The sequence below is a fragment of the Pedobacter sp. Hv1 genome, from assembly GCF_001412215.1.
Lineage (GTDB): Bacteria > Bacteroidota > Bacteroidia > Sphingobacteriales > Sphingobacteriaceae > Pedobacter.
Genome location: NZ_LLWP01000004.1, coordinates 807401 through 862345, shown reverse-complemented (window position 1 = coordinate 862345; position 54945 = coordinate 807401). Strand labels below are relative to the sequence as shown.

Annotated in this window: 40 protein-coding genes (1 of these 40 running past the window's edge); 34 read left to right on the top strand and 6 right to left on the bottom strand. The window is 37.7% G+C overall.

The annotated features are described in order from the left end of the window. From AQF98_RS22375 to AQF98_RS11560, 3 genes are all read left to right on the top strand, one after another. Positions 1-144: type IX secretion system membrane protein PorP/SprF (locus AQF98_RS22375; protein WP_152969698.1), on the top strand; the 144-nt coding region annotated here is incomplete at its 5' end. Between the two features lie 128 nt (positions 145-272). Next, entirely contained in the window at positions 273-1979 is a 1707-nt protein-coding gene (locus AQF98_RS11565) for a S41 family peptidase (RefSeq protein WP_055132083.1), read from the top strand. Between the two features lie 133 nt (positions 1980-2112). Further along, positions 2113-2484: a DoxX family membrane protein gene (locus AQF98_RS11560; RefSeq protein ID WP_055132082.1), complete on the top strand. Its 372-nt coding sequence runs from the start codon at positions 2113-2115 to the stop codon at positions 2482-2484. Between the two features lie 28 nt (positions 2485-2512). Here the strand turns inward: AQF98_RS11560 and AQF98_RS11555 are convergent, their stop codons facing one another. Further along, positions 2513-2896 carry a glyoxalase superfamily protein gene (locus AQF98_RS11555; RefSeq protein WP_369816918.1) on the bottom strand — a complete coding sequence of 128 codons (384 nt, stop codon included), beginning with the start codon at positions 2894-2896 and terminating at the stop codon, positions 2513-2515. 48 nt (positions 2897-2944) lie between these two features. After that, positions 2945-3574: a DUF4159 domain-containing protein gene (locus AQF98_RS11550; protein ID WP_055132080.1), complete on the bottom strand. Its 630-nt coding sequence runs from the start codon at positions 3572-3574 to the stop codon at positions 2945-2947. 149 nt (positions 3575-3723) lie between these two features. On the opposite strand from AQF98_RS11550, the gene AQF98_RS11545 reads away from it, so the two are divergent. The 8 genes from AQF98_RS11545 (at position 3724) to AQF98_RS11510 (ending at position 15668) form a co-directional block, all read left to right on the top strand. Continuing rightward, positions 3724-4722, top strand: a complete 999-nt coding sequence (locus AQF98_RS11545) for a MoxR family ATPase (protein ID WP_055132079.1) — start codon at positions 3724-3726, stop codon at positions 4720-4722. Next, complete coding sequence (locus AQF98_RS11540) at positions 4722-5609, top strand: DUF58 domain-containing protein (protein WP_055132078.1); 888 nt, start codon at positions 4722-4724, stop codon at positions 5607-5609. The genes AQF98_RS11545 and AQF98_RS11540 overlap by 1 nt, the downstream gene beginning before the upstream one ends. Positions 5610-5618: 9 nt before the next feature. Next, positions 5619-7010 (top strand): BatA domain-containing protein, encoded by a 1392-nt coding sequence (locus AQF98_RS11535; protein WP_161805866.1) that lies wholly within the window; start codon positions 5619-5621, stop codon positions 7008-7010. Beyond that, the gene (locus tag AQF98_RS11530) at positions 7003-9129 is read left to right on the top strand and encodes a DUF4175 family protein (protein WP_055132076.1); all 2127 of its coding nucleotides are present in this window, start codon (positions 7003-7005) and stop codon (positions 9127-9129) included. The genes AQF98_RS11535 and AQF98_RS11530 overlap by 8 nt, the downstream gene beginning before the upstream one ends. Before the next feature lie 2 nt (positions 9130-9131). Next, positions 9132-10922: a hypothetical protein gene (locus AQF98_RS11525; protein ID WP_055132075.1), complete on the top strand. Its 1791-nt coding sequence runs from the start codon at positions 9132-9134 to the stop codon at positions 10920-10922. A gap of 93 nt (positions 10923-11015) precedes the next feature. Beyond that, complete coding sequence (locus AQF98_RS11520; protein ID WP_055132074.1) at positions 11016-12650, top strand: TldD/PmbA family protein; 1635 nt, start codon at positions 11016-11018, stop codon at positions 12648-12650. A 2-nt stretch (positions 12651-12652) separates the two neighbouring features. Beyond that, complete coding sequence (locus tag AQF98_RS11515; RefSeq protein WP_055132073.1) at positions 12653-13969, top strand: TldD/PmbA family protein; 1317 nt, start codon at positions 12653-12655, stop codon at positions 13967-13969. A 58-nt stretch (positions 13970-14027) separates the two neighbouring features. Next, on the top strand, positions 14028-15668 hold the full coding sequence (locus tag AQF98_RS11510) for a TldD/PmbA family protein (protein WP_055132072.1): 1641 nt from the start codon (positions 14028-14030) through the stop codon (positions 15666-15668). A gap of 92 nt (positions 15669-15760) precedes the next feature. Here the strand turns inward: AQF98_RS11510 and AQF98_RS11505 are convergent, their stop codons facing one another. Next, positions 15761-17854 (bottom strand): tetratricopeptide repeat protein, encoded by a 2094-nt coding sequence (locus tag AQF98_RS11505; RefSeq protein ID WP_082434995.1) that lies wholly within the window; start codon positions 17852-17854, stop codon positions 15761-15763. A 139-nt stretch (positions 17855-17993) separates the two neighbouring features. Continuing rightward, complete coding sequence (locus tag AQF98_RS11500; RefSeq protein WP_055132070.1) at positions 17994-19238, bottom strand: Na+/H+ antiporter; 1245 nt, start codon at positions 19236-19238, stop codon at positions 17994-17996. Between the two features lie 189 nt (positions 19239-19427). Between AQF98_RS11500 and AQF98_RS11495 the strand changes: the two genes are divergently transcribed. The 4 genes from AQF98_RS11495 (at position 19428) to AQF98_RS11480 (ending at position 26458) form a co-directional block, all read left to right on the top strand. Continuing rightward, on the top strand, positions 19428-21041 hold the full coding sequence (locus AQF98_RS11495; RefSeq protein ID WP_055132069.1) for a tetratricopeptide repeat protein: 1614 nt from the start codon (positions 19428-19430) through the stop codon (positions 21039-21041). A 275-nt stretch (positions 21042-21316) separates the two neighbouring features. Continuing rightward, positions 21317-24094: a TonB-dependent receptor gene (locus AQF98_RS11490; RefSeq protein ID WP_055132068.1), complete on the top strand. Its 2778-nt coding sequence runs from the start codon at positions 21317-21319 to the stop codon at positions 24092-24094. Between the two features lie 29 nt (positions 24095-24123). Next, entirely contained in the window at positions 24124-25383 is a 1260-nt protein-coding gene (locus tag AQF98_RS11485; RefSeq protein WP_055132126.1) for a hypothetical protein, read from the top strand. A gap of 4 nt (positions 25384-25387) precedes the next feature. Further along, positions 25388-26458 carry a phytase gene (locus AQF98_RS11480; RefSeq protein WP_055132125.1) on the top strand — a complete coding sequence of 357 codons (1071 nt, stop codon included), beginning with the start codon at positions 25388-25390 and terminating at the stop codon, positions 26456-26458. A 45-nt stretch (positions 26459-26503) separates the two neighbouring features. Here AQF98_RS11480 and AQF98_RS11475 read toward each other — a convergent pair whose 3' ends face one another. Continuing rightward, a complete protein-coding gene (locus tag AQF98_RS11475; RefSeq protein WP_055132067.1) occupies positions 26504-27775 on the bottom strand; it encodes an Hsp70 family protein in 1272 nt (423 codons plus the stop codon). A 581-nt stretch (positions 27776-28356) separates the two neighbouring features. On the opposite strand from AQF98_RS11475, the gene AQF98_RS11470 reads away from it, so the two are divergent. The 4 genes from AQF98_RS11470 (at position 28357) to AQF98_RS11455 (ending at position 30703) form a co-directional block, all read left to right on the top strand. Further along, positions 28357-28746: a response regulator gene (locus AQF98_RS11470; protein ID WP_055132066.1), complete on the top strand. Its 390-nt coding sequence runs from the start codon at positions 28357-28359 to the stop codon at positions 28744-28746. 663 nt (positions 28747-29409) lie between these two features. Beyond that, on the top strand, positions 29410-29799 hold the full coding sequence (locus AQF98_RS11465) for a response regulator (RefSeq protein ID WP_055132065.1): 390 nt from the start codon (positions 29410-29412) through the stop codon (positions 29797-29799). 119 nt (positions 29800-29918) lie between these two features. Next, positions 29919-30347 carry a nuclear transport factor 2 family protein gene (locus AQF98_RS11460; protein WP_055132124.1) on the top strand — a complete coding sequence of 143 codons (429 nt, stop codon included), beginning with the start codon at positions 29919-29921 and terminating at the stop codon, positions 30345-30347. 125 nt (positions 30348-30472) lie between these two features. After that, positions 30473-30703, top strand: a complete 231-nt coding sequence (locus AQF98_RS11455; RefSeq protein WP_055132064.1) for a hypothetical protein — start codon at positions 30473-30475, stop codon at positions 30701-30703. A 26-nt stretch (positions 30704-30729) separates the two neighbouring features. Here the strand turns inward: AQF98_RS11455 and AQF98_RS11450 are convergent, their stop codons facing one another. Continuing rightward, complete coding sequence (locus AQF98_RS11450) at positions 30730-31746, bottom strand: LacI family DNA-binding transcriptional regulator (protein ID WP_055132063.1); 1017 nt, start codon at positions 31744-31746, stop codon at positions 30730-30732. 232 nt (positions 31747-31978) lie between these two features. Between AQF98_RS11450 and AQF98_RS11445 the strand changes: the two genes are divergently transcribed. From AQF98_RS11445 to kduI, 15 genes are all read left to right on the top strand, one after another. Continuing rightward, positions 31979-35209, top strand: coding sequence for a TonB-dependent receptor (locus tag AQF98_RS11445; RefSeq protein WP_055132062.1), 3231 nt, complete (start codon positions 31979-31981; stop codon positions 35207-35209). 20 nt (positions 35210-35229) lie between these two features. Further along, positions 35230-37071 (top strand): RagB/SusD family nutrient uptake outer membrane protein, encoded by a 1842-nt coding sequence (locus AQF98_RS11440; RefSeq protein WP_055132061.1) that lies wholly within the window; start codon positions 35230-35232, stop codon positions 37069-37071. 76 nt (positions 37072-37147) lie between these two features. Next, positions 37148-38749: a DUF4957 domain-containing protein gene (locus AQF98_RS11435; protein ID WP_161805864.1), complete on the top strand. Its 1602-nt coding sequence runs from the start codon at positions 37148-37150 to the stop codon at positions 38747-38749. A 64-nt stretch (positions 38750-38813) separates the two neighbouring features. Further along, positions 38814-39563, top strand: a complete 750-nt coding sequence (locus AQF98_RS11430; RefSeq protein WP_055132059.1) for a rhamnogalacturonan acetylesterase — start codon at positions 38814-38816, stop codon at positions 39561-39563. Between the two features lie 31 nt (positions 39564-39594). Beyond that, positions 39595-40371, top strand: coding sequence for a rhamnogalacturonan acetylesterase (locus tag AQF98_RS11425; protein WP_055132058.1), 777 nt, complete (start codon positions 39595-39597; stop codon positions 40369-40371). Between the two features lie 2 nt (positions 40372-40373). Then, positions 40374-41351, top strand: coding sequence for a pectinesterase family protein (locus tag AQF98_RS11420; RefSeq protein WP_055132057.1), 978 nt, complete (start codon positions 40374-40376; stop codon positions 41349-41351). 115 nt (positions 41352-41466) lie between these two features. Then, positions 41467-42411, top strand: a complete 945-nt coding sequence (locus AQF98_RS11415) for a pectinesterase family protein (protein WP_055132056.1) — start codon at positions 41467-41469, stop codon at positions 42409-42411. Positions 42412-42459: 48 nt separating this feature from the next. Then, on the top strand, positions 42460-44076 hold the full coding sequence (locus AQF98_RS11410) for a glycoside hydrolase 43 family protein (protein ID WP_055132055.1): 1617 nt from the start codon (positions 42460-42462) through the stop codon (positions 44074-44076). A 200-nt stretch (positions 44077-44276) separates the two neighbouring features. Then, positions 44277-45941: a glycoside hydrolase family 28 protein gene (locus AQF98_RS11405; RefSeq protein WP_055132123.1), complete on the top strand. Its 1665-nt coding sequence runs from the start codon at positions 44277-44279 to the stop codon at positions 45939-45941. Between the two features lie 2 nt (positions 45942-45943). Beyond that, complete coding sequence (locus tag AQF98_RS11400) at positions 45944-47926, top strand: glycoside hydrolase family 88 protein (protein ID WP_055132054.1); 1983 nt, start codon at positions 45944-45946, stop codon at positions 47924-47926. After that, complete coding sequence (pelA, locus tag AQF98_RS11395) at positions 47927-48970, top strand: pectate lyase (protein WP_055132053.1); 1044 nt, start codon at positions 47927-47929, stop codon at positions 48968-48970. Between the two features lie 403 nt (positions 48971-49373). After that, positions 49374-51368 carry a S9 family peptidase gene (locus tag AQF98_RS11390; protein WP_055132052.1) on the top strand — a complete coding sequence of 665 codons (1995 nt, stop codon included), beginning with the start codon at positions 49374-49376 and terminating at the stop codon, positions 51366-51368. A gap of 169 nt (positions 51369-51537) precedes the next feature. Beyond that, positions 51538-53034 (top strand): tagaturonate reductase, encoded by a 1497-nt coding sequence (locus tag AQF98_RS11385; protein WP_055132051.1) that lies wholly within the window; start codon positions 51538-51540, stop codon positions 53032-53034. A gap of 3 nt (positions 53035-53037) precedes the next feature. After that, positions 53038-54681 carry a UxaA family hydrolase gene (locus AQF98_RS11380; protein WP_055132050.1) on the top strand — a complete coding sequence of 548 codons (1644 nt, stop codon included), beginning with the start codon at positions 53038-53040 and terminating at the stop codon, positions 54679-54681. A gap of 63 nt (positions 54682-54744) precedes the next feature. Beyond that, on the top strand, positions 54745-54945 hold the 5' portion of the coding sequence (gene kduI, locus AQF98_RS11375) for a 5-dehydro-4-deoxy-D-glucuronate isomerase (RefSeq protein ID WP_055132049.1). Its footprint extends 630 nt past the window's final position; only the first 201 of its 831 coding nucleotides appear in the window; its start codon is at positions 54745-54747; its stop codon lies off the right edge, out of view.

Sequence of the window (54945 nt, the reverse complement as noted above, 5' to 3'; positions counted from 1 at the left end):
AACCAGAGCGCAACCTTTGGGCTGGGACTGGACATCAAGAAAAGGTACCTGGTATCGGGAATGTACACCACACAGACCTCTGAACTGTCGGGATACACCAATGGCAGCTTCGAGCTCAACCTCAGGGTAAATCTCGCTAAATAGACCTCAACAATATCACCAAGGCAGCCCCATAAAGGCTGCCTTGTTCGTTCTAATACATGGCGCAAAAGAAAAGCTAAAGACAGTAATGCTAATTGCAACAAATGAACAATAAAGGTGTCTTGTAATTAATGAGAAAGATACCTACTATCAAAGCTGCCTGCATTTTTATTTTTATAGGTTTAAGTGTTAATACTTTCTTTATAAAGGCACAAACTAAAGTTCAAACTGCACAGCTCCATACACTTTGTAAAACATGGGGTTTGTTAAAGTATTACCATCCGGGAATTGCCAATGGGAGCAAAAATTGGGATTCGGTATTGATTTCTGCAGTAGATCAGCTATTAAAATCAAATACTCCTCAACAATTGAATGTAGAAGTAGAACAACTGTTAGATATTGCGGGCAAGTATACAGCGCCAACAGCTGATTCAATAACAAAAGCAAGCATTAACACCCGCAATCTTGACCACACTTGGATTGAAAGGGATAAGTTGTTAACGAGTCAACATCAACAGGTATTAACTTTTGTATCTAAACACCCTTATCGTGGATTAAATTATTATGCGCAACCTAATCCTCAAAATGACAGTACAGTATATACACCAAATGAAAAACCCTATGCCGAAATGTTATTGCCAAATGTCAATTATAGACTGTTGGGTTTATTTAGGTTTTGGAATGTAATCAATTATTTTTATCCTTATCAATATGCTATAGGTAAGCCTTGGGATCAAGTGTTGGATGAGCTGATCCCGGAAATGATGAAGGCAAACGACACACTTTCTTATCACAAAGCATTGGCCAAAATGGCTGCCACTATCAATGATTCGCATGGTGGGTTATGGCCTCAGGTATTTGATACCATTACAGGTAAATATAGTCCATCATTCGATTTTCGAATTGTTGACCATGTAGCTGTAGTAACAAGAATTGACAGTGGAGACCATTCATCAGGGCTTAAAATGGGTAGCGTAATTGAAACCATAGATGGTGTACCATTAAAATCAAAAATGGAAAATTATTGGGATTATATTCCGGCATCAAACAAGGGTGGGAAGCTTAAAAGCATGCATTACTTGGTACTAAATAGTCATCGCCAAACAGCTTTGCTTTCAGGCTATCACCCAGATGGGAAAAGGTTTAAGGTGATGGTCAATTTAAAAGAACGTGATTTGCTAAAAGGTTATCCTAACTTTTTTGAAATGGAAAGCCCTATCACCTACAAAATGATAGCTGATAGTGTAGGCTATGTATTCTTTAGTAACATTACCCGAAAAAATTTAGATAGCATCATGTCTCCTTTAATGCAAACCAAAGCAATTGTTTTTGACATGAGGAACTATCCTGCTAATGGAACTGGTACTTATCTTGTACCACAGTATTTGCTCAAAGAGCCTCAATTCTATAGCCGCTTAACACGTCCTGATTTCAGTTTGCCAGGAACATTTATATATGAAGAGGCAAATAAAGGAACAACTTATGCCCAAGTAGGCAAGTTAAACCCTGATCCTTATAAAGGTAAAATCATTTTACTGGTAGACAATAGAACACAGAGTGCTGCCGAATGGGCCTGTATGACTCTAAAAACAGCTCCTAATGTTACGGTAATAGGCAGCCAGACAGCAGGCGCAGATGGCAATGTAACCAGAACTGTTTTGCCAGGAGGATACCGGGTCAATTTTTCTGGTTTAGGAATTTATTATCCAGATGGAAGAGAAACACAACGTGTTGGGATTAAAGTGGATATTCCAGTGGCCTATACGGTTTCGGATATTGTCAATAAACAAGATCCTTTGTTGAAAAAGGCATTGGAATTTATCGAGCAAAAAAAATGAACGTATTCAATGTTGTTCAATGTACTTTAATTGTACTAATACAAGGTTAGAAAAAGGTTTGGCAGTTCATCTAAATTTCCATGATGAAGTAAGCTATATTTTTTGTTAAATTTAAATTACTAATCTTAAAAACATGAAAATAGTTAAACTCATTCTTTGTGCCCTTTTTGGGCTAATGTTTATCAATGCAGGCTTAGATAAGTTCTTACATTACATGCCGGTTCCTCCAATGCCAGCAGAAATGATGAAGGTATTTGAAGCCTTTGGAACCATTAAATGGTTGATGCCTTTAGTAGGTTTTATCGAAATTTTAGGGGGAGCACTTTTTATCTTTCCTAAAACTAGGGCTTTGGGCGCCATTGTAATCTTACCGGTAATGGTAGGTATTGTGATCCACAATGCGATATTTATGCCATCTGGTTTATTAATTGCAGGTGTAATGTTGTTGATCAATCTTTGGATGATCGGAGACAATTGGAAAAAATACCAACCATTGGTGTCTTAAAAAAAATAGTCTTTTCCTGGTTCGTGCCTCACGAACCAGGAAAAGACTGCTGCATACAAAACCTTAAGGTATTCCCATCAACATCCGTTATATAAAACTCACGGCTGCCCCAGGTTTGATCGGTAGGTCCTTGGTGTACGGGCGAATCTTTTTTATTGGAATGATCCAAACCCCGTTGTACATATTTCTGAAAAAGTTCATCCACTTCATCAACCCAAATATTGGCTACAGAACCGAATAAATAGTCTCCTTCTGCAATAGTTAATTGTAATTCAATATTGTCGTTTACCAAATCAACTACCCAATCATTGGCAGATGCTGCTTTATATTTTAGCTTAAAATCGAGAATACCTGTATAAAAAGCAATGGCTTTTTGCATGTTCCGACATTTAAAAAGAGGTACGATCTTCATGTGGTTGAAACTTAAAAGATAATTGTTTACTTTTTGTTAGCTCAAGGCTTAGGCATTGATGCCCATCGCATACAAAATAATGTTTACCCCAAACTTGGTATTGTCTTCTGCTAAAAAACGTTTGTTTTTAAAATCATAATCCCATTCACAGCCATAATCTTTATTGCTGTATAATACCCCAATTCTACCATTTATGGTAATGGCTTTGAGGTAATCGTGTATCAGATCGTCGCCCCAGCCATTGAGCTCGAAAGAAGTAGGAGGTGGGCCTTTCTCAAATTTAAAAAATGAACTATAGATGGGGTGAGTATTGGCAATTTTTTTCAATGCTTGGGCGCCAAATAGGTTGCTCATTTGGGTTTCGAAAGATTTGGCAAATAAACCATCTATGTCATGGTTGCAATCGTCAACAAATACAAAACCACCATTATTTACATATTGTTTAAAATTATGGGCCTCTTGTTGGCTAAACTGCACCAATTTATGTCCGCTTAAATAACAAAATGGATATTTAAACAGGTCATTACTGCTCAGATCTACAATCTTTTCTTCCGGATCTAAGGGAATGGTAGTATATTCTAATAAGGAGTTGAGCAGATTAGAAGGCATACGCTGATCTGTATCCCAATCTCCAGAATTATACTTTAACCTCGCAAAAGTAAACTTAGCGCTTTGCATTGTCCTAAATTAGTGTCAATTTTTAATAATCAAGATTTTTAAAGTAGATAACTTGTAAATTTTTTGATATTGTTTTATGAGGAACAAAAAATTGAGTCAATATGTTCTATATTGAAGCACTATATCGTCACACCTAAAAAATTATTGTTTTGGAGAGCCCAGAAAGTAACCTTAAAATATTGATCGAGAAGATCTCCCTATTAAAAAACGAAATCCAGAAGGTAATAGTTGGTCAAGATGTCATTATCGAAGAAATGTTGATCGCATTAATGGCTGGCGGACATTGTTTATTGGAAGGCGTGCCGGGTTTGGCCAAAACCTTAATGGTAAGGACCATGTCGCAGGCCTTAGACCTTTCTTTTAGAAGGATCCAATTTACACCCGATCTGATGCCAACAGATATTGTAGGAACAGAAATCTTAGAAGAAGACCATGCCACTGGCAAACGTTTTTTTAAATTTAACAAGGGGCCATTATTTGCCAATATTATTTTAGCAGATGAAATTAACCGTACCCCACCAAAAACGCAGTCTGCCCTTTTAGAGGCCATGCAAGAGTTTGAGGTTACCTACGGTGGACAGACCTATCCTTTAGATCGTCCGTTTTTTATCTTGGCTACACAAAACCCAATTGAGCAGGCTGGCACCTATCCTTTACCTGAAGCGCAATTGGATCGTTTTTTATTGTACATTAAAATAGGCTATCCTACAGCTGCAGAAGAAACCAGAATCTTGAGTAGTACCACTGGTGCTCAAAAAAATAAAGTCAACCCTATTATTGGTGCCGAAGAGATCAAACAGTTACAGACCTTAACCAGGCAAGTAAGCATTAGCGATGATCTGATCAGTTATGTGAGCGAATTGATCCGTGCTACCCGCCCCGATACCACTACCGTAGATTTTGTGAAAGAATGGGTACGTTGGGGTGCTGGCCCAAGAGCAGGGCAGGCCTTGATCTTAACGGCCAAAGCCAGAGCCTTATTTCATGGCAGGTATGCTGTGATAATGGAAGATCTGCAAGTAATGGCTTATCCAGTATTGCGCCATAGGGTTTTAATGAACTTTAAGGCAGAGGCTGAAAACGTTTCTTCTGATAAGGTAACAGACGAATTGATTAAAACTATTGCTAGACCAAAAGTTAACATTTAATGAGTAGACTGCTTGATCCTAGAATATTGATGGCCATCAAAGACCTCAATTTGTCGGCAAAAGCCACAATTGATGGTTTTATGAGTGGGATCAATAAAAGTACCGTAAAAGGTCAGGGTTTAGAGTTTAGTCAATACAGAAGTTACCAACCTGGTGATGATTTGCGCTCTTTAGATTGGAAGATGTTTGCTCGGTCTGATCGTTATTATATCCGCGAATCGGAAATTGAAACCAATATATCCGTTCGTTTTTTGGTAGATGCCAGTGCTTCTATGAACCATCAGGATGGTGAGGTAAGCAAGATCGCTTATGTACGTTACTTGGTAGCTTCTTTAGCCTATTTGGCCAATTTGCAAGGCGATGCCATTGGTTTGTATGTATTTAAAAACGCAGGTATTTATACCATGGCAGCCAAACAGGATTTTCAGCATTTAACCAGGTTGTTTTACCAATTAGAACAGATCAAACCTGAAGGTACCTTTACCAAGCCAATTCATTATAAAGAGATTTTTGCCGGAACCCAAAAACGTGAGCTCCTCGTTTTTGTAACTGATCTTTACCAAACCAATAATGAGATTTTTAACCTGCTGGATACCTTAAGTACTTTAAGACATGAAATTATTGTGTTTCATGTTTTAGCCAGAAATGAAAAAGAACTTGATTTTAAGGGCTATACTACATTTGAAGATTTAGAAACTGGCGAAACAATCCAGTTAGACCAAACCAAAGCTCGAGCCGCTTATCAAGAAAAATTGGCACTTTACCTAGAAGAGACCCGAATGCGGATGTTGGATAGAAATATCTATTACCAAACTATTTCTACAGATCAATCATTAGATCAAGCCTTAAGAGATTTTTTAAAACAACGAAACAAACTTAGAATTTAGACCGTGCATTTGTTATATCCCATAGGTTTGTTTGCGCTTGCAGGATTGATTATTCCTGTAATCATCCACTTGTGGAATGTAAAAAGAGGCAAAACCCTAAAAATTGGGAGCATTGCCTTAATGGGCGAAAGTGCCAAGGCAAGTTCAAAAAGTTGGCACATAAAAGATTGGCCTTTATTTATTTTACGTTGCTTGTTGTTGGTGTTGATTGCCTTTTTATTGGCACAACCTTACCTTAAAAAGACAACTGCGGCTAAAAACCGAACAGGTTGGGTGCTCCTTGAAAAAGACCAACTCAAACAGCTTGATCCTACTCAAAAACAAACCATTGATTCTTTATTGAACTTAGGTTTTGAACTGCACGAATTTAACCTGGGTTTTAAACAGTTGACATGGAAAGATACTGCCATAACCACTGATAAACGACAGTTAAGTTATACTTCTTTATTTAAACAACTGAATAGTCAATTGCCTACGCACTTTCCAGTTTACCTTTTTGCCAATCATCAATTGCATAATTTTGATGGAGATTTACCTGCCATTGCTTTTGATCTGAAATGGAAAACACCCATCTCAACAGATACTTTAAAAAATTGGATCAGTAGTTTTGCGGGCAAAAATTATCAAGCACAATCAAGCGCATCTTTAACAAGTTACAAGGCAGTAGATGGCGAAACAAGTATATCGCTGATTGATGTACTCATTTACGATCCTAGTGGTGCAGATAGAAAATACATTGAGGCAGCCCTGCAGGCGATTTCTGATTTTACCAAGAGAAAGATAAACATCAAAATTTGGGATGAAAATGTCAAAGTTCAGGCCAATGTTGGGTTTTGGCTCTCCGATCAAGCTATCGATCAAAAATATTTGTCGAAATTGAAAACTGGGGCAAATCTATTTACTTATGCCAAAGGAAAAACCAAAGTAGCAACTACATTGCTTAATTTGGGGAGCGGGGCATGGGGTAATTATCCTACTGTTCAACTTTACCAAAGCATTATACCAGTACAACTAAAAGGAGAAACGATTTGGAGTGATGGTTTTGGTCAAGCTATTTTAAGTAAAGAAACAAACGAAAATTACCATACTTATCGTTTCTATACTAGATTTAACCCGCAGTGGACAGACTTGGTGTGGAGCGAACAGTTTGTAAAAGCTTTGATGCCGATCATGTATGCCGATCAAGATGCCATAGATTTTGGATTTGAGAATAACGCATTAGATCAACGACAATTAGCACAAGGACAAAAAGAACTCATCCAGCTTAATTTATCAGCTGTAGCAGAAAAAAGCAGTATTTCAAAGCCACTTCAGCAATTATTTTGGCTTTTGGCCTTCTTGGTGCTGATTATAGAAAGAATTTTATCATTCAGAAAGCAAAGGAAATTAAACCATGTCTAAAGCTGAAGGAGAAAAATGGATACAACAGTTGCGGGTAAAGTGGATTTCACTTTATTGGCTACAAGGTGCTTTGTTAAACTTGGCTATTTCCATTGTTTTAATGGTTGTTGCCACCCGATTTTTATCTTTTTCTTATTGGATTTTGTTGCCTTTGTTGGTGTTGGTAGCTGCTGTTCAATTATGGTTTAAACCAATTTGGAAAATTACAACATTAGATATTGCCCGCCATCTCAATACCAAATATGCCGTATTAGAAGAGAGTACTGCATTGTTTTTAAAACCTGAGACAGAAATTGCATTATTAGAGCATTTGCAGATCGAAAAAATTAGTGCCTATTTTCCAATAACAGATAGCTTGAATGGCCTTTGGAGAAAAATTGGCTATAGTTTAATTGTATTGATGTGTAGCATTGGACTTAGTTTGTTGATCAATCGGTTACCTTATTCATTTGTTGAAGATCAACTGAATACAACAACAGCTGCTTCGGCTGTGGTTAAAGAACATATTCCGGCACAGCTTCAATCTTTTAAGGTGAGCATTACCCCACCTGTATATACGCGCAACAAAGAACGTACACAAAAACAATTGACGATTAAGGTAGAAGCCAATGCAAAAGTAGATTGGAAATTTGAAACCAATACCAGTCTCAAAAGCCTAAAAATGATCTTCAACGACAAGGAAGTACACCAACTGAAACCTTCAAATGCAGATTCAACTGTGTGGAGTTTCTCGAGAACGATTACTCAGCCTGGCTTTTATCAACTGGTGTTAGATGGACAAAAATCTGATCTTTACCAAATTGAGGTTATTCCAGACCTGCCTGTACAGATCAAGATCATTCAACCCAAACAACGTACGGTAATAGACATTGGTCAGCCCCAAAAAGTGAACCTGAACATAAACCTAACAGACGATTATGGGATCAAAGATGCTTTTATATCCGTAACCATGGCCAGTGGAAAAGGCGAGGGGGTAAGTTTTACAGAGAAGAAGCTGTCATTTAATACGAGTTTTAATAATCAACAAGAAATTAAACTCCAGCAATTGCTAGAATTGAAAACGCTAGGAATGAAACCTGGAGATGAGCTTTACTTTTTTGTACAGGCCTTAGATAACCATGGACAGGTAAGTAGATCGGATGTTTATTTTGTCTCTATTGTAGACCCTACCGAATTAATGAGTATGGCTGGAATGACCAATGGGGTTGATCTGGTGCCTGAGTATTTTAGAAGTCAGCGACAGATTATCATTGATACCGAAAAATTGTTGAAAGAACAAGAAAGCCTATCAACAGAAGAATTTAAAAACCGAAGCAATGCCTTGGGGATTGATCAAAAACTGTTGCGCTTAAGGTATGGGAAGTTTTTGGGCGAGGAGGCTGAAACAGAAATTGGTGGCGACCACGATCATGACGATGACCACGGCAAAGGTGAGCCTGAAGCGAAATTTGGTGATGTACAAGCCATTATGGACAAGTATGCGCATAAACATGATATTGCTGAAGATGCCACTTTTTTTGAACCAGAATTGAAGGCTCAATTGAAAGCCGTATTAACAGAAATGTGGAGTTCTGAACTTCAGTTAAGAACCTACAAGCCACAGGGAGCCCTGCCTTTCGAGTATAAGGCATTGAGACTATTGAAAGACCTCCAACAAAAATCAAGGGCCTACGTGGCCAAAACCACCGTAAAAACAACTACTTTAAAGCCAGAAAAACGTTTGTCTGGCGAATTGGGTAAAATTATATCGCCTCTTCAACAAGCAGATTTTGAAAAGAAAGACCAAACAACCGAAAACTTAAAAACCTTATTGTCTTTATTAGAAAGTAGAAAAACAGGAAACTCTTTCAATGCTGCAGATCGTCAATTGTTACATGAAGCCGAGGGACAGTTGATTGGGGCTGCCGCTAACCAACCGGGTATTTATCTGGCTGCTTTAAAAAGTCTGAGGAAAATGAGCATAGCCAGTAAGGTTAACTTAAAAGATATTGAATTGGTGCAGCAGGTGGTTCAAAAATTAATTGGTCAAGAAACAGCAAAACCACAGACACAAAATGTTGGTGCTGCCAATAATTTATCTAAAACCTATTTTAATTACCTTAAAAAGCAAAGTAGATAGCCATGGAATTTAAATATGCAATACTTTTGGCTTGCCTTGCTTTTGGAATTTTCTTGGTCTACAAAGAATTCAAGAGGAAAAATAAAGCCCATTTGGTTTGGCGCATCATTGCTAGTGTTGCCATGGTGGGTGCTTTTGCAGCATTGATTGTTCCTATTACCTATACTGTTAAAAAGGTTGAATCTGTAAATGAATTGAACCTCATTACTGTAGGTACAAGTAGCCCAACCATTGCAGCAATTAAAGGAAACAAGTACTATGTAGATTCGGCCGTACTTAAAGCACATCAAAACATCAAAGCCAATTACCTGCCAGATTTAGCCTATCACTTACAATTACATCCTGAGCTTAAACAGGTTCATATTTATGGTTACGGGTTAGGAAAAGAAGAACTAAAAAAGCTAGAAAACCATACTGTTGCTTTCCATGCTGGCTCGGTTCCATCAGGCGTGATTTCTTGTAATTGGCCAGCCGAATTGAAGGCAACAACTCCCTTAATTGTTCAAGGAAATTACCAGAACGAAAGTGACCAAGCTATAAAATTATTGCTTTTTGGCTTAGGCAAAAACATAGATTCATTGAGTGTCAAAGCAAAATCTAGTGTCGATTTTTCTTTCAAAACCATACCCAAACAAACAGGAAAAGCAGTTTATCGTTTAATCGCCCTACAAGGAAAAGATACCCTAAGTAAAGAACCTGTTCCATTTACAGTGGCCAAAAAAGAAGTAATGAATGTATTGGTATTGGCTTCCTTTCCAGATTTTGAATACAAATTTCTGAAAAAATGGTTGTACGAAAACCAATATCCAGTTGCATTGAGAAGCAGGATCAGCAAAAATAAATACAGTACAGATTTTCTGAACCGAAAAGAAACGAATCTGGATCAGATCAATTCAGAAACATTGAAAAATATAGCTGTGCTATTGGCCGATGAAGAAGAATTAAAAGCCCTCAGTGCTAAAGAAAGATCAACAATTCAGTTGGCTGTTGAAAATGGCATGGGGCTGATGATCAGGTTAATTGATCCCAAACAAACCAATCCATTTCAAAATTTTAACCGATACGAAATTCCTGCCTCGGCAGAAAAACCCTTAGCCTTTAAAATACCAGCAGAAAACGCCAACTTAAATGTATTGCCCTTTGTACAAACTTTGTTTCTAAAAACAGGGGCAAACGAGCAAATATTGGTTGCTGATACCAAAGGTAGGGCTGTGGTAAGCACACAGCTCCATGGCATGGGGCAAGTAATGGGCTCTACAATTTCGGCCACTTACCAATGGCAACTTGCTGGTAAAAGTGCAGACTACACCACATTTTGGTCTACTTTACTTGATAAAGCGTCACGTAAAAAATCAATGGATCAAACTGTTCAGTTCGTGCCTCAATTGACTACAGTAGACCAAAGAACAAGATTGATCGTAAGCGGGACAGATGATAAAGTGCCTGATATGAGGCTAGGAGAGGTGAAGTTAAGTCCGAGACAAAATATGGAGTTACCATTTGAATGGGATGCTGTTTTCTGGCCAAGCCAATTGGGTTGGAATCAATTGAAAATCAATCAAAAAGCAGTAGATTTTTATGTTTATCAAAAGTCTGATTGGCAAAATCTTAAAAATGCCAATAAAATCAGCAGTACCAATCATTTTATAGCCAATCAAAACAAAAAGCAGGTAAATGCCCTGCAAAACAACAGTTCAGTTGAAAAGGAAATTTCTAAATGGTGGTTTTTGGCCATTTTTTTAATGGCAGCATCCTTCTTATGGTACGAATTGAGGATTTTGGAGAATAAATAACAATTGAAACTAAAATGTTATATTCTTTAAGGTTATTTGCTTGCTAAAATTACTACCTTGAGCTAATCAACCACTAACTAAAACCGAACCGTTTTGAAAAGAAAAGACTTTCTCTACTTATCTGGAATGGGTGCGGGTGCATTGTTGCTTCCAGATCTTTCTGCGTTTGCAAATCCAATAGACCCGTTACAGGCACTAGACCGCGTAGACGTTAAAATTAAAAAAGAACTAGCCGATGTTGCCTTAAATGCAGCAAAATCAAAAGGGGCAAGTTATGCCGATGTACGTATTGGCCGTTATTTAAACCAATTTGTTTCTACCAGAGATAAACGTGTACAAGGCGTTGCCAATACCGAATCTTATGGTGTAGGCATTAGGGTACTGGCCAATGGCTGTTGGGGCTTTGCAGCAACGAATAGCGTAACCAAAGATGCCATTGCCAAAGCTGCCGAACAAGCAGTTGCCGTGGCTAAAGCCAATGCTAAAATACAAGGCGAACCTGTACAATTGGCCCCACAAAAGGGTTATGGAGAAGTAAGTTGGAAAACTCCAATTGAAATCAATGCTTTTGAGGTGCCTGTAAAAGATAAGGTAGATCTATTGTTAAACGTAAATGATATTGCCATCCAAAATGGAGCTAATTTTGTGAATGCGGCACTGTTTGCGGTAAATGAACAAAAATATTTTGCTTCTACCGATGGTTCATACATTGATCAAGATGTACACCGTATCTATCCTACATTTGGCGTAACCATTATTGATAGAGAATCGGGTAAGTTCAAAACCCAATCGGCCTTAAGCTCGCCAATGGGCATGGGCTTTGAATATATGAATGCCAGACCAGAAGATAAAGTAAGTGGTGTAATTACCCGTTACAAAGGCAGATACGATATGTTAGGTGATGTGAAAGAAGCTACAAGTGTAGCTAAAGAAAAAATCACTGCTAAATCTGTAGAACCTGGTAAATACGATCTGGTATTGGATCCATCACACTTGTGGTTAACGATCCACGAATCTGTAGGTCACCCAACCGAATTAGACCGTGTTTTAGGTTACGAAGCCAATTATGCAGGTACAAGTTTCTTAACCTTAGATAAATGGGAATCTAAGAAATTCAAGTTCGGTAGCGATAAGGTAAACATTGTGGCCGATAAAAAACAAGTAGGTTCATTAGGTGCTGTAGGTTATGACGATGAAGGAGTAGCTTGCAAGAAATGGGATTTGATTAAAAATGGTGTATTGGTAAATTATCAGGCCATTAGAGATCAGGCACACATTATTGGACTAAAAGAATCGCAAGGTTGTTGTTATGCACAAGGTTGGGATGATATTCAGTTCCAACGCATGCCAAACGTATCATTAGAAGCTGGAAAAGAGAAGTTGAGCGTTGACGATATGATCAAAAACGTAGAAAAAGGGGTGTACATTATTGGTGATGGTAGTTATTCTATCGATCAACAACGCTACAATTTCCAATTCGGTGGACAATTGTTCTACGAAATCAAGAATGGTAAAATTGTAGGTATGCTGAACGATGTATCTTATCAGTCTAACACACAGGAGTTCTGGAATTCTTGTTCAGCAGTTTGTGATGAAAGCGATTATCGCCTAGGCGGCTCATTTAACGATGGAAAAGGCCAGCCTTCACAAAGTAGTGCAGTTTCTCATGGAAGCTCAACAGCACGTTTTAATGGAGTTAATGTTATCAATACAGCTAGAAAAATATAATTATGGCCATATTAAGTAAAGAAGAAGCCCAAGCAATATTAAAAAAGGTACTCAGCTATTCGAAAGCAGATGCCTGCGAAATCAGTTTAAATGGTTCTGATGGTGGCAATATCCGTTATGCTCGAAATGCAGTATCAACTGCAGGCCAGATTAGTGTAATGGGTTTATCGGTTAACTCAACCTTTGGTAAAAAAACTGGTTCGGCATCTATCAACGAATTTGATGATGCTTCCCTAAAAAAAGTGGTACAAAGATCTGAAGAATTGGCACAACTGGCACCAGAAAATCCAGAATCGATGCCTTTGTTAGGTGGACAAACTTTCCCTGAATCGACCACTTATAATGAAAAAACAGCAGCCATGACTCCTGATACGAGGGCCGAAATGGTGGGCAAGAGTTTAAGTGTAGCCAAAGCAGCCAATTTAGATGCCGCTGGTTTCTTAGAAAATTCAACCCGTTTCAATTCGGTAATGAATTCTAAAGGTTTATTCGCGTATAACAAATCTACCGATGTATCCTTCTCTGTAACCATTAGAAACAAAGAAGGAACAGGTTCTGGTTATGTGGAGCAAAACTTTAACGATCTGAGCAAAATGGACGTATTGGCGCTTAGCAAAATAGCGGCAAGTAAAGCCACAGGTTCAGCAGGTGCAAAAGCAATTGAACCTGGAAAATATACAGTGATTTTAGAACCTTTAGCAGCGAGCGATATTTTAGGCAATATGTTTAGAGGTTTTGATGCCCGTAGTGCTGATGAAGGTCGTAGTTTCATGAGTAAAAAAGGTGGTGGAACCCGATTGGGAGAACAGTTGTTTTCAGAAAATGTAAATATCTATTCAGATCCATTAAATCCTGAACTACCTTCATCTACTTGGACAGGCGATGGCTTGGCAGTGAAAAGAACACAATGGGTAAAAGACGGCGTAGTTAAAAACTTATCTTACTCTAGATTTTGGGCCAATAAAAAGGGAGTAGAACCACTTCCATTTAATAGAAGTATTGTATTAGAAGGTGGAACACAATCTTTACAAGACTTGATTAAAAGTACCGAAAAAGGAATTTTGGTTACCCGTTTCTGGTACATCAGATCTGTAGATCCACAAACACTATTGTTAACAGGACTTACACGTGATGGTACTTTCTATATCGAAAATGGTGAAATCAAATTCCCGATCAAAAACTTTAGGTTTAATGAAAGTCCGATCATTATGTTAAACAACGTAGAGGCATTGGGCAAACCTGTAAGAACAGGTAGTGGCATGATCCCTCCAATGAAGATCAAAGACTTTACATTCACCTCATTATCAGATGCTATTTAAAAAACAAACAGGCGATGAGATTTCATCGCCGTTTTTTTAACCTTTAAATTTAAAAGAATTGAGAAGAAGAGATTTCCTATACATGACAGGTTTAGGTGCCGGCGCAGCAATGCTTCCAAGTCTAAATACCTTTGGGAAAATAATTACGGTTGAGGAAGCATTGACGCCTGTTGATGTAAAACTGAAAAAACAGATGGCCGATATTGCCTTAAATGCTGCTAAAGGTAAAGGTGCAAGCTATGCAGACGTGCGTATTGGCAGATACCTTAACCAAGTAGTGGCTACAAGAGAGACCCGTGTAGAAAATATCTCGAACAGCGAATCTTATGGATTGGGGGTAAGGGTATTGGCTGGTGGTTCTTGGGGTTTTGCGGCTACCAATAAATTAGATAACGATAGCATTGCCAAAGCTGCAGAAATGGCTGTAGCCATTGCTAAAGGAAATGCCAAGCTGATGAGCGAGCCAGTGCAATTGGCTGCACAAAAAGGGTATGGTGAGGTGAGTTGGAAAACTCCGGTAGAGGTTAACGCCTTTAGCGTGCCCATTCCTGATAAGGTAGAGTTACTATTGAGCGTAAATAATGAAGCACTTAAAGGTGGTGCAAAATATGTCAACTCTAATCTGTTTATGATCAATGAGCAAAAGTACTTTGCTTCAACAGATGGTTCTTATATCGACCAAGACATTCATCGCATCTGGCCTAATTTTACAGTGACCAAAATTGATGAAACCAACGGGAAGTTTGAAACCAGAAATGCCTTAAGTGCACCAATGGGAATGGGTTTCGAATACCTTACGCCAAAAGATGAAGAAAAAATAAAAGGTGGACCAGTAACGCTATACAAAAAACGTTACGACATGTTTGAAGATGTGAAAGAAGCCACTGTGCATGTAGCCGAGAAATTAAAAGCCAAACCTGTTGCCGCAGGCAAGTATGATTTGGTTTTAGATCCTTCGCATTTGTTTTTAACCATCCACGAATCGGTAGGACACCCCACTGAATTAGACCGTGTATTGGGCTATGAGGCCAATTATGCAGGTACCAGCTTCTTAACATTAGACAAGTGGGAAACCAAGAAGTTTAATTTTGGAAGCAAGCAGGTGAATATCATTGCAGATAAAATGGAGAAAGGCTCATTGGGAGCTGTAGGTTATGATGATGAAGGTGTAAAATGTGGCAAATGGGATATCATCAAAGATGGTATTTTGGTCAACTACCAAACCATTAGAGATCAGGCGCATATTTTAGGCCTAAAAGAATCGCAAGGTTGTTGTTACGCTGACAGCTGGGATAGTATCCAATTTCAACGCATGCCAAATGTATCATTGGCACCAGGTGAAGCTGCTTTATCTGCGGCAGACATGGTTAAAAATGTAGAAAAAGGCATTTACATGTTTGGTCGTAACTCTTATTCTATTGATCAGCAGCGTTACAATTTCCAGTTCAGTGCACAATTGGCCTACGAAATTAAAGAAGGAAAGATTGTTGGCATGTTTAAAGATGCTTCCTATCAATCCAATACACAAGAGTTTTGGAATTCGTGTGTACAGCTGTGCGATAAAAACGATTACCGTTTAGGTGGAACTTTTTCCGATGGTAAAGGTCAGCCAAGTCAGGTAAGTGCGGTTTCTCATGGCAGTCCAACTACCCGTTTCAATGGGGTAAAAGTAATCAATACGGGAAGTAAACTAGGTTAATATATCAATGTAGCTGCTGTTGGCGTCCTCGCCAACAGCTATATAATAGCTAGTCGGGATTTCAAATCCCGACTAACGATCTCGACTAACAATTAACTATTAGGAAGGGTTACAAAAATTACACTTCCTTTTCCAGTTTCGCTGGTCACTAATATTTCGCCATTCATTAGGCTTGTAAATGCCTTACAAAGCATTAGTCCTAAACCAGTACCTTTTTCTTTGTTGGTTCCAAGCTGGGTAGTAACATGGTAAGAAGTATCATTGCTGTTCAGTTGTTCTACTAACTGTGCTGTAATACCTACGCCATTATCAGATACATAAAAGGTTGTTTGTTTGTCTGTTAAGGTGGTATTTAATTCAACCACACCGTTGGTAGGTGTAAATTTAATGGCATTGGCTACAATGTTTCGCATAATGAGCTCAGTCATATCCGCATCAGCATAAATGGTGGCCTCTGGTGCGATATTGTTGGTTAAACTAATCCCTTTTTTTGCTGCCTGACTAGCTAAGGTCTGAATTACCTGATTGGAAATGTTTTTTAACAAATGGGTATGACTATTCGGTTTGTAACCTTGTAATTGGCTTCTGCTCCAATTGAGTAGGTTTTCCATTAAAATGGAAGTATGGTCTAACGTTTTGTTGATCTCTTTGGCATAACGTTTAATCTTTTCTGAGGAGAGGTCATGGTCTTCCAATAAGTGATTAAAAGAAATCAGGGTATTTACCGGTGCACGCATATCATGACTAATAATGGTAAAAATGCGGTCTTTTACACCATTGATGTTTTCGAGGTCCTTTTTTTGTTGCGTAATGAGTTCATTCAGTCGCCTTGTTTTTCGTTGATTGTAAAAAATAAACGCAGCTATAGCAATGGCCATTAGGGTTACTATGGCAAGAAAGAGCTGAAGTTTTTTATTCGTTTCAATTTTTCCTTTTTGCAAAAGAATTTGTTGATCGCTGGCTTGCTTATCTAACTTGGCTTGTAAACGGTCTTTTTGAATGATAGATTCTTGAAGCCTCTTTTCATTCTGCAATTCATTTTGTCGTTTAGTAAAAGTCAGCTCTGCATTCTTTTTCTGCTCGAGGGTAAGTTGAAGTTCTTTCTTGTTAATTTCTAATTGTTGAAGCTGTTGCAGGTTCAAGGCATGCTGGTTAGCTATTTTTTCATCTTTCAGCTTGGTATCATATTTAGTCTGCAGATTCATAATTTCGGCAACCTTATCCTTAGAGAAAACCATTACCTCTAGGTTCCGAGCCGAATCGGCATATTGTAACGCTTTTTCAAAGTCTTTTTTGTTTTTATAAACTTCGTATAGGTTATTATACAAGCCTCTTTTTAATACCATTTCGTTGTTTCCATTAGAAGTAGCCAATGCCTTTAAAATATAGATTTCGGCATTTTCGTAATCTTTCATTACAAAGGTGAGCTCAGCAAGGTTCTGGTAAATGGATTGTTTGAAATAGCCTATATTCCCTTTGTCGATTAACAATTTGGCCTTTATAAAAGAATCATAAGCTTCTTTATATCTTTTCGACCTCCGTTGGCTAATTCCTAAATTTGTTAACGTGCTGATCTGGTTAAATTCTGTGCCTTTTTTTTCATTGAGGGCAAGTGCTTGTTTATAATAACCAATGGCAGTATCGTATTTCAGTTGACTATCGTAGAGAATACCTAAGTAATTATAGGTTGTTGCTTCTTCCATAATCAGACCCTCTTGTTTGGCAATCTTTAATGCATTCTGAATATAAGTTTCAGCATTTTGGTATTCGTTAAATTGGATCTGAATCCAGGTGAGGTCTAAATAGGCACGCCATAAATTTTTAGGTTCGTTTATTTTTTGATAAACATTTAAAGCTTGGATATAATTTGGGTAGGCTAATGCATATTCGCCAGTTAGTACGTAAGAATAACCAAGGGCTAAATAAGTAATTCCCAAATTGTGGTTGTTTTTGGAGCTTAGTGCATCCTTAATGGCTAAGTTTGCAATTTCACCACCTAATGGTTTCTTTTTGGAAATGAGCGAACTGGCGTATTCAACCGTTTTTTTGATACGGATTGTATCATTTTTGATTTTTAGAATAGCTTGATAGGTGCTATCACTAGATATATTTTTTTGTGCATACGTATAGTTAACTGTCAACATCAAAATGAGACAGCAGAATAAACGGATAAACAGTTTGTTCATGAGACGTAAGTAAAGATGATTTTTTAATAAGAAAGCGCAGCAAAGTAGCTATTTCTGGTTATTGTTTTTTAAAAAACTATTGATTTCTTTAAAAATTACATTTTGGCGATTGAAGCTCTTGATCAAACAGTTAGCTGATCTAGTCGATTTTTAAGCGTTTAACCAACCAAGGTAAGGTTAAGCCCTGCCCAATTAAAGTAAATAACACCACCGCAACAGAGATAAATATAATTTCATTTCGTTCTGGAAAAGGGCTTTTATCATCTAAAGTTAAAGGCAAACCGATGGCGATTGCTAAAGAAACAATACCCCTCATTCCAGACCAACTGATAATTAAACTGTTCTTAAAATCAAGCAAGGCATCTTCGGTAATTCGATGTTTCCCTTTTTGGAAAGCCCTTTGCAAGTTGATTTTTTGAAGAAAAACCCTTCCAATACGTAATAATAAGGCAATAACAGTAATGATCAATGCATAGCCAATATAAGGAAGAAGGTCTGCTTGGTTAATGTTTTTGTAGATGTATGGAAATTCTAATCCAATAAGGATAAAAATGAGCCCATTGAGCAGAAAAATAATGATATCCCAGATATTTCTCGATTGCTCTTTAAGCTTGGCAGGGAAAATCATTCTGCTGAACCTGGCGATACCTAAACCCAAAATTACCACTGCAATAACCCCAGAAACATGAAGTTCTTCGGCAATTAAATAGGTTACAAAAGGCATCAATAAGATGAAACTGATAGTAGCCAAAGTGTTTTCATGAATTCTTTGGATAATGACCGAAAGTATTCTGCTCATTATTAAGCCTATAAGCGCTCCACCCACCATTAAAATGACAAAGGTTAAGGAAGCTTCCCAAAAGACAAATGCAGTGCCTGTAACAGCTGCAACAGCAAAACGATAGGCTACCAGGGCAGAGGCATCATTAACCAAGCTCTCGCCCTCTAATATGGTATTGGTTTTATGCGATAGGCCAAGTCCCTTGGTAATGCTCATGGCTGCCACAGCATCAGTAGCTGATAAAATTGCCCCTAACACAAAAGAAAGGGGCCAGGTCATGCCAGGGATTAGATAATGTGCAACCACAGCGATGCCTAAAGTGGTGATAAATACCAAAGAAATGGCCAAGGTAGCAATGGTGTTGATATTGGTCTTGAACTCTTTGAAGGAGATGTTAAAAGCAGCATCGTAAAGTAGGGGCGGGAGAAAGATCAGAAAAATGATTTCTGGATTGATCTCTATTACGGGTAAAGAAGGAATAAACCCAATGGCAATACCTGCAATAATTAAAATGATTGGATAGGGGAGTTTGATTTTATCCGCAATTGCAGATAAACCAATCATAATGGCCAGAATAAATATAACGACAGCGTAGTTTTCCATGACCTATTTTTTTGTAATTAAAGCTAGCTTGTCTGTTTCCCAATTCTCTAAGCTGTAAAATTAATTTCTTTTTTAAGGAATCCAAATCAATTGTGATCGCCTGTGGCCTACAATTAGTGTTAACATAGAGTTAATATTAAAACGCTTCATTTGCTGTCACTAGTTTTCACTTCAATAGCTGGTCAATACATGATCAAACAAATCTATTTTATATTCGTAGTTGCTTGTTTATTGCTGTCAAGCACTGTGCTAAATGCGCAAACAGATCAAATGGCTGTGGTTCGTTCATTGATCCAAAAACATCCAGATTCAGCACTTATTTTATTGAAAAAAATGCATGTGCAAGCTACTGAAAGAGATGATGCTGCTACTGCCGGTTTGTGCTTACAGCAAATGGGACAGATCTGTTATAACCAAGGGCATTATGCCAAGGCGCTGGAGTTTTACCTCCATGCCGATAAAATATTCGCTACACAACAGAACAAAGACCTATCTGCAGCGAATATGAGCGAAATGGGTGTTTTTTACTATTACAATAAACAATTGGATAAATCGCGTATCCAATACAACAAAGCATTAGCCATTTATAAACAGACCCATAATAAAAAAGGACAAGCTGAGATATTTGGCAATATTGGCCACCTGTACGAGAAACAGCACCGCTACGATAGTGCTTTTTACTACCAACATTTGGCTCTGGCCAATTATACAGCAGCCAATTATAAACAAGGGGCAGCTAAGATTTACGAAAATATGGGCAGCATTTACGAAGACTTGGCTCAATATGATTCTGCCTATGTTAATTTTAACCGTTCGCTGTTGCTCTATAATGAAGACCATAACCAGATTGCTTCTATAGAGGTGATCAATAACCTGGGCGATGTATTGCGCAAAACGGGAAAGTATGAAGCCAGCATTATACAAACCCGAAAGGCTTATAATCTGGCCAACCAAACCGGCAATACTTATCAGTTGGCAGCAAGTACCAGAGATATGGGAAAGGCCTACGAATTGATGAACCGAATGGATAGTGCCTATTATTATGCAGAATTGAGCCGCAAATATTCGCTAGATGTGTATTCTAAAGATGGAGTAGAACAAACTGCCTTTTTACAGGTTTTGTACGATATAGATAAAAAGAGTAGTGAAATTACCCGACTGAACAATAGTCGGAAAATCAATAACATCATTGCCATTGCCGGAATATCAGTAGTCATCTTGGTGATCATTTTGGGCATTGTGATCTTTAGCAGGCAAAGACTAAAAATTAAAGACCAAAAGGCCTTGGCCAGAGAAAAAGAAGCACAACATGAGCTGGTACAATTGGAACTGAAAAATAGAGCTTTGGAAGATGAAAGGCTCAAACAACAGTTGGAAACAAAAGATCGAGAGCTTTCTACGCATACCCTAAACCTCATCAGTAACAACCAATTATTAGAACATTTGAGGGGTACTTTACAGGCCATGGTTAAAGAAGACAAACGTGACCAAAAAAAGCAGATGCAGCAGATCATTTTGCAGATTAACGAAAGTTTTAACCATGAGCAACATTGGAAAGAATTTACCACTGCTTTTGAACAAGTGCACCAAAGCTTTTTCGATAGTATCAAGAAATACAGTAGTGAACTTACTTCTGCTGATATCCGATTGATCGCCCTATTGAGGATGAATCTTCCTTCAACAGATATTGCTACTTTATTAGGTATTTCTACAGATAGCCTTAGGGTTTCTCGTTACCGTTTGCGTAAAAAGCTCAATATGGAGCAGGGCGAGAACCTTACAGCGTTTATTCAAGCTTTATAATACCGTTACAAGGCAATACAATTTTAAATCATTTTTACTGTTTTTAGGGGCTTAATATTAAGTTAATGTAACGGTAATAAAAAGATAACGGAGGTTGAATGTTGTTTTAAATATCTGATTATTAATTACTTGTGTTTTTGTGTTGCTTTTGTGTATACAGCTTTTGTAACGCTGTTGCCTTTATGTAACTGTTCAAATTTTATTTGTAATTGAATGTAGCACACCTTTGCCACATCGAAAACAAATGGAACGTTCTCGCAAAAGCAATTTTAAAAATGAACAAACTTTTACAAACTCTCTTATTGCTACTTTTTTCAGTTACAGTAGCCAATGCAAGTAAAATAAAAGGTCATGTATATGATCGACAATCTGGCGAAGCCCTGGTAGGTGCTACAGTTGTTTTAGAGAAAACAGGCCAAGCAACCACTACTGGATTAGATGGTTCATTCGAGTTTAAAAATGTAGCCGTAGGTGCTGCTACACTTCGAATAAGTTACGTTACTTACCAAACTGTAGTTCAGCAGCTCACTATCCTAAAGGAAGATAATCCACATGTAAAGGTTTACATGGAATCGGCCGGAAAGGATTTGAACGAAGTAACCGTAAGGGCAACAGCAAGTGGTTCTAATGAACGCGATGCCCGTCGCTTAGAGCAAAATGCTACCCAAGTGATGAATATCGTATCTGGTAGGGCAATTGAAGTTTCGCCAGATTTAACCGTTGCTAATGTTATTCAAAGGGTTTCTGGCGTTTCGGTAGAGCGCAATAGCAATGGCGATGGACAGTATGCCATATTAAGGGGTATGGACAAACGTTACAACTATACCTTGGTAAATGGCGTTAAAATTCCAAGTCCTGATAACAAATACCGTTATGTACCTTTAGATTTATTTCCTTCTGATCTATTGGACAGATTGGAAGTTTACAAAACCCTTACGCCAAACCTAGAAGGTGATGCGGTAGGTGGTGCAGTAAACATGGTGATGAAAAATGCACCAGATCATTTCCAGATCAATGCCAATCTTTCTACAGGATATAGCCAATTGTTTTTTGGTCGCGATTTTGCCAGTTACAATGCTTCCAACATCAGTTATAAATCTCCTTACGAGATTAATGGTCGCAATTACAATGCTACACAAGCCGATTTTACCAAAGGAACGCTTGACTATAAGTATCAAAAACCTGTGCCAAATCTGGTAGGTAACTTGTCTATCGGACAACGTTTTTTCAATAGTAAATTAGGTGTTGTTGTTGCAGGAAGTTATCAAAATACATACAGAGGTAGCAATAGTACTTTTTACAATTCGGCAGTGAATGGTACCGATGCTTATGCAGTAATTACCAGTAAAAGTTACCGTGAATATTCTGAGCAGCAAAAACGTTTAGGTTTACATGGCAAGATTGATTATGTGTTTGACAAAAACAATAAACTAAGCTTGTATAATGTGTATGTCGATTTAAAAAATCAACAACTTCGCGATGCAGTGGGTACCAGCTATAATGGTGTTTATAATCCGGTAGCTGGTAATGCAGAATTAACTTATACTACCCGTAGCCGTTTAACGGAGCAACAGATTTATAACAGCACTTTACATGGCGACCATAAATTGTTTAATGATCGATTAAAGATCCAATGGTCTGCAGTATATTCATCTGCTAAAAATGATCTACCAGACAATACCACGATCAGTTTAAATGGTGTCCGCAAAAACTTCCAAGATACCCGTACTTCATTGGTCAACACTTCGCCAGTAAATCACCGTTGGGAACGCAATACCGATGAAGATAAAGCTGGATACTTAGACTTGATCTATACCGTTCCGGTAGGTAAGGTGAATGTCGATTTCATGGTGGGTGGTTTGTATCGCGACAAAGAAAGAAGCAGTTTTTTCAATAATTACACCTTAGCGCCAAAAGCTGCAAATGCAGGATTTTTGTATGGTGTAGATTTCCAGAACTATACAGACTTGAATTTGGTAGTGAGCAATCCAACAGGAGCAGTAAGCAATCCTTTAACTTATGATGCTTCTGAGAAAACGACCTCAGGTTATGGAATGGTTAAATTTGCCATCAACAATTTGCAGGTAACGGGTGGTGCAAGGGTAGAACATACCAACCAAGGTTACAATTTGTTGTTCCCAGCTGGAGAGACCAATCCTAAAGGCAGTCAGGTATATACCGATGTATTGCCAAGTTTAACTTTGAAATACAGTTTAACGGCTAAGGCACAATTACATGGTTCATATTACAAAGCACTTAACCGTCCGGGTTTTTACGAAATTGTACCGGGTAAAGTAGTCAATGAAGAATATCAGGAACGTGGTAATCCGAATTTGAAACGTGCTATTGCAGACAATTTCGATTTACGCTATGAGTTGTTCCCAGGTGCATCAGAGCAGTTATTGGTTGGTGCTTTTTACAAAAGGATCAAAAATCCGATAGAATATACCTTCCAGGCAGATGCAGTTCGTGGTCAAGATATCTATTACAGTGCGGGTAATTTTGGTACTGCAAATAATTTTGGTGCAGAGCTAGATTACATTAAATTCTTTAATAAGATAGGGTTAAAGGCCAACTATACCTATACCCATTCACGTATTACCACCCCAAAAACTTCGAGAAGAATCAATTCGGTAACAGGAGATGTTGAAGCGTTCTTGGTTGACCAATCGAGACCACTTTACGGACAGTCTGAGCACATTGCCAACATGTCGTTGTTATATAAAGATACGAAAAAAGGCTGGGATTTGCAATTGGCAGGGGCTTACACAGGCCAAAGGATCAATACCATATCACAGTTCTTGAACAATGATCTTTGGCAAGAAGGTTTTATCCAAATGGATGCATCGGCCGAAAAAAGATTCAAAAGCGGACTTAGTGTATTTGTTAAAGCAGGTAACCTCCTAAATACACCAACTAAATTATTCATCAAAGGTACCAACCCTGAGAATGCAAAAATCCAAGAAAACTTGGTGTCAAATGGTCGCACACTAATTCGCAGCGATTATTATGAGCAAACCTACTTATTGGGTGTGAGATATAAATTCAATTAATGCTAACCATCATTTCAAATTTTAATCAAATGAAATTCAAACAAATTTTAGTCGCATGTTCACTATCAGCCCTATTTTTTAGCGCTTGCGAAAAGGCGAACATAGATGTAGATACTACACCTGTTAACGGATCGGCCATTGGAGAGGTATCTGGGGTATGGGCAAAAGGCAGTACGCAAGTTATCAAAGGAGATATTGTTATTCCAGAGGGAAAAACTTTGACCATTGAAGAGGGTGTAACCGTATTGATGGATACCATTGCTAAACCAGAAATTATTGTGAAAGGAAATCTATATGCTTTGGGTACCGCCCAAAATCCGATCAAGTTCACGGTAAACGATTTCTACAAAACAGACGAGAAAAAGTTTGGCAAACTTTGGGGCGGTATATTAGCCGGACCAACCTGTGCCGAATTGGTGCTAGACCATACCATTATAGAATATGGAGGTTCAACCACTTCAGATGCTTCTACTTCGGTAAAACAAGGTTTATACAAAGCAGTGGCCGGAGAAAACTTGCCGGCATTGTGGTTTTCTAATGTAAATGGTAAACTGATTGTTCAGAACAGTATCATCCGTAACTTTCAAGAAGACTGTACCTATATTGAAGGCGGAAAGATCATTTTTGCCAATAATGTATTCTATACCACTGGGGTAACTGGTGGCGAAGCCATGAACTTTAAATCGGGTTGTTTAGCAGATGTAGCTTATAATTTGGTGTACAGCACCAATACCAATGCCTTAAAGTTATCTAACAGTGGTGATAGAAACCCACAAGCTTATATCATTGTGTACAACAATACCATGGTAAATACAGGCTGGAGAAGACCAACAGCAAAAGGAGGTTCAGTATGGGTAGAGGCTACTGTACGTGCCGATTTATACAACAATCTTTTTGCCAATACCCGTTTTGGTATAAAAAGAGATACCAAAAAACCAGAAGACAGCCGCTCTAAATACAGCAACAACTGGTACTATGGTTTCGATCAGGTTACGGTTAACCAGTTTCAGCCAACTAGCGAAATTGTGGCTGGCGTAAATGATGTAATTGGCAAAACAGCAGGAGAGAATGATCCTAAATTTGTAAACTATCCACTCAATACTCCAGTAAACAATCCATCATACAATACCGCTTGGGATTTTCACTTGCAAGGGAACTCACCAGCATTAAATAAAGGAATAACTACATTTACCCGTCACCATAAAAATGGATTGATTATGGCAAACGGACTAACCTATGTATCACCAGAACCTGCTTTATTTGTAGGGGCTTATGGTACCAAATTATAAATCGATGAATAAAATGAAGATGATCAACCTTGCAGCTATTGCGCTGTTCTTTTTAGGCAATGGATGTAAATCGGGTGCACCAGTGGATGCTGCTGCAGTTAAACCGGCAATAGTTACAGAAGCAGTAATGCATGATACAGATGATCCTGCAATTTGGATCAATAAAGCTGATCCAGCCAAAAGCTTGGTAATTGGTACGGATAAAGATGCCGATGGCGCCTTGTATGTATTTGACCTGGATGGGAAAATTGTAAAAGATAAAGTGGTAAAAGGTTTAAAAAGACCAAATAATGTAGATCTGGCTTATGGTTTAATGCTGAATGGCAAACCTACAGATATTGCCATTACTACCGAAAGAATGACCCACAAACTGCGTATTTTCTCTCTACCTGATATGAAACCTGTAGATAATGGTGGTTTGGATATGTTTGTTGGAGAAGCTGGAGAAGGCTATCGCGATTTAATGGGGATTGCCATTTACACAGCCAAAGATGGTAAAATGTATGCTGTAGTGGGTCGCAAAAATGGACCTAAAACAGGTGGCTATTTATGGCAATACTTGTTAGCAGACGATGGAAAAGGAAATGTTAAAGCAACATTGGTGCGCAAGTTTGGCGAGTACAGTGGTAAAAAAGAAATAGAAGCCATAGCGGTAGACAATGAATTGGGCTATATCTATTATTCTGATGAGCAAACAGGGGTGCGCCAATACTATGCCGACCCAACAAAAGGGAACCAACAATTGGCCATATTTGGTACAAAAGGTTTCAATGCCGATCATGAAGGAATTTCTATTTACAAGCTAACTGATACAACCGGATACATTCAGGTGTCTGATCAAGGAGCCAACCGTTTCCAGATCTTTAGCAGAGAAGGTACCAAAGCAAATCCTTTTGAGCACAAATTGCTAAAGGTAGTTAATGTAACTGCAACACAGAGCGATGGTTCTGATGTAGTGAACGTACCTTTAAATGATACCTTTAAACACGGTCTTTTTGTAGTGATGAGTGACAACAAAACTTTCCATTATTACAGATGGGAAGATATTGCTGGAAAAGAATTGAAAGTTAAATAAAACCTATTCACATCAAGAGCAAGCTAAAAACTTGCTCTTGATGTTTTAATGCTCGTTTTCAAATAAATAACCACTGTAAGCCAAGCCTTTGGCCACACTTTTAAAGTTGTCGCCCGAATTGATTTTTAAGTGTGGAAACTTGGTCTTAAACAAGTTTTGCACTGCACTAACCATTGACGTACCTCCAGTTAAAAACAAACTATCGATACTTAAAGGATCAATGTTGTTGTTGGTCAAAAACTCATTCAAATATTCGTTAATTCTTACAATGTCTTTTTTTATAATGCTATTGTAGGTGTCAAGGTTAATCTCTTCATTAATAGCTATGCCCATATTGCGATAGGTAAAAGCAGCTTTCTCTTTGTCAGAAAGCCCAATTTTTGTTTTTTCTATCGCTTGGAAAACAGAGTATCCCAGGTTATTTTCTATTAAGGTAATGAGGTTTTTAAATTGGACATCTTTTCCAGAATAATAATAATAGTCTTCAATATCTTTTTGAATACGTAAACCATTAAAGAAATTCATCTTATCCCAAGAACAGATGTTGGCAAAAAGCGATTTCGGAACAGTCAATGGTTTGCCCGGTGTGGCTTCGTAAACTGTGTTTTTGCCAAAATAAGGAGTGCCTTTCTCCCACATAAAAGCAGAATCGAAGCTGTCGCCACCAATGTAGATACCTCCGGTAGCCATCATGTCGTTTTTCCTGTCTTTGCTGCCCACTTTAGCCGGATCGAGAATGAGATAGGTAAAATCTGTTGTACCACCACCTAAATCGGCTACCAATACTTTTTCTTTATGTTGAATGGTTTTTTCGTAGGCAAATGCAGCACCAATAGGTTCAAATTGGAAACGAACCTCAGTAAAACCTGCATTTTCTGCAGCTTTGTTTAGCCTGGTTTGCGCTAAAGTGTCTTTCAAGGTATTGTCATCATCAAAAAAAACAGGTCGGCCAATTACCGCTTTTTTACAATCGTAACCCGTAATTTGATCAGCTCTTTCCTTTAACTCTTTAAGGATGAGCGTAACCAGATCAGAAGCATTGTACCTTTTATTTTGAATTCTGGTTTCGGTAAAACTACTTCTAGAGAGAATCTGTTTAATCGATTTGATAAAACGACCTTTCATACCATCGCTAAGGTAAGATGTGATGGCGTTTTCGCCGATGACATATTTGGCCTCGTTGATTGTGGTGGTAGATGGGAAATAAATTAGTGAAGGAATGATGATGGTGGTTACAATTTCTTTTTTTTCTTCATCATAAATGGACAAGGCAGAATTGGTTGTTCCAAAATCTATTCCGTACAGAAACTTATTCATGGCAAAAGGGCTTAAAAATTAATCGGTGCTGTTAAATGGGGGCGGCGAAAGTATGAAAAAAAGTTAATATAAATAGGTTTAACGTCAAATTTATCAGTTTACGATCTCTAAAATACCTCTTAAATAGTTGGGGTAGCATAAATAAAGGCTGTTAATCGTCAATTAAAAAACCTAAGTTTATGTGCTTTATTGACATGGTGTTTTGAATTGAACAAAAAGAACATATAAAGCAAAGATGGAACTACCAAATGATGTAAACCTATGGTGATGTTGTCTTAATATTTTAAGGTTGATTGATCATTTCTAAGCTCATGGCCTAAAAATAAGGTTTTACCTATTGTGATGAACTGTTAACTGAAAAATTGACCATGTTGTTCATTTTTTGAAAAATTTGAGCAACTGGAGCTAAATAAAAAATAAAAACATCTAGCGTATAAATGATGTTACTTACATGGGCGTGAGGCTGTAATATTGTTTATATTTGTTTTGCTATCGATTGCATACTCAAATTGGGTTTAAGTAATTTTTGCGAATAGGTTTTCCATTATTTATATTTACATCGACCATAAACAGAAAAATAAGTGAAACTACCTTTTATTAAAAAATCCACTGATAAGAAAAAAATACTAATCGTTGAGGATGAGCCGATGAGCGTAATGGTTATGGAAAAAATTCTTAAACCTTATGCATTTGATCTGGTCATTGCGGTGAACGGCCTAGATGCGATTAAAAAATTCAAGAACGAGAGCATTGATTTAGTCATCATGGACCTTTATATGCCCGAAATGGATGGGTTTGAAGCGTCGAGAAGAATCAAGGCCATTTCAAAAGACACACCTATTATTGTAATTTCTACTGCAGCCATTGGAGAAGAAGAGCTGAGACGAGATACAGGGATTGACTATCTCTTGTCAAAGCCTTTAAACGTTAATAAGTTTAAAGATTTCATACACATGTTGTTGCTTGCTTAATATTCACATTTTTTGATATTCTATTTTAATGGCTAATTTATTGATTATCAATAGGTAATTTAGCTATTGGTTTTTTGATAGATTTTAAGCTATTGATTGAAATTTAGTCATTTTACAATATCAAAAGATGTTGTGGGGGTTTATTGCCCATACTGTAGCATGTTTTTGCTTATATATCCACATGGCAATTGATATTGGGTTTTTTATAACAAATCGATTAAGCTATTTGTCGTTCCTTTTGTCTAAAAATTGATCATTTTAATAGTATAAATATATGCTATGGGAATTTTATTGCCCAAACTGTAGAATGTTTTCACTTAAAATGTGGAAAATATTCTACTAAATTCTTTTGAAAATTCAGCGTATAATTTTGACGATTGCTGCATTGGCTGCATAAAAAGGAAACTAGAGATATTTACCTATTGCAGTAATATCATTCTTTCTACTGCCCTAAAATTTGGCTTTTGATTTGTATGATTATGTCGATTTTTAATGTCATTTTAAGCTACATCTCATTGTTTGTAACCAACAGATAAGATCTATGGCCTATTATTATTGTTTATGGTCACTCAATATTAGTAAGGGGTATAGATGCAATTTGCATAATTAAGTGTGTAAAAGCTGTAATTGGTAAGATTAGAAATTAAGAGAAAACTAAAACGAATGGAGCGTAAAAATAGAATAATGGTTGTTGACGATAACCTAATTGATCAAATGATCACCGTACGCGTTTTGAAAACAAGTTATGCTGAAGAAGAAATCATCTTGATGGAAAGTGCAGCTCAAGCATTAAGCTACCTCGTTGAAAATATAAATACGCCAGAACTATTGCCCAATCTAATTTTGTTAGACTTAGATATGCCAGTAATGAATGGCATCGGCTTTTTAAACAAATTCAATCAGTTTGCCGACGAACTAAAAGATACTTGCAGAATAGTAGTTTTAACTGCATCAGATGTATTGGCAGATATTGAGCAGATGCGATCGCATCCAAATGTACTTACCTTAATTCCAAAACCTTTAAATAAATACTCGTTAAACCCAGTCATATAAATTCGTTTAAAAATTACATTAGTTTTAAAAAGATCTCTCCATTATTGGAGGGATTTTTTTTTGGTTTCTATTTTTTTGAATGACTTAACATGTATATTGGCCTTATAATCTGTATAAAAATGAAAAAAATAAGTTTCCTTATCTTATTGGTAAGTATCAGTCTGGTGGTTAAAGCGCAAACTATGGTAGAGAAAGACGTTGCTGCAGCTGTAGAAAAATTAAGGTTAGCCATGATTAGCGGAGAAAGGGTTGCGCTAGAAAATATTGCTGCTACTGACTTGAGTTATGGTCATTCGAGTGGAAAAATAGAAGATAAAACAGCCTTTGTAGAATCTATTGCCAGTGGGAAATCTGATTTTGTAACCATAGATTTTAAAAATCAAACGATTAAGGTTACGGGTAAAACGGCATTGGTTCGTCATCAGTTAGATGCCAAAACAAATGATGGCGGAAAACCAGGAGAGGTACACTTAGGAATTCTTTTGGTTTGGCAAAAACAAGGCAAGGATTGGAAGTTATTGGGTAGGCAAGCTTATAAACTGCCATAGGTTATTATTGGTTCGTGTCGACACGAACCAATAATAAAAGAGATCAAACGCAATGTTAACTTAATGTTAACCAAAAATAATATTTTGATAATACTGGCTTAACATTGGGCTACTACTTTTAACCCATGAATTATCCAGTTTTTATATTCCATGAATTAGTACTTAGATTTTCGGATATCAATCGCGAAATTGGGAAGTACATCTCAAGCACCATAGACAATGGTGAATGTTTGATCAATACCACCACGGGACATATTAAGGTTGGTTTGTCTATGCTCGAAAAACAGTACAATAATCCTACACTGATTTCTAAAGAAGAATTGCAACAGTTGGCTGTTGGCTTTAAGATCAATTAAGACTTATTTTTTTGAGTTGGTGATCACTAACTGTTTCTAACAAATAGATCAGTATCTAATACCTTTTTCTCAAATTCTTCAACCGGATATTTGGCTTCTATGAGCTGCAATAACATTTGCGTAGCCAATTGGCCAATTTCAAATGCGGGTTGACGTACAGAAGTTAAAGATGGATTAAATAGGTCTAAAACATCAGAATTGCTAAAACCAGCAATAGCCATGTCTTTTGGAACAGAGATGTTCAGGTTTTTAAATACACTTAAACAACCTGTACTTAAACGATCGCCAGCTACAAAAATCGCATCAGGTTTTTCGGGCAGTGCCAATAATTCTTTAATTGCATTTTCTGTTTCCTCATACAGCATTCCACCATGTGGGCAATGTTTAATGTAAGCAGGGTTAACACTTAAGCCATTAGCCATTAAAGCAGCCTCATAACCAGATAAACGTTCGATGCTGATCGATAAAAAACTGGAACTGGTTAAATGGGCAATTCGTTTGTAACCAGATTTAATTAAATGATCAGTTGCTTCAAATGCACCCTTTTCATTATTGGCAATTACTTTATGGGTATTGATCTCGTCTGCTACACGATCAAAAAATACAATGGGCAAACCTTTGTCATGTAAATAACTGAGATGTGAAATGTCTTCAGTTTGAGAAGATAGGGAAACCAATAAACCATCAACAGATCTAGAGGCCAAATGTTGTACGTTGACTACTTCACGCTCATAAGACTCATGGGTCTGCGAAATGATAACGTGATAACCCCTGTCATAAGCAATAGATTCAATTCCATTAATAGCTTGAGAGAAAAAACTGTTGGCTACTTCGCTCACTACCACACCAATAGATTTACTTCTGCGTTCCTTTAAACTGAGGGCAATAGGGTTGGGCTGATATCCGATCTCTTTGGCATAGGCCAAAACAATCTTTTTGGTAGCAGCACTAATTTCATGCGTATCTCTTAATGCTCTTGAAACAGTAGAAGTGGATAGGCCTAAGGCCTTGGCTATATCTTTTATGGTAACGGGCTCAAACATGGTTCAAAGCTATGGTTTGGATAGTTTTTGAAATGAAAAAAATCTTTTAATTATAACGATAATTTTTGACAGGCTTAAAGATAACTTTTTTAACGCTATTTCGGCAACGTTGTCGGGAACGATTGCACAAATTTATACCCTAATATGAATTATTTTATAAAAAAAACAATGTAGACTTGTTAATGGAAGACTTCAGAGGTTGACCAAAAAAACCAAAATATAACCTTAATGTATGAAAAAATTTTTACTGTTCTTTTGTGTGCTTGCTATGGGCATAAATTTAGCCAAGGCACAAACCAGACAAGTAACGGGTACGGTAACCGAAAAATCTAACGGCGAAATACTGCCTGGTGTAGCTGTAATGATCAAAGGCACCAAGATTGCTGTGAGTACAAATGATAAAGGTGCTTATACAATTGCTGTCCCTACTACTGGTAGTCAAACCCTCGTTTTTAAGTTTATTGGCTTTAATGAAAAAGAAGTTGAAGTAGGCGATAAAAAACAAATCAATGTTGCATTAGAAGAAAGTTCAACTAGCCTTAACGAAGTGGTAGTGAACATTGGTTATGGAACTGTGCGTAAAGAAGCGTTAACAGGATCTGTATCTTCTATTGGTGCAAAAGAGTTGGTAGATTTTCCGGTAGGTACAGCCGCTGAAGCATTGGCTGGAAGGCTTGCTGGGGTAACTGCTACCACCACAGAAGGTAGTCCAGGTGCTGAAATTCAAATTAGAGTAAGGGGTGGAAGCTCGTTAACTGGTGATAACTCACCATTATATATAGTAGATGGAATTCAGGTTGAAAATGCATTATCCATTTTGTCTCCAAACGAAATTCAATCGATTGATGTTTTAAAAGATGTGGCTTCTACCGCTATCTATGGTAGTCGTGGAGCAAATGGGGTAGTAATCATTACCACCAAAAGCGGTAAAGACGGCAAAACCATTGTGTCTTTTGATACTTATGCCGGTGTGCGACAAATTGTAAACGAACTTCCGGTAATGAACCCGTACGAATATGTAATGTATCAGTATGAGCTTTACAATAACAATACTTCTGATGAAGTAAAAAGTACATTCGCCAAAAGGTATGGTACTTGGGAAGATTTAGATATTTATAAAAATGTACCAAACATCGATTGGCAAGATCGCGTTTTTGGTCGTCAAGCTTTTTCAAATACACAGGTATTAAGTTTATCTGGAGGTACCAAAACAACTACTTTTAATTTTACATTGAACAATACCAATGAAGATGGAATTATGTTGGAATCTGGTTTCCGCCGTACTTTTGCTTCATTCCGTTTCGATCATAAAATTTCTGATAAACTAAGGGCTGGTGTAAATGTACGTTACAGCAGACAACGTGTAGAAGGAGTGGGTACTACAAGTACAGGCTCTCAGGGCACAAACCGTTTAAGAAACTCGGTACGTTACCAACCTTATTCTGGTGGTGGCGAGTCTGGCGATTTATTTGATGCAGATTTTTTAACTACACAATTGTCTAACCCAATCTCTTTAGCACACCAAGAACTAAAGTACGATTACCGTAACGATTTGATCACTAGTGGTTATCTCAATTATCAAATTTTAAAGAACTTAAGTTTCAGATCTACTGTTGGTTTGAACTTTAATGATAGAAAAACAAATGGCTTTAATGGTCCGTTAAGTGGTTTGGCTAGAAATAACGCAGGTTTACCAGCCATTACTTTAGATAATTCTAATGCCACTACATTAATCAATACCAATACCATTAACTACAAACCAAACTTAGGTACTCAACACAGTTTAGATCTATTGGTTGGTCAAGAGTTAAACAAATTTGATATCAAATCTAATAGCAGTACCATTAAGTGGTTCCCGATGAATATTACTGCCGATGAAGCTTTTGCAAGTATTCAAAAAGCAGAACCACCAGTAGGATCTATTCAAGATAAACCTACTTCATTGGTTGGAGGCTCACGCCAATTGTCATTCTTCGCTAGGGCATCGTATTCATTTGCAGGAAAATATTTGGCTACCTTAAACTTCCGTAGAGATGGTTCTTCTTTCTTCGCTAAAGGCCAAAGATGGGGTAATTTCCCTTCAGCACAATTTGCTTGGCGTGCTTCTGAAGAAGATTTCATGAAAAACCTAAACTGGAATTGGTTAAACAACTTTAAAGTACGTGCCAGTTACGGTATTGCAGGTAACAATAGAATTGGACAAGATTTATATAGAACTTTATTCTCTGCAAACTCTACAGCTGGTGGTTATGCCGCATCTGATGGTTCGGTTACTACCGGTTTAATTGCAGGAAGTGTATTGGCCAATCCAAATATTACCTGGGAAAAAAACATATCTGGTAACTTAGGTTTTGATGTAGACTTATTTAAAAGCCGTGTATCTATTGCTTTAGATTTATATGATAACCGCACCAAAGATTTATTATTAAATGCGAATATCCCTCCAATTAACGGTTACAATACCCAACAACAAAATGTAGGTAAAACACAAAATAAAGGAATTGAGATCCAGTTAAATGGTCTTGCAGTGCGGACGAAAGATTTTACCTACAATGTTGGTTTAAACTTCTCGTTTAACAAGAACAAAATTCTGGAATTACAGAACAACGTTCAATCTTATGTGGCACAATCTGGCTGGGTTAACAGTTTAGCCGATTTTAAAGTAGAGGTTGGTAAGCCGGTAGGTCAATTCTATGGTTTCGTATCAGACGGAAGATATACGGTAGACGATTTTACATCTGTGCAAAATACAACTACAGGGGTATATACCTACACACTTAAACCAGGTATCGCTAACAGTAGAGTATTATTAGGTAACAGAGAGCCACAACCAGGCGATATGAAAGTGAAAAAACTATCAAATGGTACAAGCATGGTGATTAGTGATGACGATAAAACTGTATTGGGTACTTCTCAGCCTAAATTTACGGGTGGATTTAGCAATCAATTTGCCTATAAAAATTTCGATTTAAGTGTATTCATGAACTTCTCTGTTGGCAATAAAGTTTACAATGCCAATAAAATAGAATTTACTTCACAGTATAACGTAAAAGACAACAACCTTTTGGCAACCATGAACGACAGGTGGAGAAACTTTAACGAAAATGGTGTAAAAGTTACAGACCCTGCTTTGTTAACCGCAATGAATGCCAATACTACCTTATGGACACCTACAACTGGTAATTACGCCTTAACTTCTTATGCTATTGAAGATGGTTCATTCTTGCGCATCAGCAATGTAACTTTAGGTTATACCTTACCACAAAGTTTGGTTAAAAAAACAGGATTTATTTCTAAACTAAGGGTATACGGAACAGTAAACAACTTATACACCTTTACCAAATACACTGGTTACGATCCAGAAGCAAATACACGGAGGTCTAATCCACTTACCCCGGGTATCGATTATGCAGCATATCCACGTAGCAGATATGTATTGGCTGGTATTAACTTAATATTTTAATCCTTTTAGCTTTAAAAAAAATGAAAAATAAACTCATAAATTCTGCTTTTTTAGTGTTAGCTATTGGAGCGATGATCATTACCCCATCTTGTAAAAAGGTGTTAGATTTCGAATCAAACTCGTCATCAACGGAGGCAACTGTTTTTGAAAGTACTACGTATACAAATTCTGCCTTAATTGGTGTTTACAATAAATTAATTGGCGACAATGGTTACGGTAGTCGTTTATCTACTCTGTTTGGGCTAACAGCTGAAGATTTCAAAACTTCTGGGAGTTATGCCTCTTCAGACAGACGTGGAATTAGTATGTATGGTGCAAGTTCTGACAATACAGATTTGATCAACCCTTTTGCACAGTTGTACCAAGGTATTGAGCGTGCAAATATCTGTATCAAATACATTCCAGCATCAAAATTATATACCAGTGGTTCGGCAGCAGACCAAGCCTTAATGAAACGTTATTATGGTGAGGCTTTGGCTTTGAGGGCACAGTTCTATTTTGAACTGATCCGTAACTGGGGCGATGTACCACAACGATTTGTACCTGCTGCATTTGCCGAAACACTTTTCCCAACCAATGCAGATAGAGATCAAACTTATGAGCAGATTATTGCTGATCTAAAAACAGCAGCCGACCTAGTACCATGGAGAAGTGCTGCAGGTGATTATGGCAGTTTCCGCTTTACAAAAGGTGCAATTAAAGGCTTAAGAGCTAGAATTGCCTTATTTAGAGGAGGATATTCTTTAAGAACCACTACACGCCAAATGGAAAGAAGAGCAGACTATTTAACTTATTATAAAATAGCATTAGACGAGTGTAAGGAAATTATGGACAACCGTGCACAACACTCTTTAAATCCGGTATACGAGAATGTTTTTAAAACTTTACATGGTATACGTGTAGACGATGCACACGAATTGATGCTAGAAGTTGCTGCTTATGGAAGTAATGCTTCTACCGATAGTAAATTAGGCTATTACAACGGTATTCGTTTTGCTGCAGCTTCTACTTATGGTACTGGTGGTGGTGGTATGAATGCTATTCCTACCTATTTCTATGAGTTTGATGCCACAAAAGATTGCCGTAGAGATGTAACCATTGGTGTGTTTGAGATTACTGGTACTTCAAAAAAACTGATCAATACCTTAAACAATTTTACAGATGCAAAGTTCAGAAAATCGTGGACAGCATTTGATGGTAAATCATCATCGCAAAACTTTGCGGTGAATTGGCCAATATTGCGTTTTGCAGATATTCTATTGATGTATGCAGAGGCCGATAACGAAATCAACAACGGTCCATCGGCAACTGCTAAAAGTGCATTGCAAGAAGTACAAAAACGTGCTTATGCGGGTTTCGAGAATGATATTCCGGTTACGCCTACAGATAAAGCAGGTTTCTTCAACGCAATTGTTAAAGAGAGATTATTAGAGTTTGGTGGCGAGGCCATTAGAAAATTCGATCTGATCAGATGGAATTTAATTGATAGTAAATTCGCAGAAACTCGTGCTAAACTTCGTCAACTGATTAATGGAGAGGGTGTTTATGCCAATGTACCTCTATATGTTTATGCCAAAGAATCTAACTACAACTTAACGCCAAGTGTAGTAGAAGTAGCAAGCTTAGATCTGTTTGGTGGAGTGCCTTCAACTGTGTTATTTGCACCAGGTTTAGGTTCTACTACCGCACCAACAGGTTATACCGTTAAAAATTGGAGAAAAGCGCTGACAGAAGAAAACATGTTAACCAGTACTGCAACTGGGTTTGCATTTTATTTTGAGGCTAATAAAAAAGAGCTGTTGCCTTATCCAAAAACTGCATTGAACGAGAATCCTAATATGCTTCAAAATGCTGGTTATTAATTATCTAAAAAACAATTGTATGTTAATTAAAAATATAATCCATAACACAAGCACAAAGCTACTTTTGCTGTTGGCAATGGTACTGCTAATAGGCGCTTGTAAAAAGAATGATGAAGAGACCTTGGCAGCGCCTAGAATTTTTAAGGCAAGTGATATTAACATTGCTGCTGGAGCCAATTCGGCGAAAATTAAATGGGCAGTTCCAATTTTTGCAACAGGCAAAGCCTTAAAGTATACGGTAGACTTTTCAAAAGATCAGGCATTTGGTACCATTGCATTTTCGAAAGTTGTGGATACTGCTGGCATTACCGTTACAGATGATAATATTGAAGTAAGAACCCCGTATTTTGTGCGCATCAAGGCCAATGCTTTTGAAGATCAGCCAGAGTCGAAATATGTGATCAGCTCATCATTTACACTAACAGGAACACAGCTGTTTTTAGCTGTTCGTGATGCAGAGATTAAAGAAAATAGCGTTACACTTCGTTTTACAAGTGAAACAGGCTTGAGCAGCATTAAACTAACGCCAGAAACAGGTACTGCAATTACTACTACTTTAAGTGCGGGAGATTTAACAGCAGGCCTAAAAACAATCTCTGGTTTAACTGGAGGTTTAAAATATACTGCAGAATTGCTGGCAGGAACCAAAAATAAAGGTAATGTTACCTTTACTACAAGCCCTGCAACTGCTTATACGGTTAAAATTTCGCCAACTGATGATTTAGCTGCAACAATTGCAAGCGCTGCAAATGGGGCGGTAATCGGCCTAAATCCGGGGACATATAATTTAACTGCCTTAGCTACCTTTATTACTGCAAAAACAATTACCCTTAAATCTACTTCAGGTAATCCAGAAGATACGAAAGTGAATTACAAAGAATTTGATTTGGAAGGAACTGGTGCGGGGATCATTCTATCAGGTATTGATTTAGACGGAACAGCTGGTGCAGCACTTTATTTCTTAAACCTAATTGGTTCTCAGGCTGCCAACGGATCGGCGGCAACCTTTACCAATATAGTGGTAGACAATTGTATAGTACATGGCGCTACTACAGCGTTTTTACGTGCCGATAGAGGTACTGCCGCAAGAGACTTTAAAATTGGCAACATTACGGTAAATAATTCTGTGGTGTTTGACATGGGTGCAAACGGAGGTTCAAACTATTATACCTTCCACTTAAATAAATTAGAGTTTAATACTTTAACGGTATCAAAATCTACTTTTTACAATGCTGGTCCGGGTTTAGTTACTGCAAGTACTACCTACGCTGGTGCGGTTGTGCCAACGGTTAACATCAGTTACTCTACATTTAATGGTTTTGGTGGTAATGCTAAATATGCCTTACTAGATGCCAATGCCAACCCAGTTAATTTTAGTCTACAGAACAGTATTGTAGCCAACACACCAAAATCTGGTACTGTACAAGCTGCGGCTTTACGTTCGAGTGGTGCAGGTGTAACTACAACTTTTTCTTACAATAATACATTTGGTTTGTATAACGCCTTGACAGGGAATGTTGGTCTGACATTCCCGTCAACGGTAACCCAAACGGCAAACCAAACCATAGATTTAGGCTGGACGGGGGCGACAACTTCGTTTACATTGCCAGTTGGATCTAGTTTAAGAACAGCTAGTAGCACAAGCATTGCCTTGGGCGACCCTAGATGGGCTTATTAATCAAATGAAAAATAAAAAAGATGGGGTTTAAGCCTCATCTTTTTTTTGCTTTAAAACGAAATCCATGCAATTAAAAAAGATCAAATACTTATTTTTCCTTAGTTTTTTAACCTTGATGTCTTTTACCTTGATTAAAAAAGAAGTGATTACCGTATTTATTGTTGGCGATTCTACAGCAGCCAATAAACAGGCCAAAGCTTATCCAGAAACCGGATGGGGAATGGAATTTGCCCCTTTTTTTAATAAAGAAGTTAAAATAGACAATAGGGCATTAAACGGAAGAAGTACCAAATCTTTTATCAATGAAAAAAGATGGGAGGCTGTTTTAAAAGAATTGAAAGCAGGAGATTATGTATTGATAGAGTTTGGACACAACGATGAGAAAATTGACAAACCAGAAATCGGAACTTCGTTGGCCGAATACAAATCCAACCTGATCAAATACATCCAAGAAACTCAAGCCAAAAAGGCCAATCCAATTTTATTGACACCTATTGCCCGCCGTAGTTTTAAAAATGGTGTTTTTGGCGATACTCATAAAGGTTATCCAGATGTGGTGAGGAAATTAGCCGATTCGTTACACATCCCTTTAATTGACATGCAGCGCAAAACCGAAAAATTGATTGTTGGGCTAGGAGATGAACCCTCTAAAAAATTATTTCTATATGTTGATTCAGGTCATGTTAACTATCCTACTGGAAAAAAAGATGATACCCATTTAAATCCTGAAGGAGCAAAAAAAGTTGCCAGTCTTGTTGTAGAAGGGATTAAAGAAACAAAGAGTCCATTGGCTAAATATTTAATTGCCAACTAAGCATATTTTGTAACCACAAAATTTAAAGCAAATGAATGCCGTTTTTAAACCCTTATTTCTAGGTATTGCCATAAGTCTGTTGGCATTTCAAGCACCTAAAAAACATACACAACTTTTTTTAATAGGCGATTCTACGGTGGCAGATTATACTTTAGATTCTGGTTACTTAGAAAAGAAATTTCCATTAAATGGTTGGGGACAGGTTTTTCAACCTTTCTTTAAAAAAGACAGTTTAAATTTGGTTAAAAAGCTGATCAAGACAGATAGCGTTTTGGTTGTTGATAAAGCTAGGGGAGGAAGAAGCACACGTACTTTTTTTGAAGAAGGCAGATGGGCCGAAGTTTACAAAGCTTTAAAAAAGGACGATATCGTAATGATCCAATTTGGGCATAATGATGCTGCGGTTGATAAGCCAGAACGTTATGTAAATATTACGGGTTATAAAGAATATTTGAGGTTGTATGTCAATCAGACTAGAGAAAAGGGCGCAATACCCATTTTGATTACACCGGTAAATAGAAATTATCCGTGGAAAGACGGTAAGCTAAGTAATGTACATGGCGAATATCCAAATGCGGTAAAAGCAGTAGCTAAAGAACTGAATGTACAATTGATCGATCTCACACAATTGTCTATCAATGCATTTACGGCAAAAGGTCAAGCAGAGGTAACTTCAAAATACTTTATGAATTTTGAGAAGGGACTGTATCAAGGGTATCCAGATGGACAAAAAGACAATACCCACTTTCAAAAAGAAGGAGCAATGGCGGTTGCACAATTGGTATTTAATGCAATGAAAAAATTATAACCATGAAGAAAAGATTAGTAAAGCTGTTGTATTGTTTAATGGTTATATTGCTGACTGGCACTATGGCTCATGCATCAAGTCTCAAATCAACTGCCGATTTTGTAGTAGCAGCCGATGGTTCGGGTAATTTTAAAACAGTACAAGAAGCAATTAATGCCGTTCCAGATTTTAGAAAAACCACCACCACGATTTTGATTAAAAATGGCATTTACAAAGAGAAGTTAAATCTTTCTGCTTCTAAACAAATGGTAAAAATAATTGGCGAAAGCGTAGAAAAAACCATTTTAACTTTCGACGATTGGGCACAAAGAAAAAATGCATTTGGCGAAGAAAAAGGTACTTCAGGTTCTGCGAGCTTTTATATTTATGGGAGCCAGTTTTCAGCAGAGAATATCACCTTTCAAAATACAGCAGGCCCCATAGGGCAGGCCGTGGCTTTGTTTGTTGCTGGCGATAAAGCCAAATTTACCAATTGCAGGATGTTAGGGTTTCAAGATACACTTTATACCTACGGTTATGCCAGCAGGCAATACTATTACAAATGTTATATAGAAGGTACGGTAGATTTTATTTTTGGTTCGTCAACTGCGGTGTTTGAAGAGTGTGAAATCTTCTGTAAAAAAGCAGGTTATATTACGGCTTCTTCTTCACCAGATACTTCTAAATATGGCTATGTGTTTATCAAGAGTAAGATTACTGGAGATGCACCAGAGGGTTCTTATTATTTAGGCCGTCCGTGGCGACCTTATGCAAAGGCAGTATTTATCCAATGCGATTTGGGTAAAATGATCAAAGCAGAAGGATGGGACAATTGGGGTAAAACCACGAATGAAAAAACAGCATTTTATGCCGAATATCAAAATACTGGTCCGGGGGCAAACCTTAAAGGACGTGTAGCTTGGTCGCATCAATTAAATGAAACCACAATTCAAGAATATAGCTTGCTTAAAATTTTAAATGGCTGGAACCCGAAAGAGTAGCCTTTAGTCTGAAGTCAATAGTCCTTAGTCCAGAGTCAATTACTAAAATATCTATTTTCTATTACCTATTTCCCATTCCCTATTTACTACTAACTATTCCCCATTTCCTCCTACAATGAAAACACTTACCATCATCTTATTTCTTGCCACAGCTGTTTCAGTCAATGCCCAAACTTACCCTAAGTCTTTAACGGTAGCAAAAGATGGGAGTGGCAATTATCAGACTATTCAGGAAGCTGTAAATGCAGTGAGGGATTTATCAGAGGTACAAGTGCCTATTTATATTAAAAACGGAATTTATAAAGAGAAATTGGTTATTCCTGCTCAAAAATCTAAGATTTCATTAATTGGCGAAGACAAAGACAAAACCATTATTACTTATGATGATTATTCTGGAAAAGGAGGAATAAATACCTATACCTCGCATACAGTATTGGTACAGGGAAATGATTTTAAGGCCGAAAACCTCACTTTCGAAAATGCAGCAGGCCCCGTTGGTCAGGCCGTAGCTTTACATGTAGAAGCGGATCGGGTAGTGATTAAAAATTGCAAGATCTTGGGCAATCAAGACACGCTTTTCCCATCGGCAGATACCAGTAGGCAGTATTATGTAGATTGTTATATCGAAGGAACCACCGATTTTATTTTTGGTGCAGCAACCGTAGTTTTCGAACGTTGCCATATCCACAGTAAAAAGAACTCGTACATTACAGCAGCCTCAACCACCCAAGCCCAGCCTTATGGTTTTGTGTTTTTGAACTGTAAATTAACAGCTGATCCAGCATTTCAAAAAGTATACCTAGGTAGACCGTGGCGACCTTATGCCAAAACAGTATTCATCAATACAGAAATGAGTGCACATATTTTACCAGTGGGATGGCATGTATGGAACGAAAATAAAAACCATGAAACCACCTTTTATGCAGAATATGGATCTTCTGGACCTGGTTTTGTAAAAGAGAGTAGGATAGATTGGTCAAAACAACTCAGCAAAAAAGAGGCAAAAGCATATACCCTTAAAAATATTTTTGCTGGAAGAACCGCTTGGCTACCGAAATAATTTGACCATTCTGTTTCTGAATTCATAAAAAATCTCACTGATCAAATCATGAAAATAAAAGCACTTACCTTTCTTCTATTATGCAGCCTCTCCGTATTTGCTCAAAAACCAGCTATCTCTAAGGTTTGGGTAGCCGATTTGGGCAACGGAAAATATAAAAATCCAGTGTTAGATGCAGATTATTCTGATCCTGATGCCATAAGGGTAGGTGATGATTTTTACATGGTTTCTTCTAGTTTTGATGCAGTACCTGGATTACCCATTTTACATTCAAAAGATCTGGTCAATTGGACAATTATCGGTCATGCTTTAAAAAGACAACCACCATTTGAGCATTTTTCCAAAACACAACATGGCAATGGCGTTTGGGCACCAGCCATTCGTTTTTATAAAGGCGAGTTTTATATCTATTATCCAGATCCAGATTTTGGAATCTATTTAACCAAAGCAAAAAATGCAGCAGGACCTTGGTCTGAGCCTGTTTTGGTAGAAGCAGGTAAAGGATTGATCGACCCTTGTCCGCTGTGGGATGAAGATGGAAAAGTGTATTTGGTACATGGTTATGCTGGAAGTAGGGCAGGCATTAAAAGTATCATCGTAGTTAAAAAGATGAATGCAGCAGGCAATAAAGTAATTGATGAAGGTAAATTGGTTTACGATGGGCACGAATTAGATCCAACCATAGAAGGACCAAAGTTTTACAAGCGCAATAGCTACTATTATATTTTTGCTCCAGCTGGTGGTGTAGCTACGGGCTGGCAATTGGTATTGCGTTCTAAAAATGTATATGGTCCTTACGAGCGTAAAGTAGTAATGGATCAAGGTAAATCTCCAATCAATGGTCCGCACCAAGGCGCATGGGTAGATACACCAAGTGGCGAAGATTGGTTTTTGCATTTTCAGGATAAAGAGGCTTATGGCAGGGTAATGCATTTGCAACCGATGAAATGGATCAACAATTGGCCGGTAATTGGGATAGATGCTGATGGCGATGGGATTGGAGAGCCTGTTTTAACTTATAAAAAACCTACCATTGTAAAACCTGTTCCAATTGTCACACCTGCCGAATCTGATGAGTTTAACGATGTAAATTTAGGTTTACAGTGGCAATGGCAAGCCAATCCGTCTGCTACTTGGTCTTTTTTAAACCCTACAAAAGGAGCTTTACGTTTGTATTCGGTAAAAATGCCAGATAGTGCCAAAAACTATTGGGAAGTGCCTAATTTGTTGCTGCAGAAATTTCCAACAGAACAATTTACGGTAACCACAAAACTGAGCTTTACACCAAATACCAAGTTAGAAAATGAAAAAACAGGGCTCATTGTTGCGGGTTTGAGTTATGCCAACATCGCCATAAAAAGTAAAAAAGATGGGCTATATCTAGTGTATACTACCTGTAAGTCGGCCGATAAAGGTAAAGCTGAAAAAGAAGAAATATTAACCAAATTGAATTCAAAAGAAGTTCAGTTAAGGGTAACTGTAAGCAAAGGAGCCAAATGTCAGTTCAGTTACAGCTTAGATGGGCAGACCTTTATCAAGGTAAATGATGTTTTTCAGGCAGAACCAGGCAAATGGATTGGCGCTAAAGTTGGTTTATTCTGTGTAAGAGAACAACAAACAAACGATTCTGGTTATGCAGATTTCGATTGGTTTCGTATCAATTGATCTAAATCTGAGTTTATTCTTGCCAATAATGATGAACCAACCAATAACTAAAAAATGGTAACGATTGCATAGTTATTTTCTGGCTTTTAGTTCCATTCCTGTTTAAAACTATGTAGACTTGTTAAACGAATAACCAGCATTGCGAATTAAAATACTTGGCAAAGCTGTTTTTTAAACCAATATAAGCCGTACATATGAACATGAAAAAAATAGTTCCAACTATCTTCACGCTTCTGCTCCTTGCAAGTCCGTTTCTATCTAATGCCCAAAAACAACCTTACTCGTTCAGTAACTTGCCTGTTGTGGCTAAAACATTGTTTAAGGCCGATACTTTAAATATTATCAAATTTGGTGCTAAAAGTGATGGAGTTACCCTAAATACCAAAAGCATTAACGATGCCATTATTGCTTGTAATAAAAAAGGAGGTGGTGTAGTTTTGGTTCCAAAAGGTTTATGGTTAACAGGCCCAATTGAATTGAAAAGTAATGTAAACCTACACTTGCAAAAAAATGCAATCCTTCAGTTTACCAAAGATTTCGATCAATATCCATTGGTAGCCAGCAATTGGGAGGGTTTGCCACAAATGCGCAACCAATCGCCAATATGGGCAACCAACCAACAAAATATAGCGGTTACTGGTTTCGGAATTGTAGATGGTGCTGGCGATGCTTGGCGAATGGTTAAAAAAGATAAATTAACAGAAAGCCAATGGAAAAGATTAGTGGCATCTGGTGGTTTAATCAGTGAAGATAAAAAGACCTGGTACCCAACAGAGAAGACTTTTAAAGGATCTAAAATGAAAAATCCAGGAGAGATTACTCCTGATAAAACTCCAGAGTTTTACAATTCGATTAAAGATTTCTTACGCCCAAATCTATTGGTGTTTACAGGTTGTAAAAGGATTTTGTTAGAAGGTGTTACCTTTCAGAATTCTCCAGCTTGGAATATTCATCCACTAATGTGCGAAGACCTTACCGTTAGAAATATATATGCTAAAAATCCTTGGTATGCTCAAAATGGAGATGGTATCGATATCGAATCGTGTAAAAACGTATTGATAGAGGGCAGTACTTTCGATGTGGGTGATGATGGAATTTGTATCAAATCTGGTCGCGATGCTGCAGGTAGAAAACGTGGAATGCCAACAGAAAATGTAATCATCAGAAACAGTACCGTTTACCATGCACATGGTGGATTTGTAATTGGAAGTGAGATGTCTGGTGGAGCAAAAAATATTTTTGTGTACGATTGTTCGTTTATAGGTACAGACATAGGCTTACGTTTTAAAACAACACGTGGTAGAGGTGGCGTAGTAGAAAAGATCTTTGTTAAAAATATCAATATGAAAGACATTATTGGCGAAGCGATTTTATTTGATATGTATTATGCAGCAGTAGACCCAGTGCCTTTAACTGGCGAAAAAAGAGATGCACCAAAAATTCAATTGTTACCCGTAACCGAAGAAACACCTGTTTTTAAAGATTTCCATATTAGCAACGTTGTTTGCGATGGGGCATCGAAAGCGGTATTTATTAGAGGCTTACCCGAGTTGAGTATCAGTAACATCACTTTGGCCGATCTAAGTATCAAAGCCCAAGAGGGAATAGATATCCAAGAAGCTAAAAATGTAAGTTTAACCAATATCAATTTAATTGCAACCGAGGTTAATCCATTGATCAATATCCAAAATGGAAACGACATCAGCTTCAAAAATGTCAATTACAATAATGCGCAACTGTTATTCAGAATTAGTGGAGATAGAAATAGTGGAATTAAAACTTCGGGCTTAGATGTATCGAAAGCAAAAGTAAAAACAGAATTTTTAGCAGGAGCAGAAGAAAAATCATTGCAGATCAACAAATAAATATGAAAACATCTTTTTTAAAATATGTAGCGCTAGTCATTTTTACAATTGGTTTAACGGTTCAGGTTAAAGCACAAAGCAAACCATTGTCGCAACAAATGGCAGCTACAGTAATGGAAATTTGGAAAGATTCACTGAACCTTGATCCAGCCAATCCAAAACCAGTAAAATGGGCTTATGATCAAGGGGTGATTTTAGAAGGAATTGACGGCATTTGGAAAAGGACTGCAGATAACGAATACTTTAAATACATGCAAAAGAGCATGGACTTTTTTGTAACAAAAGATGGTGTCATTAACCGCTATAAACAAGCAGACCATAACATAGACAACATTAAAAATGGTCGCATTTTATTGACTTTATACAAAGTTACTGGTCAGCAAAAGTACTTCAAGGCAGCTACCCTGTTGTGGGATCAATTGCAGCAACAACCCCGTACCAATGAAGGCGGTTTCTGGCATAAAAAAATCTATCCCAACCAGATGTGGCTAGACGGATTGTACATGGGGCAACCGTTTTATGCAGAATATGCAGCTTTGGTTAAAAATGAAAAAGCATTTGACGATATCGCCAATCAGTTTATCTGGATGGAGAAAAATGCCAGAGATGCCAAAACAGGACTGTTATATCATGGATGGGATGAATCTAAAACCGAAAAATGGGCCAATAAAACCACAGGTAAATCTCCAAACTTTTGGGGGAGGGCCATGGGTTGGTATGGCATGGCTTTGGTAGATGTGTTAGACAATTTCCCAAAAAACCATCCTAAACGTGCAGCACTATTGGCCATCTTAAATCGCTTTGCGGTGGCCGTACAAAAAGTACAAGATCCAAAATCTGGTTTATGGTACGATATTTTAGATCAACCCCTAGGTAAAGGCAATTACCACGAAGCTTCTGCATCGAGTATGTTTGTGTATACTTTTGCTAAAGCTGTTCGTCAAGGTAATTTGCCATCAAGCTACCTTACGGTTGCTAAAAAAGGTTATGCAGGCATTAAAGCAGAATTTATTGAGCCAGCAGGCGATGGTAAAGTGAACCTTAAGGGAACAGTGAGTGTTTCTGGTTTGGGTGGTAAACCTTACCGCGATGGTAGTTATGAATATTACTTAAGTGAAAAAGTGATTACCAACGATCCAAAAGGAGTAGGTGCATTTTTATTGGCGGCCAATGAAATGGAGATGGAGGCTGCCTCTAAATCTAAATTTGATGAAACCGTATTGTTAGATTCATACTTTAACAACGAAACTAAAGTAGATCAAAGCAATAACAATGTTTCGTGGCACTACAAATGGGAAGAACGGGCAAATGGTGGTTTCTCTTTCTGGGGAGATTTGTTCAATAACAAAGGCTTTAAAACCAAAACATTGTATCAGGCCCCAACATTGGCCAATTTAAAAAATGCGGGAGTTTACATTATTGTAGATCCAGATTTTGAGAAGGAAAACCCTAAACCAAACTTTATTGAACCAGCACATATCAAAGCCATTACAGCATGGGTAAAAGCAGGAGGTATTTTATTGTTAATGGGCAACGATGCACCAAATGCAGAACTGAAACATTTTAATGAACTGGCAACTGAATTTGGGGTGTTTTTTAATGGCGATAGCAAAGGAACAGTACCAGTGGCCACCAATTTTGAAACCGCTAAAGTTGTCGTTCCGCAAGGAAATGAAATATTTAAAAATGCTACCAATCTTTTTATCAAAGAATACAGTAGCCTGAAATTGTCTGGTAATGCCAAATCTATTTTAAAAGACAAAGATGGAGATGATGTGATCTCCATTACTCCATACGGAAAAGGAGTAGTTTTTGTAATTGGCGATCCTTGGTTGTACAATGAATATGTAGATGGCAGAAAACTACCTGCTACTTACGATAATTTTAAAGCAGCTAATGACCTAATTGATTGGATTAACAAAAAAATATTAGTTAAAAAGGTGAAAGAAATAAGTGATTTAGGCAATAAGAAAAACGAAAAATAGATGAAAAAGCGAGGTCAAATCTTCTTTATACTGTTCGCTTTGGGCTTAAGCTCATGTGCAACTGCCCAACAAACTAATCAAGGTGCTGCTGCACAAACCGATCCAATTGCCGAACGCATGTTGGTCTATCAATTGAGTAATGGTGCCTGGCCCAAACAATTGGAAGATAAAAGCGTGGTGAAATACGAAATACCAATAGATGAGGCTTTGATGGCTAAAATTAAAGCTACTACCTACATGCATGCTACAATAGACAATAGAGCAACGAGTAGAGAAATCAATGCACTGGTTAAAGCCTATAAAACCACCCATAACAAAGCTTATTTACAGGCAGCAGAAAAGGGATTGGATTATCTGTTAAAAGCACAATATAAAAATGGCGGTTGGCCACAATATTACCCCGACCAAAGTAGCTATAGAGCAGAAATTACCTATAATGACGATGCAATTGTGAATGTGTTGAACATTATGCAAGACATTGTTACCCATAGCAATGATTTTGATGTAGTAGATCAAACCTATGTAGCTAAAGCAGAAAATGCCGTAAAAAGAGGTTTAGATTGTATTTTGAAAACCCAGATTGTTCAAAATGGAAAAGCTAGTATTTGGGCAGCACAATACGATCAGAACAGTTTAAAGCCTGCCAAAGCAAGAGCCTTTGAACCAGCTTCGTTAAGTACATCAGAATCTATCAATATTGTGAGGTTCTTAATGCGGATCAAAAATCCAACAGCCGAAGTAAAGACTGCCATTAGCGATGCTATCAATTGGTTCAATACCGCAAAAATTACAGGTTATAAGTTTGATAAATTCCCAGATGGAAAAGACAGAGGTTTAATTGCCGATCCAAGTTCAGTAATTTGGGCAAGGTTTTACGACTTACAGACCAATCAGCCCATATTTGGAGATCGTGACAATGCAGTTTATAAAAATATAGCAGACATTAGTTTCGAACGTAGAAATGGTTATGCTTGGTATGGCACCTGGGGCAACAACCTGATCAATAAAGAATACCCGAAATGGTTAAAGGCGAATGGGGGGTAGGGGGTAGGAAATAGAGAATGGAACATGGAAAAGGTAAGATGGAATTAGAGTTAAAGGTATAAAGTTAAAAGTTGTACGTTTTAAGTTATAAATCAATTTTATTCACAAAATGTGATGTTTGTTAAAAGTGTTCACAAAATTGGGATGCTTTGCTAAATCTTTTTACTAATGAACTATTGAACCGATGAACTACTAAATCTTTATACTTGGTACTTATTACTTTATACTAATGAACCAACGAATTTGTCAGTCTGAGCCTGTCGAAGACCTCTTGGTAAAACATTTCGACAAGCTCAATGTGACAGTTCTGAGTTGTGCAATGAACCAATGCTCAATGAACTAATGAACAAGTGAACTATTAAGTCTTTATACTTTCTACTTAGTACTTTATACTATTGAACCAATGACTAAAGAACCAAGATTTCATCTTTTTGTCCAACTGATACTGTGGTGTTTCGCCATTCCAAGTTATGCTCAAAAAGAATCGAATATCCTCGACTGGAAAACTGATGTCAGCTTAAATACCTTTCTCGTTCAACAAATGCATTTGAAATACGATGCACGGAGAGTGGATTTGAACAAAGCGTTAACTACCAAGGCCAATACCCTAGCTTATATCCAATCGGTAAAACAGAAATTTAAAACCGTATTGGGAACATTACCCCAAAAAGCAGATTTAGCTCCGCAACTAACAGGAACGATCCAAAAATCTGGCTATCGAATTGAAAAGATTGTTTACCAAAGTTTCAAAAACCATCATGTAACCGCTAATTTATATGTGCCAGATGGAAAAGGGAAGTTTCCAGCAGTGCTGCTCTTTTGTGGTCACGAAGATTTAGCCAAAGCAACCCTATCATACCAACAAACTGCCATACTATTTGCTAAAAACGGTTTTGTAGTTTTCGTCATCGATCCTATTTCCCAAAGTGAAAGGGTGCAACTAACCGATGAAACAGGAAAGTCATTAACCCGTGGCTCTACAACAGAACATACCTTACTTAACCTTTCATCCAATCTTTTGGGTACATCTGTAGCGGCTTATGAGCTGTTTGATAATGTAAGAGGATTAGATTATCTCTTAACCAGACCTGAAGTAGACCCAACTAAAATTGGCTGTATTGGCAATAGCGGAGGTGCCATGCAGGCTATTTATTTCGCCGCTTTTGATGAACGTGTCAAAATTATTGCTCCATGTAGTTACTTGGCCAGCAGAGAAAAAACACTAGCCACAACAGGTGCGGCAGATGGTTGTGCACAAATCCCGAACGAAGGAGCGGCACAATTGGAAATGAGCGATTATCTAATCGCAGCAGCACCTAAGCCGATGTTGGTATTGGCAGGACGATATGATTTTATCGATTACAATGGAACTTTAGAATCATTTGAAGATTTAAAAAAAGTATATCAACGTTTAGCCACACCAGAAAAACTTTCCATGTTTACTTATGATGATGGACACGGAATTTCAAAGCCCAAAAGAGAAGTTGCGGTACAGTGGTTTCGCAAATGGTTTTATCAAGATAACAGATCCATTAAAGAAGAAGAGTTAAGTACTTTAAGCGATAAAGATTTATTTGCAAGTACCAAACAAAAGGTAAGTTTAAGCTATGCAGATGAAATCAACATTGCAGAAAGAAACCTACAGCTATTTAATGAAAAGGCTGGCTCTAGACAAGCATTTGCCCAGTCGACAGCTGCACAGCGGAAACAAAAAATAACAAATTTATTAGGTATTGTTCCCAATCCTGATCCATTGGAAGTTGAAAAGAGTGGCAAATTAAAATATGGACATGCTGATGTTATTTTTAATCAGCTTATCCTCCGCCGAAAAAATGAGGTGCCCTTACCCGTACAAATTTCCTATCCTAGAAACAATCCACAGAAAATTGTAGTGTGGTTGGGCGATGATGTCAAAAAAATGGATAGCCTTAAGGCAGCATACAGATCAAAAGCCAGTGAAGAGGTGATCATTTTTGTCGATTTAAGAGGAACAGGAGAAACTACCGATAAAGCAGAGCTGAACGACCCAAAATATTTTAGTAAAGATTACCGGAACGCCATGCTGGCTTTACACATTGGCAAACCATTGCTTGGGCAACGTACAACCGATGTTTTAAACGTGATGGATATGATCAGTATGGATGAAAAACTTAAAAATTTACCTATAGAAATCAATTCTATTGGCTTGGTTGGTCTATCCGTTTTACACGCCGGATTTTTAAATCCTCACATTCATCAAATCAATTTATATCAATGCATTTCCACCTATCAAGAGGTGCTCAATCAGCCGCTGGTAAAAGACAGATATAGTGCCGTGATCAATAACGTGCTGAGTAATTACGACATCCCAGATCTTGTCAATTGGATCGGTATCGGAAAAGTCCAATTCATGCAGTAAACAAACAAAACTTCCGCTCACGTTCTCGGGAACGATTGCGCAAATATTTGCATTCAAATCGGGTTTTTACTAGCAATTAATAGGTATAATTGCTTTAACCAAATGCTGGGAAAGGGCTTTGTTTACTTTCAACCAGCGAATTTTAAAATTGAAAAGTTGATATATTAGAATGATTTTATCTCAAAAAAATCTAGATCTTATTCCAAAAGAAAAGCTGACTGTACCAGGAGAAAACAGTTTCGAACTTCCAGAAAAGGTACTCCAATTCGGAACCGGAGTTTTGTTGCGTGGCCTTCCAGATTTTTTTATAGATAAAGCAAACCGCCAAGGCCTATTTAATGGTAGGGTTGCAGTTGTAAAATCGACCAAAGGCGCTACCACAGAATTTACCGATCAAGACTCTTTATATACACTTTGTGTACGTGGTCTAGAAAATGGTCACTTAGTATCAGAAAATATCATTTCATCGGCCATTAGCAGGGTAATTTCAGCAGACCAAGATTGGGATGCCATTTTAACCATTGCCGCCAGTGAAGATTTGAAAATAATCGTATCCAATACCACAGAAGTTGGTATTCAGTTGGTGAACGAAAGTATCCATCAAAATCCCCCAGTTTCTTTTCCTGCCAAGGTATTAGCGGTTTTATACCATAGGTTTAAAACTTTTAAAGGAACAAAAGAAAGTGGCCTAGTCATTATTGCTACAGAACTGATTCCAGATAATGGTAAAAAACTTGAAACTATCGTGATCGAGTTGGCTAAGTTCAATGAATTGGAAGCCGATTTTATGCTATGGTTGCAAGAAGAAAATAACTTTTGCAATTCGTTGGTAGACCGCATTGTACCTGGTAAGCCAGATGCTGCAATTTTAGCCAATTTAGAAGAAGAATTAGGTTATACCGATCATTTGTTGGCTATTGCAGAACCTTATCGTTTATGGGCCATAGAAGGCGATGAAGAAATAGCCAAAGTGCTCTCTTTTGCAAAAGCAGATGCAGGTGTCATCATCGCCGAGGATATTGAAGTATACAGGGAGCTAAAAGTGCGTTTGTTAAACGGTACACATACCCTCAGTTCAGGTATTGCTTTTTTATCTGGTATTGATACGGTAAAAAACGCCATGACAGATGAGCAGATCAAAACTTATATAGACATTTTAATGGCTACAGAAATTGGTCCGGCCATTCCCTATCAAGTTACGAAAGCACAAACTACGGCATTTGCAGCTTCGGTAAAAGACCGTTTTGCAAACCCATCTATAGAACACTTGTGGATCAACATCACTTTTCAATATACCATGAAAATGAAGATCCGTATTTTACCCTTATTGCTCAACTATTATAAATTGTTCAATAGTGTTCCAGAACAGATCAGTTTTGGCTTTGCAGCTTATCTCACCTTTATGCAAATCGACCGCAAAGAAGGAGATCGTTTTTATGGCAATTTTAAAGGTATCGATTACCTGATCACTGATGATAGTGCCGCTTATTTTGATGGAAAAACTGATGTAGCAGATATTTTGAACGATGTAGCTTTTTGGGGAACTGATTTAAGTGCACTGGATGGTTTTGTAGCCGTGGTAGCAGAAAAATATAAGGCTATTGCTAAAGATGGAATGATGGAAGCTTTAGCAGAATTAACAACATCAAAAATAAATGTATTGTAAAGAATGAAACAGAAAGTTTTAAAGGTTCATCCTAACGATAATGTATTGGTAGCACTAGCTGATTTAAAAGCTGGAGAAACCGTACACTATCAAGGGAATGACTATGTGGTGGTAGATGACATTCAGGCAAAACATAAATTTTATACCACAGACATGAATGTTGGTGATGAAGTGTTGATGTATGGAACTTTGGTAGGTAAAGTGCAATATGCATTAAAGGCAGGTACACGAATGACCACCGATAACCTCAAACATGCAGCAGCGCCATACCAATTCCGTCCTTACCATTACCAGTGGCAAGCACCAGATGTATCAAAATATGTGGGTCGTACTTTTAACGGTTACCACCGTGCAGATGGCAAAGTGGGCACTGCAAACTATTGGTTGTTTATTCCAACTGTGTTTTGCGAAAACAGAAATCTGGATGTAATTCGTGAAGCCTTGCACAATGAGTTGGGTTACGCGGTAACGGCAAAATACAAAGCTTATACGCATGAACTGGTTGAAGCCTTTAAAAATGGGGTCGATATTTCAACTTTAACAGCACCCGTTTCTTTTGAAGGAATTAGGAATGAACGTCCATTTAAAAATATAGATGGAATCAAGTTTTTGAACCATCAAGGTGGATGTGGAGGCATTAGACAGGATGCAGCAGTTTTAAGTAAGCTTTTGGCTGCTTATGCCGATCATCCAAATGTGGCTGGTGTAACCATGTTGAGCTTGGGCTGTCAGAATTTACAGGTACAGGATTTCATGAACGATTTGAAAGAAAGAAATCCAAACTTTGATAAACCCCTTTACATTTTTGAGCAACAGCAATCGCAAAGCGAAGAAAATATGATTGCCGAAGCCATTAAAAAAACCTTCGAAGGTTTGGTAGCAGCCAATAAAATAGAACGTAAACCTGCACCATTGAGCCAAATGAATGTAGGCGTAAAATGCGGAGGGAGCGATGGTTTCAGCGGAATTTCTGCAAACCCAGCAGTGGGTTATTGTTCAGACCTATTGGTGGCTTTAGGTGCAACGGTATTGTTGGCAGAGTTTCCAGAATTGTGTGGTGCAGAGCAGAACATGATAGACCGCACCAAGGATGAGGCAGCTGCAAAAAAGTTCATTCAACTCATGAGTGCCTACAGCCAGGCTGCAGAAAATGCAGGCTCTGGTTTTCACATGAACCCTTCGCCCGGTAACATCAAAGATGGATTGATTACCGATGCGATTAAAAGCAATGGTGCAGCTAAAAAAGGTGGTACATCGCCAATTGAAGATGTACTAGAGTATACAGAACCTGCCATAAAAAGTGGTTTGAACTTGGTGTGTACCCCCGGTAACGATGTAGAAGCAACCACAGGTAAAGCAGCGAGTGGTGCTACCTTAATTTTGTTTACAACGGGTTTGGGGACACCTACAGGCAATCCGGTATGCCCTGTAATTAAAGTGGCCACCAATAATGCATTAACCAAACGCATGGGCGATATCATCGATATCAATACCGGACCTGTAATTGAAGGAGAAAAAACCATCGAAGAAATGGGAGAAGATATATTGGAATATTGTATCAAAGCAGCCAGTGGCGAAGTAATTCCTAAATCTGTTTTGCTCAACCAAGACGATTTTATTCCATGGAAAAGAGGAGTATCTTTATAAACAGACCTGAAAACTTTAATACGGTATACGCAGGACTGAAATAAAAAATAAAAACACAGACCAATGAAAATAATACAAGCTGTACATTCAGAAGACTTTAAAACCTATCAGACAGATAAAATCAGAGAGCGATTTTTATTGGATGGTTTAAAAGAAAAAAATAAAGCCAATTTCGTTTACGCCCATTACGACAGAATGGTTACAGGGTTAATTACCCCAACAACCGAAGTGGTAACTTTAGGTACTTATGATATTTTACGTGCC

Coding starts and splice junctions, on each gene's coding strand:
- AQF98_RS11565 (WP_055132083.1), top strand. CDS start 273: ATGAGAAAGATACCTACTATCAAAGCTGCCTGCATTTTTATTTTTATA.
- AQF98_RS11530 (WP_055132076.1), top strand. CDS start 7,003: ATGTCTAAAGCTGAAGGAGAAAAATGGATACAACAGTTGCGGGTAAAG.
- AQF98_RS11400 (WP_055132054.1), top strand. CDS start 45,944: ATGAAAACATCTTTTTTAAAATATGTAGCGCTAGTCATTTTTACAATT.
- AQF98_RS11380 (WP_055132050.1), top strand. CDS start 53,038: ATGAAACAGAAAGTTTTAAAGGTTCATCCTAACGATAATGTATTGGTA.
- AQF98_RS11475 (WP_055132067.1), bottom strand. CDS start 27,775: ATGAATAAGTTTCTGTACGGAATAGATTTTGGAACAACCAATTCTGCC.
- AQF98_RS11550 (WP_055132080.1), bottom strand. CDS start 3,574: ATGCAAAGCGCTAAGTTTACTTTTGCGAGGTTAAAGTATAATTCTGGA.
- AQF98_RS11390 (WP_055132052.1), top strand. CDS start 49,374: ATGACTAAAGAACCAAGATTTCATCTTTTTGTCCAACTGATACTGTGG.
- AQF98_RS11420 (WP_055132057.1), top strand. CDS start 40,374: ATGAAGAAAAGATTAGTAAAGCTGTTGTATTGTTTAATGGTTATATTG.
- AQF98_RS11460 (WP_055132124.1), top strand. CDS start 29,919: ATGAAAAAAATAAGTTTCCTTATCTTATTGGTAAGTATCAGTCTGGTG.
- AQF98_RS11405 (WP_055132123.1), top strand. CDS start 44,277: ATGAAAAAAATAGTTCCAACTATCTTCACGCTTCTGCTCCTTGCAAGT.
- AQF98_RS11430 (WP_055132059.1), top strand. CDS start 38,814: ATGCAATTAAAAAAGATCAAATACTTATTTTTCCTTAGTTTTTTAACC.
- AQF98_RS11455 (WP_055132064.1), top strand. CDS start 30,473: ATGAATTATCCAGTTTTTATATTCCATGAATTAGTACTTAGATTTTCG.
- AQF98_RS11505 (WP_082434995.1), bottom strand. CDS start 17,854: ATGAACAAACTGTTTATCCGTTTATTCTGCTGTCTCATTTTGATGTTG.
- AQF98_RS11560 (WP_055132082.1), top strand. CDS start 2,113: ATGAAAATAGTTAAACTCATTCTTTGTGCCCTTTTTGGGCTAATGTTT.
- AQF98_RS11415 (WP_055132056.1), top strand. CDS start 41,467: ATGAAAACACTTACCATCATCTTATTTCTTGCCACAGCTGTTTCAGTC.
- AQF98_RS11450 (WP_055132063.1), bottom strand. CDS start 31,746: ATGTTTGAGCCCGTTACCATAAAAGATATAGCCAAGGCCTTAGGCCTA.
- AQF98_RS11480 (WP_055132125.1), top strand. CDS start 25,388: ATGAATAAAATGAAGATGATCAACCTTGCAGCTATTGCGCTGTTCTTT.
- AQF98_RS11525 (WP_055132075.1), top strand. CDS start 9,132: ATGGAATTTAAATATGCAATACTTTTGGCTTGCCTTGCTTTTGGAATT.
- AQF98_RS11445 (WP_055132062.1), top strand. CDS start 31,979: ATGAAAAAATTTTTACTGTTCTTTTGTGTGCTTGCTATGGGCATAAAT.
- AQF98_RS11485 (WP_055132126.1), top strand. CDS start 24,124: ATGAAATTCAAACAAATTTTAGTCGCATGTTCACTATCAGCCCTATTT.
- AQF98_RS11490 (WP_055132068.1), top strand. CDS start 21,317: ATGAACAAACTTTTACAAACTCTCTTATTGCTACTTTTTTCAGTTACA.
- AQF98_RS11465 (WP_055132065.1), top strand. CDS start 29,410: ATGGAGCGTAAAAATAGAATAATGGTTGTTGACGATAACCTAATTGAT.
- AQF98_RS11500 (WP_055132070.1), bottom strand. CDS start 19,238: ATGGAAAACTACGCTGTCGTTATATTTATTCTGGCCATTATGATTGGT.
- AQF98_RS11440 (WP_055132061.1), top strand. CDS start 35,230: ATGAAAAATAAACTCATAAATTCTGCTTTTTTAGTGTTAGCTATTGGA.
- pelA (WP_055132053.1), top strand. CDS start 47,927: ATGAAAAAGCGAGGTCAAATCTTCTTTATACTGTTCGCTTTGGGCTTA.
- AQF98_RS11555 (WP_369816918.1), bottom strand. CDS start 2,896: ATGAAGATCGTACCTCTTTTTAAATGTCGGAACATGCAAAAAGCCATT.
- AQF98_RS11385 (WP_055132051.1), top strand. CDS start 51,538: ATGATTTTATCTCAAAAAAATCTAGATCTTATTCCAAAAGAAAAGCTG.
- AQF98_RS11425 (WP_055132058.1), top strand. CDS start 39,595: ATGAATGCCGTTTTTAAACCCTTATTTCTAGGTATTGCCATAAGTCTG.
- AQF98_RS11515 (WP_055132073.1), top strand. CDS start 12,653: ATGGCCATATTAAGTAAAGAAGAAGCCCAAGCAATATTAAAAAAGGTA.
- AQF98_RS11410 (WP_055132055.1), top strand. CDS start 42,460: ATGAAAATAAAAGCACTTACCTTTCTTCTATTATGCAGCCTCTCCGTA.
- AQF98_RS11495 (WP_055132069.1), top strand. CDS start 19,428: ATGATCAAACAAATCTATTTTATATTCGTAGTTGCTTGTTTATTGCTG.
- AQF98_RS11540 (WP_055132078.1), top strand. CDS start 4,722: ATGAGTAGACTGCTTGATCCTAGAATATTGATGGCCATCAAAGACCTC.
- AQF98_RS11435 (WP_161805864.1), top strand. CDS start 37,148: ATGGTACTGCTAATAGGCGCTTGTAAAAAGAATGATGAAGAGACCTTG.